The organism is Limnovirga soli, from assembly GCF_013106755.1.
Lineage (GTDB): Bacteria > Bacteroidota > Bacteroidia > Chitinophagales > Chitinophagaceae > Limnovirga > Limnovirga soli.
In genome coordinates, this window is record NZ_WHPF01000003.1 from 1 (window position 1) to 57,671 (window position 57,671).

At 39.0% G+C, this 57,671-nt stretch carries 46 protein-coding genes (1 of these 46 running past the window's edge); 38 read left to right on the forward strand and 8 right to left on the reverse strand.

Features of this window, described 5'->3' with window-relative positions; translation table 11 throughout:
* Positions 1 to 613: 613 nt before the first annotated feature.
* The 7 genes from GD597_RS03935 (at position 614) to GD597_RS03965 (ending at position 11,951) form a co-directional block, all read left to right on the forward strand.
* The gene (locus GD597_RS03935; RefSeq protein WP_171606521.1) at positions 614 to 2,059 is read left to right on the forward strand and encodes an alpha/beta hydrolase; all 1,446 of its coding nucleotides are present in this window, start codon (positions 614 to 616) and stop codon (positions 2,057 to 2,059) included.
* Between the two features lie 9 nt (positions 2,060 to 2,068).
* Positions 2,069 to 3,847, forward strand: coding sequence for a T9SS type A sorting domain-containing protein (locus GD597_RS03940; protein ID WP_171606522.1), 1,779 nt, complete (start codon positions 2,069 to 2,071; stop codon positions 3,845 to 3,847).
* Between the two features lie 310 nt (positions 3,848 to 4,157).
* Positions 4,158 to 5,663 carry an alpha/beta hydrolase gene (locus tag GD597_RS03945; RefSeq protein WP_171606523.1) on the forward strand — a complete coding sequence of 502 codons (1,506 nt, stop codon included), beginning with the start codon at positions 4,158 to 4,160 and terminating at the stop codon, positions 5,661 to 5,663.
* A 15-nt stretch (positions 5,664 to 5,678) separates the two neighbouring features.
* Complete coding sequence (locus GD597_RS03950) at positions 5,679 to 7,487, forward strand: T9SS type A sorting domain-containing protein (RefSeq protein ID WP_171606524.1); 1,809 nt, start codon at positions 5,679 to 5,681, stop codon at positions 7,485 to 7,487.
* A gap of 516 nt (positions 7,488 to 8,003) precedes the next feature.
* Positions 8,004 to 9,509 carry an alpha/beta hydrolase gene (locus GD597_RS03955; RefSeq protein ID WP_171606525.1) on the forward strand — a complete coding sequence of 502 codons (1,506 nt, stop codon included), beginning with the start codon at positions 8,004 to 8,006 and terminating at the stop codon, positions 9,507 to 9,509.
* Between the two features lie 39 nt (positions 9,510 to 9,548).
* Positions 9,549 to 11,339, forward strand: a complete 1,791-nt coding sequence (locus GD597_RS03960) for a T9SS type A sorting domain-containing protein (protein WP_171606526.1) — start codon at positions 9,549 to 9,551, stop codon at positions 11,337 to 11,339.
* Between the two features lie 165 nt (positions 11,340 to 11,504).
* Positions 11,505 to 11,951 (forward strand): DUF4258 domain-containing protein, encoded by a 447-nt coding sequence (locus tag GD597_RS03965; RefSeq protein ID WP_171606527.1) that lies wholly within the window; start codon positions 11,505 to 11,507, stop codon positions 11,949 to 11,951.
* A gap of 5 nt (positions 11,952 to 11,956) precedes the next feature.
* Here the strand turns inward: GD597_RS03965 and GD597_RS03970 are convergent, their stop codons facing one another.
* From GD597_RS03970 to GD597_RS03985, 4 genes are all read right to left on the reverse strand, one after another.
* Positions 11,957 to 13,555: an ATP-dependent DNA ligase gene (locus GD597_RS03970; RefSeq protein WP_171606528.1), complete on the reverse strand. Its 1,599-nt coding sequence runs from the start codon at positions 13,553 to 13,555 to the stop codon at positions 11,957 to 11,959.
* A gap of 5 nt (positions 13,556 to 13,560) precedes the next feature.
* Complete coding sequence (locus GD597_RS03975) at positions 13,561 to 14,625, reverse strand: ligase-associated DNA damage response exonuclease (protein ID WP_171606529.1); 1,065 nt, start codon at positions 14,623 to 14,625, stop codon at positions 13,561 to 13,563.
* A gap of 220 nt (positions 14,626 to 14,845) precedes the next feature.
* Positions 14,846 to 15,004 carry a hypothetical protein gene (locus GD597_RS03980; RefSeq protein ID WP_171606530.1) on the reverse strand — a complete coding sequence of 53 codons (159 nt, stop codon included), beginning with the start codon at positions 15,002 to 15,004 and terminating at the stop codon, positions 14,846 to 14,848.
* Positions 15,005 to 15,216: 212 nt separating this feature from the next.
* Entirely contained in the window at positions 15,217 to 16,113 is an 897-nt protein-coding gene (locus GD597_RS03985) for a serine hydrolase (RefSeq protein WP_171606531.1), read from the reverse strand.
* Between the two features lie 162 nt (positions 16,114 to 16,275).
* Here GD597_RS03985 and GD597_RS03990 point away from each other — a divergent pair, with 162 nt between their 5' ends.
* The 5 genes from GD597_RS03990 (at position 16,276) to GD597_RS04010 (ending at position 24,670) form a co-directional block, all read left to right on the forward strand.
* Entirely contained in the window at positions 16,276 to 18,693 is a 2,418-nt protein-coding gene (locus GD597_RS03990) for a hypothetical protein (RefSeq protein ID WP_171606532.1), read from the forward strand.
* A 228-nt stretch (positions 18,694 to 18,921) separates the two neighbouring features.
* Positions 18,922 to 20,379 (forward strand): CoA-acylating methylmalonate-semialdehyde dehydrogenase, encoded by a 1,458-nt coding sequence (locus tag GD597_RS03995; protein WP_171606533.1) that lies wholly within the window; start codon positions 18,922 to 18,924, stop codon positions 20,377 to 20,379.
* Positions 20,380 to 20,547: 168 nt separating this feature from the next.
* The gene (locus tag GD597_RS04000; protein ID WP_216368506.1) at positions 20,548 to 21,906 is read left to right on the forward strand and encodes an aminotransferase class III-fold pyridoxal phosphate-dependent enzyme; all 1,359 of its coding nucleotides are present in this window, start codon (positions 20,548 to 20,550) and stop codon (positions 21,904 to 21,906) included.
* Positions 21,907 to 22,030: 124 nt separating this feature from the next.
* Positions 22,031 to 23,080: a nucleoside hydrolase gene (locus GD597_RS04005; RefSeq protein ID WP_171606534.1), complete on the forward strand. Its 1,050-nt coding sequence runs from the start codon at positions 22,031 to 22,033 to the stop codon at positions 23,078 to 23,080.
* Positions 23,081 to 23,245: 165 nt separating this feature from the next.
* Positions 23,246 to 24,670 carry a DUF1593 domain-containing protein gene (locus GD597_RS04010; protein ID WP_171606535.1) on the forward strand — a complete coding sequence of 475 codons (1,425 nt, stop codon included), beginning with the start codon at positions 23,246 to 23,248 and terminating at the stop codon, positions 24,668 to 24,670.
* Positions 24,671 to 24,834: 164 nt separating this feature from the next.
* Here the strand turns inward: GD597_RS04010 and pbfA are convergent, their stop codons facing one another.
* Together pbfA and GD597_RS04020 are read right to left on the reverse strand one after the other, a co-directional pair.
* Positions 24,835 to 26,193, reverse strand: a complete 1,359-nt coding sequence (pbfA, locus tag GD597_RS04015) for a (R)-1-hydroxy-2-aminoethylphosphonate ammonia-lyase (protein WP_216368507.1) — start codon at positions 26,191 to 26,193, stop codon at positions 24,835 to 24,837.
* A 100-nt stretch (positions 26,194 to 26,293) separates the two neighbouring features.
* Positions 26,294 to 27,316 (reverse strand): zinc-binding alcohol dehydrogenase family protein, encoded by a 1,023-nt coding sequence (locus tag GD597_RS04020; protein ID WP_171606536.1) that lies wholly within the window; start codon positions 27,314 to 27,316, stop codon positions 26,294 to 26,296.
* Positions 27,317 to 27,647: 331 nt separating this feature from the next.
* On the opposite strand from GD597_RS04020, the gene GD597_RS04025 reads away from it, so the two are divergent.
* The 24 genes from GD597_RS04025 (at position 27,648) to rnhA (ending at position 54,387) form a co-directional block, all read left to right on the forward strand.
* A complete protein-coding gene (locus GD597_RS04025; RefSeq protein ID WP_171606537.1) occupies positions 27,648 to 31,481 on the forward strand; it encodes a PAS domain-containing sensor histidine kinase in 3,834 nt (1,277 codons plus the stop codon).
* 255 nt (positions 31,482 to 31,736) lie between these two features.
* The gene (locus GD597_RS04030) at positions 31,737 to 32,354 is read left to right on the forward strand and encodes a hypothetical protein (RefSeq protein WP_171606538.1); all 618 of its coding nucleotides are present in this window, start codon (positions 31,737 to 31,739) and stop codon (positions 32,352 to 32,354) included.
* A gap of 43 nt (positions 32,355 to 32,397) precedes the next feature.
* Entirely contained in the window at positions 32,398 to 32,856 is a 459-nt protein-coding gene (locus GD597_RS04035; RefSeq protein ID WP_171606539.1) for a hypothetical protein, read from the forward strand.
* 3 nt (positions 32,857 to 32,859) lie between these two features.
* Positions 32,860 to 33,525: a hypothetical protein gene (locus GD597_RS04040; protein ID WP_171606540.1), complete on the forward strand. Its 666-nt coding sequence runs from the start codon at positions 32,860 to 32,862 to the stop codon at positions 33,523 to 33,525.
* A 44-nt stretch (positions 33,526 to 33,569) separates the two neighbouring features.
* Positions 33,570 to 34,310 carry a sensor histidine kinase gene (locus GD597_RS04045; RefSeq protein WP_171606541.1) on the forward strand — a complete coding sequence of 247 codons (741 nt, stop codon included), beginning with the start codon at positions 33,570 to 33,572 and terminating at the stop codon, positions 34,308 to 34,310.
* Positions 34,311 to 34,597: 287 nt separating this feature from the next.
* On the forward strand, positions 34,598 to 36,922 hold the full coding sequence (locus tag GD597_RS04050) for a PSD1 and planctomycete cytochrome C domain-containing protein (protein WP_171606542.1): 2,325 nt from the start codon (positions 34,598 to 34,600) through the stop codon (positions 36,920 to 36,922).
* 168 nt (positions 36,923 to 37,090) lie between these two features.
* Entirely contained in the window at positions 37,091 to 38,536 is a 1,446-nt protein-coding gene (locus tag GD597_RS04055) for a DUF1501 domain-containing protein (protein ID WP_171606543.1), read from the forward strand.
* 473 nt (positions 38,537 to 39,009) lie between these two features.
* Positions 39,010 to 39,819 carry an MlaE family ABC transporter permease gene (locus tag GD597_RS04060; protein WP_171606544.1) on the forward strand — a complete coding sequence of 270 codons (810 nt, stop codon included), beginning with the start codon at positions 39,010 to 39,012 and terminating at the stop codon, positions 39,817 to 39,819.
* A 154-nt stretch (positions 39,820 to 39,973) separates the two neighbouring features.
* Positions 39,974 to 40,762: an ABC transporter ATP-binding protein gene (locus GD597_RS04065; RefSeq protein ID WP_171606545.1), complete on the forward strand. Its 789-nt coding sequence runs from the start codon at positions 39,974 to 39,976 to the stop codon at positions 40,760 to 40,762.
* Entirely contained in the window at positions 40,746 to 41,732 is a 987-nt protein-coding gene (locus tag GD597_RS04070; RefSeq protein WP_171606546.1) for an MlaD family protein, read from the forward strand. Before GD597_RS04065 ends, GD597_RS04070 begins: the two co-directional genes overlap by 17 nt.
* Positions 41,733 to 41,840: 108 nt before the next feature.
* Entirely contained in the window at positions 41,841 to 42,215 is a 375-nt protein-coding gene (locus GD597_RS04075) for a YccF domain-containing protein (RefSeq protein WP_171606547.1), read from the forward strand.
* A 131-nt stretch (positions 42,216 to 42,346) separates the two neighbouring features.
* The gene (gene rpsO / locus GD597_RS04080) at positions 42,347 to 42,619 is read left to right on the forward strand and encodes a 30S ribosomal protein S15 (protein ID WP_171606548.1); all 273 of its coding nucleotides are present in this window, start codon (positions 42,347 to 42,349) and stop codon (positions 42,617 to 42,619) included.
* Positions 42,620 to 42,774: 155 nt separating this feature from the next.
* Positions 42,775 to 44,931, forward strand: coding sequence for a polyribonucleotide nucleotidyltransferase (pnp, locus tag GD597_RS04085; protein WP_171606549.1), 2,157 nt, complete (start codon positions 42,775 to 42,777; stop codon positions 44,929 to 44,931).
* A gap of 308 nt (positions 44,932 to 45,239) precedes the next feature.
* Positions 45,240 to 46,067 (forward strand): 50S ribosomal protein L11 methyltransferase, encoded by an 828-nt coding sequence (gene prmA, locus GD597_RS04090; protein ID WP_171606550.1) that lies wholly within the window; start codon positions 45,240 to 45,242, stop codon positions 46,065 to 46,067.
* Between the two features lie 66 nt (positions 46,068 to 46,133).
* A complete protein-coding gene (gene plsY, locus GD597_RS04095) occupies positions 46,134 to 46,796 on the forward strand; it encodes a glycerol-3-phosphate 1-O-acyltransferase PlsY (protein ID WP_171606551.1) in 663 nt (220 codons plus the stop codon).
* A 102-nt stretch (positions 46,797 to 46,898) separates the two neighbouring features.
* A complete protein-coding gene (locus tag GD597_RS04100) occupies positions 46,899 to 47,711 on the forward strand; it encodes a M48 family metallopeptidase (protein ID WP_171606552.1) in 813 nt (270 codons plus the stop codon).
* Between the two features lie 126 nt (positions 47,712 to 47,837).
* A complete protein-coding gene (locus GD597_RS04105) occupies positions 47,838 to 48,290 on the forward strand; it encodes a hypothetical protein (protein ID WP_171606553.1) in 453 nt (150 codons plus the stop codon).
* Positions 48,291 to 48,311: 21 nt separating this feature from the next.
* The gene (gene cyaB, locus GD597_RS04110) at positions 48,312 to 48,827 is read left to right on the forward strand and encodes a class IV adenylate cyclase (RefSeq protein ID WP_171606554.1); all 516 of its coding nucleotides are present in this window, start codon (positions 48,312 to 48,314) and stop codon (positions 48,825 to 48,827) included.
* 441 nt (positions 48,828 to 49,268) lie between these two features.
* Positions 49,269 to 50,276 (forward strand): hypothetical protein, encoded by a 1,008-nt coding sequence (locus GD597_RS04115; RefSeq protein ID WP_171606555.1) that lies wholly within the window; start codon positions 49,269 to 49,271, stop codon positions 50,274 to 50,276.
* A gap of 24 nt (positions 50,277 to 50,300) precedes the next feature.
* Positions 50,301 to 51,146, forward strand: coding sequence for a polysaccharide deacetylase family protein (locus tag GD597_RS04120; protein WP_171606556.1), 846 nt, complete (start codon positions 50,301 to 50,303; stop codon positions 51,144 to 51,146).
* A gap of 12 nt (positions 51,147 to 51,158) precedes the next feature.
* Entirely contained in the window at positions 51,159 to 51,677 is a 519-nt protein-coding gene (locus GD597_RS04125) for a DinB family protein (RefSeq protein ID WP_171606557.1), read from the forward strand.
* Positions 51,678 to 51,770: 93 nt separating this feature from the next.
* The gene (locus GD597_RS04130) at positions 51,771 to 52,763 is read left to right on the forward strand and encodes a sterol desaturase family protein (RefSeq protein WP_171606558.1); all 993 of its coding nucleotides are present in this window, start codon (positions 51,771 to 51,773) and stop codon (positions 52,761 to 52,763) included.
* Between the two features lie 177 nt (positions 52,764 to 52,940).
* Positions 52,941 to 53,738 carry a PhzF family phenazine biosynthesis protein gene (locus tag GD597_RS04135; protein ID WP_171606559.1) on the forward strand — a complete coding sequence of 266 codons (798 nt, stop codon included), beginning with the start codon at positions 52,941 to 52,943 and terminating at the stop codon, positions 53,736 to 53,738.
* Between the two features lie 169 nt (positions 53,739 to 53,907).
* Complete coding sequence (gene rnhA / locus GD597_RS04140; protein WP_171606560.1) at positions 53,908 to 54,387, forward strand: ribonuclease HI; 480 nt, start codon at positions 53,908 to 53,910, stop codon at positions 54,385 to 54,387.
* Between the two features lie 48 nt (positions 54,388 to 54,435).
* Here the strand turns inward: rnhA and GD597_RS04145 are convergent, their stop codons facing one another.
* On the reverse strand, positions 54,436 to 55,005 hold the full coding sequence (locus GD597_RS04145; RefSeq protein WP_171606561.1) for a DUF6580 family putative transport protein: 570 nt from the start codon (positions 55,003 to 55,005) through the stop codon (positions 54,436 to 54,438).
* A 36-nt stretch (positions 55,006 to 55,041) separates the two neighbouring features.
* Positions 55,042 to 56,247 carry a mannose-6-phosphate isomerase, class I gene (gene manA / locus GD597_RS04150; protein WP_171606562.1) on the reverse strand — a complete coding sequence of 402 codons (1,206 nt, stop codon included), beginning with the start codon at positions 56,245 to 56,247 and terminating at the stop codon, positions 55,042 to 55,044.
* A 77-nt stretch (positions 56,248 to 56,324) separates the two neighbouring features.
* Between manA and GD597_RS04155 the strand changes: the two genes are divergently transcribed.
* Both GD597_RS04155 and GD597_RS04160 read left to right on the forward strand, forming a co-directional pair.
* Positions 56,325 to 56,681 carry a YraN family protein gene (locus GD597_RS04155; protein ID WP_216368508.1) on the forward strand — a complete coding sequence of 119 codons (357 nt, stop codon included), beginning with the start codon at positions 56,325 to 56,327 and terminating at the stop codon, positions 56,679 to 56,681.
* Positions 56,682 to 56,740: 59 nt separating this feature from the next.
* A protein-coding gene (locus GD597_RS04160) for an aminotransferase class I/II-fold pyridoxal phosphate-dependent enzyme (RefSeq protein WP_171606563.1) crosses the window boundary here: on the forward strand, positions 56,741 to 57,671 show its 5' portion. The gene runs 179 nt beyond the window's last position; only the first 931 of its 1,110 coding nucleotides appear in the window; it begins with the start codon at positions 56,741 to 56,743; its stop codon lies off the right edge, out of view.

Genomic DNA, 57,671 nt, shown 5'->3' on the forward strand with positions numbered 1-57,671 from the left:
CGGGTTGTAGGCTGCACCGAAGGTGCCACAAGCATCGATTAACACTTTGAAATTGGCGAGGTTTACGGCATGGCCGGTTTCTGATTTACTTGCCATTGTATTATTATTTAAAGGTGAATCCCCGAAGGGGAAAAAGGTTTACGAAATAAAACTAAAAAGATTTTTTTGAAAAAAATAGCGTGATTTATCACGATTTTTTGGCGTGATAAATCACGGAGTGCGTGAAAAATCACGGGGAATATATTGAGGTGTTTTGGGAAATGGGGTGCTTGATTACAGGAATAAGAGATTGGAATGTAAGGACACGAACCTTGGGAAGGGATTATGCATATTTTTTATAGTAGCTTTTAATTATTGTTGGGCAGGCGAACAACAATGGCAAGAAAAGCCATATAGCAAGGATGTGTTTATTCCTGCTACTAAAACTCTAGCACTATCATTTATAAATGATATTCATGAAAATTTAATCTGCATCAATATTAATTTGTAAATTTTATTCCTACTTTACAACATCATTTGTTTACCCAAACCAAGTTTGATAAGAATGAAAGAAGAGTAATACCCCTCATATTCATTTAATAGTATCTTTTTTTCACAGTAACTCTTTAACCTTATGATTAAATTATTTCTTCTCCTTATAACGTTGCCTTTTAGTTTGGCTTCCATTTACTGTCAAGGTTTTTGGGACTGTAGTAGAACTTTTGAATTACCAAATGCGAATACTACAATAGGGCATAGCTATAATAAATATTATGGCAAAGGAAATATAGGGGATCCTATTACGAACTTTACTGATGTCACTTACCAAATGGATGACGTAGTATTTGAAGATGATGGTACTACTATAAAATGCGAGGCTGGACCTGATGCTTGCTACAATAATGATTTAAACCCTTATGAGCCTTATTTTAATGGTTATGGGTCATTACGCTATGACGTTTATTACCCTTTGGTAAATGGAAGCCCTGTATTATACAATTTACCTGCAGTAATTCTTTTTCATGCAGGAGGCTATGCAGAGTGTTCGAATAAAAATTTACCAGGAATTTCTAAAATGTGTGAGGAATTCGCTTTACGTGGCTTTATTGCTTTTAATGTTGAATACCGAAGAGGAAGAATGTTAGATCTCGATGACCCTACATACACTTCTGTTCAACAAGAATTAGCAATATACCGTGCTTGTCAAGATGTAAGAGGTGCAATTCGGACAATTTTAAAAAGACAGGATGAACATTTTGAAAATTCTCTTTATAGGGTTAATAAAAATCAAATTTTTATTGGGGGAATGAGCGCTGGTGGATTGGCAGCAATGAACGCTGCCTATTATACAACTGATGCAATGATTGCAGAAACTTTCCCTACTATAGGAATTTATTCAGCTCAACAAATAATGGGTTCTATAAATGCAGATTACTATTATGGAGAACCAAGTATAGAATTCCAACCTAACATAAAAGGGGTTTTAAGCATGTGGGGTGCTATTTCTTTACCCAAAAGATTTAATTTAGTTAACAATCAATCTTCTTTTTTTGCTGGAAATACTTACAACCCACCTATGATAGCATTTGCTGGAGCGAAAGATCAAGTCTTTCCTTTAAAGCCAAGTACACTCAAACAACAAGTATTTTTTTCTTCCAGTTTGACAACAAGCCCAATTTACAATAGTGAAAGTAGGTGTTTGCCTTTCAATCCACCTTTTAGCCCTTATTCACTGGAGAATAATGCTGCTAGTGTCGATTTAGTTACAGGTAGTACCGCTAATATGTACAAGATTCTTAAAACATTAGGCGTAAGAACTGAATTGAATGTTGATTGCGAAATGAAGCATGGTCTTGATAACTTTAGCGACTTCGGAACAGGTAATGCAGACCCTGATTTTATAGAGACATACATGGTTAAAAGGTCTTGTATTTTTTTTCAGGACATAATAAATAATGTTATCAATTCACCTTCTAAGACAACTTTATTTATTGAATGCGAAAATACACGTGGGCCCTGCGATCCAAATTATACAGGTTGTGGATCAAATTCATGTCCTTCAAATTTTACAATTGATTAAATTTTTTTTATGAGAACTTTTTTATTAATCGCTTTTGCTAATCTTACTTTTTTTATTTGCTATTCACAAGCTGGCACACTTAATGAAAATTTTGGAAACAAAGGCACAATGGTGGATAATCTATATATTGGCGGTTGTAAGTCAGTAATATCATTAAAAGATGGAAGATTTATTGGTGCAGGAAACGGTTTTCTCAATAATGTGGGAGGTTTTTTAATAGCACGTTATTTCGAAAATGGTGTAGTAGATTCATCCTTTGGATTAAAGGGTAAGACACTAGTAGATTTTCGTTTAGGTACTGAGAGCCTTGTATCTGCTGAATTGCAGTCAAATGGAAAAATAGTTGCAGCAGGCAGTTATAGTCCAACTTCAATTACCCAAATAGGATTAGCTCGGTTACAAGTTGATGGCACTATTGATAGCTCTTTCGGAATAAATGGCATGGTTACTTTTCATTTTGGCTTAGCCTCAAACAAAATATTTATTAGAGACGTAGCTATACAGGCCGATGATAAAATTCTACTAACCGGAATGAGCAGAAAAAACGATAACGACATCTCAACCTCATTTATCACCCGCTTTTTAAAAGACGGTGCAGTAGACGAAAGCTTTGGTGACAAAGGAACAATTCAAACAATCTTTGATGATGAGATTGAAATTAAAGCAATTGCTATTCAGGATGATGAAAAAATATTATTAGGAGGAAATTCTGGCTATTTAAGTGGGCTCAGTCAATTTCTTATGATTCGCTATTTGCAAAATGGAGAAATTGATAAAAGCTTTGGGATTGAAGGCATTACAAAAAAAGGATTTGATAAAATGGATAGCCGTATGAACGATTTAATAATAGATAAAACTGGAAAAATTTTAACAGGCGGGTTTACTTTAAACAATGAAGCAAAAGAAAATATAACAATTGTAAGGTTCACTAATAATGGATTTATTGATAACACTTTCGGTGAGAATGGCATAGTTGTTACTAATCTTGAAAACCAATCAGCTATTTCATCATTTTTAATACAAAATGATGGAAAAATAATAGGAGCTGGTAATTATGATCTCACATCAGATTCATCTAAATTTCTTATTGTTCGTTATAATGACAGCGGCATAATAGATTCCGCGTTTGGAGAAAATGGGTTTACTTATACTGCAATTGAAAAAAGTGCGTCTTGTTTTGATGCAACATTGCAAGCAAATGGAAAAATCATTTTAGGCGGGGGAATTCTAACAATTTTAAACGAAACATACTTTGCATTTGCTAATTACAATGGCGATGACCCCGAAAAAAACAAATACGTCCGCATAAAACACTGGCTGCACCACCACGGCATTACATGGGAGGATAAACCCAATAACTTAATTAATTATTACAGCATACAAAGCAGCACCAATGGCAAGGCTTTTACAGAGGTGGCACGTATATATAGTAACCACAATGGTGGCATACAAACCTATAGTGCGGCCAACAATGCTACTGCCAATTACCGGGTAGCAGCCGTAAGCAATACAGGTAATATTACTTACAGCAATACACTTAGTTTAGTAAACACTACACCCACCATACAACTCTACCCCAACCCCGCCAAAAACAACCTGCAAATACAGGGCTTACCCGCAGGCACAACAAAACTTAGGGTAACAGATATAACCGGCAATACCAGAATAATAGCCAGCGCTAACAGCACGGTATACAGTATAAATATAGCGCAGCTAACAAGCGGCAACTACCTGCTAAATATTAAAACCGCAAATGAGGTAATTACTAAGCAGTTTATAAAGGAATAAAAGTAATCAAAGGGTAAGCGTTAATAAGGCTTTTACAACCTGCTTCATATTGATATAACCGCACAAGTGTGCGACGCAGAATGAGAAATTGGAAGGTTAGGACACGAAACTTGGGAAGAGATTATACATATTTTAAAATTGCGTTTAATTATTGTTGGGCAGGCGAACAACAATGGCAAGAGATTTTTTCCAAAAGGCATATGTAGCGGGCTATTAATAGTAGAAATAATATAAAATTTTAATCTAGTATTAGTAACATATTTATCAATTCTATGCCTAATTTTATAAAACACCAACTTTAACTACCTATATGAAAAAGATGCCCTTAATCTTCATTCTTTCAATAAGCATTTGTTATAATCTTAAAGCGCAGGATAGTTCAATTGTCGCAAATATTTGCAGCAATTTTGGGTCTGCTTTCTGTTCACTTGATTTACGAAGCAGTCAATTTACAATTGATTCTATGGTAGGCGTAGATACAGTAGTTTATGGTCTTGCTACAATGCCTGCTGATTATAAGGATGTACGATATAGCGCAAATAGTTGTGGAGTGGGTGGTTCAACCATTTGCCAAACAGATCCTAAAATATCACTTTACTATCAGGTTTATTATCCAAAGAAAAAGGGAAATGTCACCATTAATTACAATAATTGTAAGTTTCCCGCACTCATTCTTTTTCATGGTGGCAGTTATGATGAATGCGGCAGCTTATATAACCCTGGAATAGTTTTTCTTGCAAATGAATATGCAAAGAGGGGCTTTGTAGTTTTTAATGTTGAATATCGAAGGGGTGTTTTAATAGATACTCGTTCTGATCCCACAACAGGTATCGGATATACCACTGCACAACAAATGTTAGCTATATACAGAGCAAGTCAAGATGCCCGTGGTGCAATTCGAAGTATTATAAAGCGACAACGATTTCATGTGGAGTCTTTTCCTACCGATCCTTATCAAATAGATACTACCAAACTATTTGTTGGCGGAGTAAGTGCAGGTAGTGTAATTGCCATGAATGCTGTCTATTATCAAAAACAAATTATGATTGACGCAGCTTTTCCCGGTATTAATGCAGCTTTAGGTTCTATTAACCAAAATTTTTATTATGGGGACACAACAATAAATTTCGCACCGATTGTAAAGGGTGTCTTTAATATGTGGGGTGCTATGTTGATACCCAAAGGCCTGCAAAATAATCCAAAACTTTTCTTTGCAAATAATGATTACATGCCGCCAATAATATCTTTTTGCGGTAAAGACGACCAAATTTTTCAATTTGATGGGGAGCTTGTATATTTTTCTCCCAGTGCTCCAAATGCGTTGGGTTATCTTAACACTGAAACGAATTGTTTATTAACGAGTAGTTATACGGTGCCGGGGACTGATGCGAATTCGGATTTATTTCAACTTGGTTCATCAAACATTTATGATATGTTCAGAGAAATGACCATTTCCACTGAGTTTTATTTAGACTGTACTATGATGCATGGTCTTGATGATGATTGTATTTTATGTGGGGGATCGACAAAGAATAAGATTAGAGATGCTGATCACACTTGTGTGGCTTGTGTTTTTGATAGTGATTTTGGTACAGGACTTTTAAACTCTGACGATGTAAATGTATACATAGTTGGAAGAGGTGCTACTTTCTTTCAAGGTGCTATGGGTACTGATGTTCTAAATAATTTACTTATAACCAAATTTGTTGAATGTAAAAATAATCGATACGGTTGTGATACAACAAATGCAAATGCCTGCCCTTATACAACTGTTGAAGGACAAGATCAGTTCGACTGTATTGATTGGGAACAATAACAAAAAAATATTAATATGATAACAAGTTACTTTTACTGTAAAAAACTAGTTGTAACACTTTTTACATCTACGTTACTATTTATAAGCTTTTATCCTTTTGCACAAACCGGCAGCCTAGATACTCGATTTGGGCAACAAGGCAAAGTGATTACTTATTTTAATGGTGTTTTTGTTGATATGCGTGCATCAACCCTTCAGCCCGATGGAAAAATATTATGTGTTGGTGGGTATACCACAACAGAGCCAAGTGGCGGGTTTATTATAGTTCGTTATTTGCAAGATGGAGAAATAGACTCTTCATTCGGGGATAACGGTAAAGTATTTACAGATTTCGGGTATGATTATGAACTAGCTACTGGCATTGCTTTATCAAGTGATAACAAAATTATTGTTGGCGGGTATGGGTCAATAGGGTTTCTAAATATTAAATATGATGTATTGGTCTCAAAGTATAAAATGAATGGTAGCCTGGATTCAACTTTTGGTAACAATGGAAAAACAATTAAAAGCTTTGGCTACGATGAAAATATTTACTCGACAATTATTCAAGACGATGATAAGATTGTGTTAAGTGGTAATACAACAAGCGATTTATTAGTATCAAGATTTAATAGTAATGGCGAAGCTGACCTATCATTTGGTGTAAATGGGGCAGTAACTACTGATTTTTTTGACCGGGAATTTGGACGTTCCTCAGCAATTCAAAAAGATGGTAAAATTTTACTTGCCGGATTTAAAAATTTATCACATCCTCAATTTATTATGGATAGATATTTATCTAATGGCCAACTTGATTTATCATTTGGTAATCAAGGTAAAGTTGTAAGAGATATTCCAGGAGGCGATGAGCGGATATATAGCATCGGATTACAAAGAGATGGTAAAATAATAGTAGGTGGTGTTTCAGGGGTTACTCTTTCCGCATCCAATGAAAATATTACACTTTTGAGATATAATATTGATGGAACCTTAGATGCAAGTTTCGGGGAAAGCGGAATGATTATTACTTCTTTTGAAGGCGTAAATACCAGGGTTCAATCAATATTGATAAGTCCTGATAATAAAATTACAATAGTTGGAACTAGTTATGAAAAAGATAGCTATGGTGCCTTGGATTTTGTTCTTGCTAGATATAGTGAAAATGGAAATATTGATTCTAGTTTTGGAATTGATGGTAAAGTAATTTCAGATTTTGGTGGTTTTGAAACAAATGCAACTGGTCTATTGCAGCCTGATGGGAAAACAGTTGTAACTGGCATGACAACAAACCTTATAGAAACAGAATACAAATTAGCATTAGCCCGTTACAATGGCGATGACCCCGACAGAAATAAATATGTCCGCATAAAACACTGGCTGCACCACCACGGCATTACTTGGGAGGATAAACCCAATAACCTAATTAATTATTACAGCATACAAAGCAGCACCAATGGCAATGCCTTTACAGAAGTAGCACGTATATTTAGTAACCACTATGGGGGCATACAAACCTATACAGCAGCCAACAATGCTACCGCCAATTACCGGGTAGCAGCAGTAAGCAATACGGGCAATATTACCTATAGCAATACACTTACTTTAACCGCTACACCCACCATAATACTCTACCCCAACCCCGCCAAAAACAACCTGCAAATACAGGGTTTACCCGCAGGCATCACCAAACTTACGGTAACAGATTTAAGCGGCAACACCAGCATAATAGCCACCACCAACAGCACGGTATACAGTATAAATATAGCGCAGCTAACCAGCGGCAACTACCTGTTAAATATTAAAACCGCCAATGAGGTAATTACTAAGCAGTTTATAAAAGAATAAAAGTAAGGCCAGGGACACATACTATTTCACTATTTATTCAATGTCAGCCCCAAAGAATTATTTGTATGGCAGCATGATAATAAGGCAAAAGGTACGCCGCAAGATCCCTGCAGGTAATACACATACAACCCATGACCGATACCATACAGGCATTACAACATGTATCGGAAGCCTAAATAAAAAAGTTAATGGAACACTTGCGGCAGCAAAAGTAAATATAGCCAAACGGCCTGTAGCCGGTTCACAAACCAACATGTTACAATAAAACAATTTTGGACCCGGTTATAGTCTTACTATGCAGCATCATTGCATCGCACTCTTGTACAGTTAGATACCGTATGTTGAATGACAAAAAATAGCAAACATCGTTAAATGAAGTATAATGCAAATAGTTGTAAGATATTATTTTTCCAACTTTTTGGGTAATTATATATTGGAAATTTAATATACATATTCAAATTTGTTATCTTATTTTTATTTTATTAATAATACTACCTATTCTAACCCACACTTATTATGAAAAAACATTCTTCCAGTTTTTGTAAATATGTTTTTACAAGTTTATTTTATTTACTAATATCAAATACTTTAATAGCGCAGTGGGATGAAATTGGTAGTTGCAATATTGCAAATCAGCTTTGTGGATTTGATTTAACCAACCCTATTCCTGGTTTAACAATTGGTGTCAAAAATGGCAGTAATGCAGTTGTGTATGGAGTTAATCCCAATGGATTTAAAGATGTTCAATATGGACTTGAAATGCAAAAGAGTTGTAAAGTATCTGGGGCTAATGATGCTTGTTTTACAGATCCTTCTGTTTTGAAGTATTATGTATATTATCCCACAAATTATCCAAATTATCAAACATGCCCATTGTTACCGGTTATTATGGTACATGGTGGTTCTTACTCGGATTGTGGCGATATTGATAATCCTGGTATTGTTTACATGTGCAATGAAATAGCAAAACGTGGATTTGTAGTATTTAATGTTGAATACAGAAGAGGAGTCTTGCCAGACAGAAATGTTGTTCCAGGATTCCCAGATTTGGAGTATATCAGTGCTCAACAAGAATTAGCAGTTTATAGAGGAATTCAAGATATAAGAGGTGCAATACGTAGCATTGTAATGAGAGAAAGACTCCTTGCAACTGCAAGTGATTACAGAATTGATACAAATAATATATTTATTGGTGGCGTAAGCGCAGGTAGTATAATAGCATTGCAAACAGCCTATCAGCAAAGCCAAACTTCACAGTTAGATGTTGTATTTCCAGGTATATCCACTGTTTTAGGATCAATTGATCAGAATTATTATATAGGCAACACAACTGTTGATATTTTCCCAAAAATACGAGGTGTTTTGAATATGTGGGGGGCTCTAACTATTCCTTTGAATAAAGTCAATAACCCTGCAAACTTCTTCTTGTCTAATATTTCACGGCCTCCTGTAATTTCTTTTCACGGTGACCAAGATCATGTTGTTTGGCCAGATACTGAACCCCTTTATTTTTCAAGAGATATAGTTGATCCCTCTCAATTTAATGTAAATTTTGGACGCGAAAGTAGATGTTTGACAAATGGAGGAACTTACGTTTTACCCGGAGATTACACTACCCCAGATTTAGCTACGATTGGTTCAAAAAGCATTTACACAATGTTAAAAGGGGCTTCAATTCCTACAGAACTTTATACAGATTGCCAAATGGAACATGGACTTGATTGTCAACCAGGCACGCAAGGCTGCGCAGCTGTTACATTTGATAGTGAGTTTGGAACACATTATACTAATGAAAACGATGTTAATAGTTATATAGCTGGACGTGCAGCAACCTTCTTTGTAACAGTTGCTAAATATTTAAATAATAATAAATTTCAAATGAGCAAATTTGTTGAATGTAGAAATGATAGGCATGGTTGTACTCTTAATGCTAACAATAAATTAGATGATTTGAATTCTTGCACAGCCTATACCCCCGCAACTCAGGATGATTACTCATGCTCCGACATTTTAAATCCATAAATTATAAACTACATGAAAACTCTTAATAAATTTAAAAATATGAGTAACAGTTTTTTTTATACGATAGTATTTTTATTTATCAGTCTAAGCAGTTTGTCACAAGAGTCTGGCACTATAGATTACTCCTTTGGTAAAAATGGTAAAGTAATTACTATGCAAAAAGATGCGGGTCTATTTATTTATACATCGACTACACAATCAGATGGAAAAATTTTAATAGGCGGATATCGGGGCATTTTAGAGGTTTCAGATTCTTTAAATGAGGGTTTTCTTATAATGCGCTATCAGGAAAATGGAATATTGGATTCTTCATTTGGAATAGATGGTATGGCCATTGTAAAATTTCCAGGTTATTCATCTGCTACGGTTAAATCTCTTGCTATACAATCAGACGGAAAGATATTAGCTACAGGTAATGGAATTATTGGCTTCCCAATTGGTAATACAAATGCATTGATTGTACGATTAAAACCAAATGGGACTATTGATTCAACTTTTCGTGATGCGGGAAAGTATATTTATGATTCAAAACAAGGGAATGATTATTTTGATAAAATACTTATAAAAACTTCTGGTGAAATTTTATTTTGCGGGCAAATAGCTTTTAAGGCTGTACTTTTTTATCAATTATTACCTACGGGAGATATAGATACTAAATTTGGAAATGATGGAGTTGTTTTAGATCAAGATAAAAATTTCAATGTTCGTGATGCAGCATTTCAGCATGATGGAAAAATTATAGTAGGTGGCAACTATGGATTTGGGGGGAATTATAAAATGTATTTGGGGCGATATTTGCCAGATGGAGATATTGATGAAAGTTTTGGCTCTACGGGTAAAACTATTACAAATCTTGATGGAAGTTCGGAAGAAATATGGGGTGTTGGAATTCTGGAAGATGATAAGATTATAGCATCGGGTAATAGCGGTGGGCTTTTCGACCAAATTGCGACAGTTGTTAGATTTTCTAAAGATGGCGTTCTCGATCAAAGTTTTGCAAATCTGGGAGTCGTAAATACTAAATATAGCGATGGTCAATCTTCTGCAAAAGATGTTGTTATACAAAATGATGGAAAAATTTTAACAGCAGTTTTTTATCATAATGATATTTCAGGCTTTGGATACTTTGCCACTAATCGTTACAATGCTTCAGGAACTCTTGATTCTTTGTATGGAAACGGTGGAACAACAATAACGGAAGTCAGCACTCATGACTTTCCAACAACTATTAATATATTGAAGAATGGGAAAATATTAATATCTGGTAACACTAATTTTTCCTCCTTAACAAGTGCTGCTCTTGTAAGATATAATGGAGATAAAGAGGAAAAGATATGGTATGTAAAAATAAAACACTGGCTGCACCACCACGGTATTACCTGGGAGGATAAACCCAATAACCTGATTAATTATTACAGCATACAAAGCAGCACCAATGGCAATGCATTTACTGAGGTAGCACGTATATTTAGCAACCACAATGGTGGCATACAAGCTTATAGTGCGGCCAACAATGCTACTGCCAATTACCGGGTAGCAGCCGTAAGCAATACAGGTAATATTACTTACAGTAATACACTTAGTTTAGTAAACACTACACCCACCATACAACTCTACCCCAACCCCGCCAAAAACAACCTGCAAATACAGGGCTTACCCGCAGGCACAACCAAACTTACGGTAACAGATATAAGCGGCAACACCAGAATAATAGCCACCGCTAACAGCACGGTATACAGTATAAATATAACGCAGCTAACAAGCGGCAACTACCTGCTAAATATTAAAACCGCAAATGAGGTAATTACTAAGCAGTTTATAAAAGAATAAAAGTAATCAAAGGGTAAGCGTTAATAAGGCTTTTACAACCTGCTTCATATTGATATAACCGTACAAGAGTGCGACGCAAGTAAAGCCAAATAACTGTTCAATTGCCCGGTACAAAATGGCTCTAGCTTTTTTTGCGGTGTTTGGCCAACCCATTATCTTTATTGCATGATGAAAAAAGCAGTTCCTTTTATACTATTGGTGGTACTGGCCGTGGCGGCTTTGTTAATTAAACAATGTAATACACCTACGGTTAGCCCAACGGTAAAACCGGTAGTAAGTAATAAAAAGAAAACAACTTCTAATAATAACAATACCGCAGTAGTACGTGGTTTAAACCGTAACCCGGCGCATATTAATTATAGTAAACATGCCCGTTGCCGTATGGCCTGCCGACATATTGATGAAAGCGAAGTGGAGCAAATTTTACAGGAGGGCAAAATTAATTATACCAAAAGTGAGCTGGACGGCGCCGATTGTAAAAAGAAATATGCCGTAGAAGGCCTTACCCGCGATAAGCAAAAAGTGCGTATTATTTTTGCCCCCTGCAGCGATGAGGTTACCGTGGTTACGGTAATTGATATTGGCAAAGAGTGGCCCTGCGATTGTGAATAGATGGCTTATTTGCCGTAGGTAAGCAATAGATTTTTTAAATCCTGCAGGGTATTTATTTCATCGGCTTTTTTGTCCTTACGCCACCGGTGCATGCGGGGAAACCTAAGCGCCACACCGCTTTTATGGCGGTTGCTGGCTGCTATACCCTCGAAGGCAATTTCAAATACCAGCTCGGGTTTTACGGTTCTTACCGGTCCAAATTTTTCTATGGCATTGCGTTTAACAAAAGCATCTACCTCGTTAAATTCTTTATCGGTAAGGCCTGAGTAGGCTTTGGTAAAACTTACCAGCTTGTCGCCATCTTTTACGGCAAAAGTATAATCAGTATACAGGTTGCTGCGGCGGCCATGCCCTTTTTGGGCGTAGATTAATACCGCATCAATAGTAAGTGCATCTATTTTCCATTTCCACCAGTCGCCCACTTTTCTACCCACCTGGTAGGGGGCCGATTTTCTTTTTAACATCAAGCCCTCGGCCAGCATGGCACGGGATTGTGTGCGGGTTTGCACCAGGCTTTGCCAATTGGTAAATGGGATTACCGGAGATATTTGCAGGGTAGGGTGTTGTGCATTTGCAATAATGTTTTCCATCAGCAGCCGGCGTTGAGCCAGTGGCAAATGCCTAATATCCTGTGCTTCATGTTCCAGCAGATCGTAGGCAAAAAATGCAATGGGTGCATCCTGCAATTGTTTTTTGCTAATGTTTTTGCGGCCTATACGTGTTTGTAAAATGGCAAAAGGCAAGGGTTTGCCGTTTATAGCGGGAATTATTTCGCCGTCCAGTACTATGCCATTAGGTAGTTTATCCAGCAGTGCCTGGTATTCGGGAAATTTGTCCGTCATTAGTTCTTCGCCCCGGCTCCATACAAATAATTCGTTATTGCGTTTAATCAATTGTCCGCGAATACCATCCCATTTCCATTCGGCCTGCCATTCTTCGGGGCTGCCCAGGGTTTCGGGGGTTTGTTCCAGGGCATATGCCAGGTAAAAAGGGTAGGGTTTGGAAAAATCGGTGGTAACAGATTCGGCACTTAATAAATTCTCGTAGGTAGTGGTGGCAGGGTTCCAGTTGCCGCTAATGCGATGCGCAATGGCGCTGGCCGGTATTTGCATGGTTTTAGCCAATGCATTTACCATCATTTTTTGCGAAACGCCAATTCTAAAGCCACCAGTAAGCAGTTTGTTAAAAACAAAGCGTTCATCGGTATTCATTTGCAGCCAGCATTGGGTTACAAAAGCCTGTTTGGCGGCTTCATCAGCTTTTTGTAAATCAATAATCTGTTCCAGGTATTCGTGCAGGTGTTTGTGGGTATGGGTGGTATTGGTGGGCGGCGGCAACAAAAGGGCAATGGTTTCGGCCAAATCGCCGGCGGTATGGTAACATTCCAGAAACAACCAATCGGGTATACTGGCCAACGCACAACACCATTGTTGCAATACACCGCTACTGGCCATTCTTTTGGGGCGGCGGCCACTAAATAAGGCAATTACCCATACCTTATCTTTAGTCGGTGCCGTAGTAAAATAGGTGGCCAATGCCTCCAGCTTTTCATTGGTTTTTGTAGCCGTGCCCAGTGTATGTACCAGTAAAGAAAATTGTTGCATGCTGCTTATTGCTGTGTGGTAATAGTGGTGTTAATGGCATCTGTTGCAGAGTTAGCATTTTCGTTTTCCTCTTCGCCATTGCCATAGGCGGTTTTTACTTCTGCGCTCCAAATGCCCTGCTCATTCAGGTAACGGCTAAGTGCCGACTGAAAGCCATGGGTAACAAAAACTTTTTCTGCACCGGTGGAAGTAATGGCTGCTAATAAACCTTTCCAGTCGGCATGGTCGCTAAGTGCAAATCCCATATCGGTATTACGGCGGCGGGCATTGCCCCTCACCTGCATCCATCCGCTGCAAACGGCGGTGGAGTAGGGTTCCATCTTTTTCATCCAGCTGGTGCCTTCGGCTCCGGGCGGGGCAATTACAATAGCGCCTTTTAATTTTTCGCGGAGTGTTTCTGGTGTGATTCTCTCCACCTGCGGAAAAGCGATACCTGTTGCTGCCAATGCCATTTGCATATTCCAAATGGCGCCATGCAGGTAAATGGGTTCGTTAAACATAGCCAATGCCTGCAATAACCTTTGTGCTTTGCCCAGGCTATAGGCAAATAAAATACTGGTGGTTTTTTTGGCTTTATTGTTTTGTACCCATTGTTGTATTTGAGTATACATGTCGTGTTGTGGCAGCCAGTTATAAATGGGCAGGCCAAAAGTAGATTCAGTAATAAATGTATTGCACCGTATGGGTTCAAAAGCGCCGCTAATACCATCGTTTTCTGTTTTATAATCACCGCTAACTACCCATACTTCATCCTGGTGGGAAACCCTTATTTGCGATGACCCAATCATATGCCCTGCCGGATGCAGGGAAATGCTTACGCCATTAATACGTACCACTTCATTCCAGCCAATGCTTTGATAATGGTTATTGCCCAAACGGGCTTCTAATAAGGGTTTGGTAAAATGATGACATAAATATTGTTTGTTCCCGTTTTTTGCATGATCGCTGTGGGCATGGGTAATCACCGCTTTATCTACAGGCCGCCAGGGGTCAATATAAAAATCGCCGGCGCTGCAGTACAGTCCACGATTGGTAAAAGAAATTAATGGCGTGGTGTTGGCTTTTGGCATGTATAAAAATTAGCTGTGGTAAGTTAATTGTTTTATATAACCCAGAAGAGGGTAAATAGTTAAAACATAAAAATGTTAATGGGCCCGGCTGTAGATTATTACTGAGGCTTTACTTGCGTCGCACTCTTGTAAGGTTGGATACAATGGCGGCAGAAAATGGGAAATTAAAATAGAAGTTTGTAAGCAATGTTATTGGCAGTTGTTTTAAGTACTTGTATTGTTAGGCAACACTAAGCCATAAAAATATAATGCCAAGCACTACAACGGTAACAGCTGCCATTATAGCTGCCAATACAAATGGGTGTACGGCAATATTAGACTTTACCGATTTGCTTTTTTTATGTTTGGCAGCTGTATCGTGTTTTATTGGCTTTAGCATAGTATAACCATTGTTAAACTAAGATGGCTAAATAACAGGTTTCCATAGTTTGCCATTAAAAAGTATTGTTTGACTGTGTTTTACTTTTACACATCGCAATTCTATATATCGGCTGTTTACAGTTGCATAGCATTCTTTAGTACAAGTGTGCGACGCAAGTAAAGCCCCATTGCTATTGAATCGCCTGGCTCAAAACATGTTTAGCCCCAATTTTATTGTGAAACGGCTGGCCCTTGCCAGGTGCTTTTGGGGTTAAAATGTTTCCATAATAAAGCCGATAATTTACGGGTAATCACCCAGGCTTCGTTATTGTATTCCCAGCTTTTATCGGTATTGTTTTTTGTGAAAATGCTAAAAATGTATGGATTAGCCGCATTGTTTACATACAAAACCTCGGTGCGGCTGGCATCTACTGCACCACTTTTTGCAGCAGTGAATATGCCCGGTGGCACCTGGGATAAAGCTTCTTCATCCCAATACTGCCGGCTAAGAATGCGCAACATTTTTTCGCCAGAGGCCTGACTAAGTATGTTGCCCTGCACTATGCGCTGCATAAAACTGGCCATTTCGCGTGGGGTGGATTGTCCCCAGCCATATTGGCTGCGGTTGGCTTCTCTACCGGGGGTGCGGCTGTTAACGCGGGTATCTTTAAACCCAAGGCTATCGAGTATTTGGTTTATTCTGAAACCACCACCTGCCAGGCCCTGTAACCAAAGACTGGCGCAATTATCGCTAATGGTTATCATCAGCATCATTACCTTGCTAAGTTCAATGGTGGAGCCAGGTTTAAAATTAGACAGTATATCGTCGCCTTCGTTATAAAATAAAGAATCTGTATAGGTAATACGTTGATGATAGTCCAACTGCCCGCTTTCAATTTTTTGCATAATGCCGGTTAGAATAGGAATTTTTACAATACTGGCTGTAGGAAAAATGCTATCTGCATTAATACTGGCTATGCGATTATGCTTTAAATCCTGCACATAAATGCCGATGGTGCCATGATAGTCTTTGGTAAGCTGGTAAAGTTCGTCCTGCAGTGCTTTGTCAGTTTTTTGTGCCAACACACTGGTAGTGCAAAAAAGGGCAATGCATAATAGTTTGTACATAAAATAGTATTGAATGTTTGAAGATAGCTAATTTTGAAAACCACCTGCTTATATTTACAGGGATCAAAATATTCTGTTGCAAAATTGTTAAGGTGTTTATTGTAAAACGCAGATGTACTTAATTTGAATAAAATAACTATACAATTAGTTAAATACCAGGCTATGCAAAAATTCTTATTTGTTCTTATTGCTTTATTGCCATTTCTAGCGCAGGCGCAGGTATTAGACCAGCAAAAAGTAAAAACCAATATTGACCAAAACGGCAATTATTTTCCTCAGGAGCGGGTTTATATGCAATTTGATAAACCTGCTTATGCACCCGGTGAAACCATTTGGTATAAAGCCTACCTGATGATGGGTACCGAACCTTCTTTTATAAGTACCAATTACTATGTAGATATTACCGACCCCAATGGAAATGTGCTAAAGCATTATATAATGCCTATTGTTGAAGCATCTGCCAAAGGTAGTTTTGATATACCCACTACTTATACAGGTAAAACAGTGCATGTGCATGGCTATACCCGCTGGATGATGAATTTTGATACTGCTTTTTTATATGAAAGGGATATAAGAGTAGTACAATTAAAACCAGCTGCTAACAATATTACCCCTGCAACCTATAAACCTGTTATACAGTTCTTCCCCGAGGGTGGCGACGCTGTTATGGGTATTAATAATAAAGTGGCTTTTAAAGCCATTTACCCTACCGGCAAGCCTTGCGCCGTTAAAGGCAATATTATAAACAACAAAGGCAAAGTTGTAGCCGATTTAATTACACAGCACGATGGTATGGGTGCATTTATGCTGGAGCCGGTTGCCGGCGAAACCTATACTGCCAAATGGAAAGATGAAAGCGGTGCTGCTTTTGAAACAGCTTTGCCGGCCGCCAAAACCCAGGGCGTAACCCTGGAAATAAAAGTAGTAAAGGATAAGGTTGGTTTTTTAATAAAGCGTAATGAAACGGCCCCGGATAAATTTAAGAAGCTTAATGTAGTAGCTACCATGCAACAACACCTGGTTTATATGGCGGGTGTAAAATTGGATGTGGCACCTATTATTGGCGGCTCAATACCCACCGCAGATCTGGCATCAGGCATTTTGCAGGTTACCTTATTCGATTCTAACTGGGTAGCGGTTGCAGAGCGAATTGTATTTGTAAATAACAACGATTACCTGCTGGAGCCGGAAGTTGGTTTTGCCGCCATTAACCTAAATAAACGTGGCAAGAATACACTGGTTATCAGCATGCCCGATTTACAGCAGGCAAATCTTTCTGTTTCAATAACTGATGCGGGTTTGGGTATTGACAGTAGCGATGATATTATTTCACATTTATTGTTAACCGGCGATTTGAAGGGTAGGGTTTATAAACCTTCCTATTATTTTTCTGATACCACCGATACCATTCAGCAGCATTTAGACCTGGTAATGCTTACCAATGGCTGGCGCAGAATTAAATGGGATGAGGTAATTGCTGGCAAAATGCCGGTGATTAAATACCCCAACGATACTGCCTATCTTTCTTTGTCAGGCAAGGTGTTTGGCGCCACTTCTTCCGATTTATCTACCGGCGGTTTATTACTCATGATTTTGGATAAAGGCAAAGACAGTGCCCGCAAAACCATTCAATCCTTTCTTAAAAAGGATGGTACTTTTTCCGAGCCCAATCTTATTATGTTCGATACCACAAAAGTGTATTACCGTATAGCAGGCAGCCAAAACCTGGCCGATAAAACAGAAGTGGCATTTAATGTGGGTATGCCGCCATCAACCCGGCCTATATTCTTTGATAAAAACGGGGCTTTGTATTTTATGGATTCTGCTACCGAATACCGCCTCCGTTATTTTGCGCTGGAACAAGCCCGACTTGCCAAGCTGGCCGAAGGTGCTACACTTGCAGCCGTTACCGTAAAAGCCAAAACAAAAAGCAAGCTCGAAATATTAGACGATACTTATACATCCGGCCTCTTTAGCGGCGGCAATGCCACGCAGTTTGATATTGCCAACGATCCCAGCAGCCGTGCCGCTCAAAATATTTTAACCTATTTACAGGGCAGGGTAGCAGGTTTGCAAATCAATGCCTCTAGTACGGTTGGCGGCACCAATGGCGTAACCTGGCGGGGTGGTACACCTTCTTTTTTCCTTGACGAAATGCCGGTTGATATTAGCCAGTTAACCAGTATGAATATGAGCACCGTTGCGTATATAAAAGTATTTCAGCCGCCTTTCTTTGGCAGTTTTGGTGGTGGTGCCAATGGCGCCATTGCCGTATATACACAAAGAGGTTCCAGCCAGCAAAACAATGGCCCCAGCCGTTCATTGCCTTACAAACAAATCATCGGTTATACCGGTCAAAAAGAATTCTATTCACCCAATTATGGCAGCTTCGATCAGCGTAACGACGAGGAAGATCTGCGTTCTACACTATACTGGAACCCCATGATTCTTACTACACGTGAAAATCATATTATCAAAATCCCTTTTTATAATAACGATATTACGCAAGGCTTTCGGGTAATTGTTGAAGGCGTAAGCAAACAGGGACAGTTAACCAGGGTGGTTAAATTAATTGAGTAGTTTATTGTAGCCGGTCAATAAAGCGCTTATTGGGCTTTACTTGCGTCGCACACTGCAGCTGAAGTAATACTACTCAGCTGCAGTTTTTGTTTCATGGTGGTTCATATCAGCTAAGGCGCTAAATATCAGTTTATAAAATATCTGTAATGCCCGCTTTTCTTTTTTTGCAAGCCTCGTAAATTTATTCGTACTTTAAAAATTATTCATTCAAATTTTAGATGCACCATAATGAAATATAGCCCGGTTAATAATTATATAAACGGTCAGTTTGTACATAGCCAATCCACAGCTTCCCTAGAAGTTACTTCTCCGCTTAATGGCGAGTTGTTATCCACCGTGCCTTTATCTGTTGCCGCAGATATGGATGCCGCTGTAAAAGCTGCCAATGCTGCATTTGCCGGGTGGAGCAAAACGCCCATTAAAGAAAGGGTGCAGGTGTTTTTCAGGTATAAAAACTTATTACACCAGCATATGGATGAGTTGTCTCAACTCATTTGTGAAGAGAACGGCAAAACCATGGATGAAGCCATTGCTGAAGTAGAAAAAAGTATTGAACTAACAGAATTTGCCTGCTCACTGCCACAATTGGTTACAGGTGAAATTCTGGAAGTAAGCCGGGGCATAGAATGCAGAACTACCTATGCCGCTGTTGGTGTAGTGGCTTCTATTGTGCCATTTAATTTCCCTGCAATGGTACCCAACTGGACCATTCCCAATGCTTTGGCACTGGGCAATTGCATGATCATCAAACCATCAGAAAAAGTGCCATTAACAGTTGGCCGCCTGGCAATGCTATTAAAAGAAGCCGGCTTGCCTGATGGTGTTTTTAATATTGTACATGGCGATAGTGCCATGGTAGAAGCCATCTGCGATCATCCGGGTATAGAAGCCGTTTCTTTTGTTGGTTCTACCAAAGTGGCTAAAATTGTATACCAGCGTGCTACAGCAAATTTTAAACGTTGCCTGGCATTGGGCGGAGCCAAAAACCACCTGCTGGTATTACCCGATGCAATACCTGGTATGACAGCATTAAATGTGGTAGCATCTATGAGTGGCTGCGCAGGCCAAAGATGTATGGCAGCATCGGCTATGGTGGCCGTTGGTAATAGCGATCATATTATTGAAAAAATTTGCGAAGAAGCCCGTAAAATTATTCCAGGCAAAAACCTGGGTGCCGTTATTAATAAAGCATCCAAAGACCGCATTGAACAATTTATTACCGAAGCCGAAGCACAGGGTGCTAAAATACTGGTAGATGGCCGTGGCGCTGTAGTAGAAGGCAAGGAGGAGGGAACCTATGTTGGCCCAACCGTAATAGATTATGTGCGCCCCGATATGGCCGTAGCCACAGAAGAAATCTTTGGCCCGGTTATCAGCATTATGCGCACCAATACTGTAGATGAAGCACTTGTTATAGAGAATGCTAACACTTATGGTAATGCGGCATCTGTATTTACGCAAAACGGCGGTATGGCCAGGTATATTATTGAAAATGCAAGTGCTGGTATGATTGGAGTAAATGTGGGTGTGCCTGTACCACGTGAACCATTTTCATTTGGTGGCTGGAACGAAAGTAAGTTTGGTGTAGGGGATATTACCGGTAAAAGCTCCATTGCTTTTTGGACAAAACTAAAAAAAGCAACCGTAAAATGGAACCCCGAGGCGGGTGTAAACTGGATGAGTTAGTGCAGGTGCTATCATATGAATTTGGTTGATTTGTGCCACCATCAAAAATAATATCAACAGCCGGGCCATAGACAGGCGTACAAGAGTGCGACGCAAGTAAAGTTTGATAGCAAGGTAAGTGCCGGGCTCAAAAAATAATAATAACAATACCATTTTAAATGCAATACTATGATGCAGGATGCACCAAAAACGCAGGAAGAAATTGATGCCATTTTACAGGATAACCTGGATTACACCCTTTTTAGCTGGAGCAAACAAAAGGGGCTGAATCCCATAAATGTATCTCATGCTGAGGGTGTTTATCTGTACGATTATAGCGGCAAAAGGTATATAGATTTTTCTTCTGGATTAATGAACGCAAACATAGGCCATGCCGATAATAGGGTAACCGATGCCGTAGTGGCGCAAATGCAGCAAGTGAGTTATGTTACACCTTCATGTATTACCAAAGTGCGGGGCGATTTGGGTAAAAAACTGGCGGAGATTACACCCGGCAATCTTACCAAAACCTTGTTTACGGTTTGTGGCGCCACCTCTATAGATAATGCCATTAAACTGGCAAGGGATTATACTGGTCGGCACAAAATTATTGCACGTTACAGGGCTTTTCATGGCGCATCAATTGGTGCAATGACGGCGGGTGGTGACCCCCGTAAAATTAAACACGATGCACAACAAATGCCCAATGTGGTGCATATTGAAGATGCGTATTGTTATCGTTGTCCATGGGGCCAGCAATACGGCAGCTGCCATATGGAATGTGTATCGCATATAGATCGTTTGCTGGAGTTTGAAGGCCCTGAAACCGTGGCTGCTATTATCATGGAAGGGGAAAGCGGTTCGTCGGGTTGTATCAAATATCCGCCGGGATATTTAAAACAGGTAAAAGCCTTATGCGAAAAACATGGCATTCTTTTTATAGCCGATGAAGTAATGAGTGGTTTTGGCCGTACAGGTAAATGGTTTGGTGTAAACCATCATGATGTGGTACCGGATATGATTGCTACAGCCAAGGGTATTACCAGTGGTTATATTCCATTGGGCGCATTAATTGTATCGGATACTATTGCCAAACATTACGATGATAATGTGCTCATGTTAGGACTTACCTACTCGGCACATGCCACTGCACTGGCTGCCGGGTATGCTGTGGTAAATATTTATGAAGCGGATAACCTGATAGAAAATGCCGCTGCCATGGGTGCTTACCTGGATGAGCAGGTAGCATTGTTAAAAGAAAAACATCCATCCATAGGCGATTGGCGCAATACGGGTTTACTGGGTTGTATAGAGTTGGTAAAAAACCGGGACACCAAAGAACCTATGGCCCCGTTTAATGCAAAGCCAAACGATATGGCGATCATGAATAAAGTAGCTGCCCGTATAAAGGAATTGGGCATGTATACTTTTGTACGGTGGAATTATATTTTTATTGCTCCGCCACTCATTATTACCAAAGCACAAATTGATGAAGGTTTGGCCATCATCAGCGATGCAATAGCTATTGCAGATGAATATGTAGTGTAACCGCTAGTAGAATTAAATTCCCCTGATTTTAAGATGATGATAGCATTGCCAAATTACAAAAGCCGCGATAAAATAACGGCTTTGTGCATGACAATACTTAAACATCTTCCAAATAATTTGCCTTATGAGAAAAAGTAGTAGCATCCTCGTCATCCTGTTTTGTTGTTTGATTGTGTGGCCTTCAAAATCAACGCATGCGCAGAAAAAAGCTGCTCAAATTTTTGCAGATAGTCTTGTTAAACCAAGAATGCGCATCATCATTGATAATGATTTTGGTGGCGACCCCGATGGCTTATTCGAATTGGTACAACACCTGCTGTCTCCCTCCGTTGAAATCCGCGCCATTATTGGATCTCATTTAAAAGTAGGCGATGGTTTCGATCCTTCCAAAGAAACCGCCACCAACGCCAAAAAGAAAGCAGAAGAAGTTTTGAACATCATGCAACTGGGTAAACAAATTCCTGTTTATCAGGGTGCTAATATGGCATTAGCTAATGATAGTACCGCACAGCCATCCGATGCCGCAAATGCCATTATTAAAGAAGCCATGCGTGATGATACCAAACAGCCGTTGTATGTGGTTTGTGGTGCAGGTTTAACCGATTTGGCAAGCGCTTTTTTGCTGGAGCCAAAAATTGCCGGCCGCTTAACTTTAATCTGGATTGGCGGTCCCGAATACGCCGCATTGGCCACCCCACCACCCGGATATACCAGCCTGGAATATAATTTGGGTATCGATCTCAACGCCGGCCAGGTGATCTTTAATACATCCACCATTCCAATTTGGCAAATTCCCCGCAATGCCTACCGACAGGTAATGATGCCTTATTCATCCCTGCTGTTGAAAGTTAAAACCCAGGGCAAAATTGGTGAATACCTTGCCAGCAATATAGAGCGGGTAATGAAGATGGGCCTCAAATACAATTTCAATGTTGGCGAAACCTATATTTTGGGCGATAGTCCGCTGGTGTTGTTAACCGCCTTGCAATCATCTTTCGAAGCTGATCCTTCATCAAGCAATTATGTGTTGCGACCATCGCCAGTGATCAATAACCAGGGTTTGTACGAAGTAAACCATAAAGGAAGAAATATACGGGTATATACCCAGCTGGATACCCATTTATTGTTAGATGATTTGTATGCAAAGCTGGCTTTGTTTAATCAGGCCAGGTAGTTTTTGTGCCGGTATTATTAGCCCGGCGATAGCAAAAAAATCAACATCCTTGCGTCGCACACTTGTACGTTTGGCTCATGGCTCAGCAAAGAACAAAGCCCCGAAGTGTGCGACGCAAGTAAAGCATCATTTCTATTCAAAAGCCGGGTACATAAACCAAACAACATGAAAAAAGTTAAGTTTACGCTAGTGGTAGTAGGGTTGGTGTTATCCATTTTTAACTCAACCGTATTTGCGCAATTGGGTAAAAAGCCACGTGTGCTGGTGTTAACAGATATTGAGGCCGACCCCGATGATACACAATCCCTGATTCGTTTTTTATTATATGCCAATCAGTGGGATGTTGAAGGTTTAATTGCAACCACTTCAATTCATCAGCAATCAAGGGTGGCACCCGAAAGTATTTTAACAGTGCTGGAAGCCTATAAAAAAGTGCAACCCAATTTATTAAAACACGAAAAGGGATATCCCACATTCGATGAACTAAAACTCAAGGTGAAAAAGGGTTTGCCAATATATGGTATGCAGGCAGTGGGTGAAGGAAAAGAGTCTGAAGGTGCTAACTGGATTATAAAAACTTTGGAGAAAAATGATGATCGGCCCTTATGGGTTTCGGTATGGGGTGGCCCTAATACTTTGGCACAGGCACTATGGAAAATTGAGCATACCAAAACCGCCACCGAAGCAGAAAAACTATACAAAAAATTAAGGGTATATACCATCAGCGATCAGGATGATAGCGGCCCCTGGATAAGACAGCATTTCCCATCAGTGTTTTATGTAGTTACGCCAGGGTATAATTACGCTTTTGCCACCTGGCTGGGTATGGCTTTTCCAATGTCGGGCTCCAATACAGAAGTTACTTCCGCAGATTGGCTGGCAAAAAATATTCAGCAGGGGCATGGTCCGCTGGGTGCTGCCTACCCTGATGTGGCATATGGTATGGAAGGTGATACGCCCTCTTTTTTAAATCTGATCAATAATGGACTTAATGATCCGGAACATCCCAATTATGGCGGCTGGGGTGGCCGGTATGAATATTATTTACCCGAATTTCAAGACTCAAACACTGGCAGGTTTAAACGGGATGTGTGGCCAAAGGATGAGCCTGAAACCAGACCCATCTGGACAAATGCCAGCGATTCTGTAGTATCGCCATTAGATAAAAATACATATTCAGGTAACCGGGAAACCATCTGGCGCTGGCGCACCGAATTTCAAAATGATTTTGCTGCGCGCATTTTATGGACAACAAAGAATTTTAATGAGTGTAACCATCCGCCAGTGCCTAAGTTGGCTACCAGTGATAAGTTTACAGTAAAGTCTGGCGAACAATTTCATTTAAATGCAGCTGGTACCACAGATCCCGATGGCGACTCTATGAGTTATTTATGGTTTCAATACCGCGAAGCAGGTACCTTTAATGGTACGGTAAGTTTAAAACCATATTCGCCCAACTTATACGATATACCTGTAACAGCACCTGTAGTAAACAGTGTGCAAACCATCCATTTTGTTTTAAAAGTAACAGATAAGGGAAGTCCTGCATTAACAAGGTATAAAAGGGTAATTGTAACTGTAGAGCCTTAATGCATTTTATGTACCCGTCCTGGGTTCTTTGGGCAACTTAGGTTGCGTCGCACACTTGTACGTTCGGCTCATAGCTCGGCTAAGAGAAAAGCCCCGAAGAGTGCGACGCAAGTAAAGTCCCATTATTAATCAACTGCAGGGCTAATAATTTTATACGAAGGCGGCTAGGATAATTTTACTTTTTCAAATGCATTTCGCAATGCATCAATAATCATATTGCAGTGATCTTTGGTAATGGTTAGTGCGGGGCGCATAGTAATGATATTACCTTCAATAATTTTAAAAGCTACCCCTTGCTGCATACAATGATACATGATGGCTTCTGCTTGCTGTACCGCCCTTTCTTTGGTGGTTTTGTTTTTTACAAGGTCAATACCAATATGAAAGCCCTTGCCGGCAATATTGCCAATGATGGGATAAGTATCCTGTAAGGCTTTTAATTCATCCATCAGGTATTGGCCAAGTGTTTCAGCATTTTGTACCAGTTGGTGTTCCTGTATATAATCGATGGTGGCCAGTCCGGCAGTGCAGCATAGGGGATTTTTTTCGTGGGTAAAATGGCCAATGGAGCGGTGTTGTAAAATATTGTATTGCTCTTTGGTTACAATGCCTGCAAAAGGCATTATGCCGCCGCCAAGCGTTTTGCCCAATACCAGCACATCTGGTGTTACAAAATGTTCGCAGGCAAACATTTTACCGGTGCGGCCAAAGCCTTCAATAATTTCATCAAAAATCAGCAGCATATTGTATTGGTGGCAAAGGGACTGAACTTCTTTCCAGTAATTGGCCGAAGGCACCACTGGTGTGGCCGAAATGGGTTCGCCAATAACTGCCGCCATATCGGGGTTGCGTTGCAGAATAATTTTTATTTGCCGCAGGTAGGCCTCATCAATATCGTCAATATGGGTAAGTTGCCAGGGGTTGCGGTAATAATTGGGAAACTCTACATGAAAAGCACCAGGTACCATGGGGCCCTGACCAGTGGTAAAATGTTCTTCTCCACCCAATGCCGCCGATTGAAATCCGGTGCCATGGTACGAATCCCAAAACGATAAGGTTTTCCATTTGCCTGTTACCTGTTTAGCCAGCATTACCGCCATTTCTATGGCTTCTGAGCCACCCGGGCAAAACAAAACCCTGTTTAATCCTTTCGGTGTTACCGCCACTAATTTTTTTGCCAGTTCTATGGCGGGCACATTGGTATAACGCCTGGGTGTAAAGGCCAATGATTGTTTTAACTGCTCAATTATTTTTTGGATAACATAGGGGTTACTAAAACCTGCATTGTGTACACCATTGCCATGCAAATCCAGATAGGCTTTGCCTTCCATATCGTAAATAAAAGGACCTTCGGTTTTAGACAGGGCGTTCATTACCGGTGTAGATAATGCCTGGTGTAAAAAGTATTTGGCATCTTCTTCAATTAATGCTTTGGTAGCATCAGTTAATTGATGGTGATAGGCGGCTCGTAAAGGAGATTGATTGATATCTCCCTGCTCCATTGATATTAGTTTACTACTCATTGCAATAATTGAAAAACGGTTATTTATTGGCCAGGCAAAACGCTTTGTGCCACTTTACTTGCGTCGCACACGTGTACGGCATAACTATATGGGGCAAAAATTAAAGGTTGTCCATTGTAATCATGGCTTTTATTACGCCATTTGCCGGGTTTAACCAATTGGCAAACTCATTTTTTACATTATCAAAATGGGTGGTATGGGTAATATAATTAGCCGGGTTTACCTGTTTGTTTTTTATACAGGCAATAACATGGTTAAAGTTGTCGCGGGTAGCATTTCTGCTGCTCATTAAAGTAGTCTCTCTTTTATGAAATTCAGGATGACTAAAACTGATCATTTCTTTTTGCAGGCCAATTAACACATAGCGGCCGCCATGAGCCAGGTATTGTAGCGCATTGTTTATGGCTTGCTGGTTTCCGGTGCAGTCAATTACTACCGTGGGCATTTGTCCGCTGGTAATGGTGGCCAATGCTTCCATTATATTGGTTTCTTTGGCGTTAATGGTATGGTGTATAGCCAGCTTTTCTTTGCAAAATGCCAGCCGGCTTTCATTTATATCCAGTGCAATTACCTGTGCGCCAGCTATGCGGGCAAATTCCATAGTGCCCAGTCCAATGGGGCCTGCGCCAACCACCAACACAAATTCGCCGGGTTGTACTTTGGCCCTGTCAATACCATGAGCGCCAATGGCAAGTGGTTCAATTAGGGCAAGTTCTTCATAGCTAAGATCATCTCCGTGTACCAGCGAGTAAGAGGGTACACTGAAATAGTCGGCCATGCCGCCATCAATATGCACACCGCACACTTTTATTTGTGTACAGCAGTTGGGTTTATTATTTATACAGGCAATACAGGTGCCACAGTTAAAGTAGGGTATGATGGTAACTTTTTCTCCAATTGAAAAACCGGGTGCATCGCTGGCGGCTACAATATTGCCTGATAATTCGTGGCCCAGTATTCTGGGGTATGAAAAATAGGGTTGTGTGCCTTCGAATGCATGTAAATCTGTACCACAAATGCCTATACGTTTAATGGCAATTATAGTATGGCCGGGTTGTAGAATAGGGGTTTCCTGTGTTTGGTATTCAAAATTGCCTGGTGAGGTGCAGCTTAAAATTTTCATGTATCAATTAGGATGTGATGATGTGGATTAAATAATTTTTGAGGCATAAAGTTACAAATAGGTGTTGAGTAAATTACAAACGAAAAGCTTTTGATTAAAGTGGTTGATTTTTATAAACTAATAATTGGCTAATTGAAAGATTAAGTAAGGTTTTAGAAATCCAACACCAATTGTTGAGATATGTTTGGAACGTACAAGTGAGTGACACAAGCGGCGATGCCAGCAGTACCTAAGCCTGCGCATAAATCATTGTAATTTTGCTAATTCAATTGTTAATGAAAGCATGGTTTTAGATTTATATTCAGTAATTTTATAAAGGCTAAACCTGGATATGAAAATTAATGCAATAAATAATCTTCTTACCGTTTTTAATAATTTGCCAGGTTTATTTATTATTCTTGAGCCAAACAGTCCATTATTTACTGTAACAGCCATTAGCAATGCTTATTTAAAGGCCACGCATACCAAAAGGGAAGATCTGATAAATAAAGGTTTTTTTGAAGTGTTCAGGAGTAATCCAAAAGACCCAAAGGAAACTTCAGTAGCATTGTTTAAGCATTCTTTTGCGTATGTGTTGGAACATAAGTTACCGCACGAGATGCAGGTACAGCGCTTTGAAATTCCCGAAGGCCATTCGCACCATTTAATTGAACGATTTTGGAAGCCCATTAATACCCCCGTACTTGATGAAGAAGGTAATTTGATAGCCATTATTCATAGTATTGAAGATGTTACTGAAAGCCTGGAAGCGCAGAAAATGGGATTGTTTTTTATGGATAAATTTTTATCTGTTGCCGACAATGCTATTACCGGATTTGTATTAACGAGTGAAGACCATCGGATACTGGAAGTAAATACTTATTTCTGCCAATTATTGGGATATAGTGAAGCAGAATTACTGGCCATGCAATGGAATGAAATTATTGATTACAATGCTATTGAATTGGAGCTGTTGCCTGAAGGGGAAAATGCTACTACTGCAAAACGTGGCGAAGCCATGGCTAAAAAGAAAAATGGTACATGGATTTATATCGAGTACTCTTCCTCCCACTTTAGAGACGAATACCGAAATGCAAAGCGAACCAGCTGGATGATAACCGATATTAGTGAGCGTAAGGAAAAAGAAACTGCCTTACACCAATTATTACTGGAATCTCATTTCAACAGCGAACTTTTACAACATGTGATAGGCAGTATTAAAGACGGGTTTATAGCGCTGGATAAAAATTGGGTATGTATTTATGCTAATGAAAACGTAGCTGCTTATTTTGGCAATAAGCCAGCCATAGAGCTTTTACAAAAAGTGATATGGTTTAATCAAGACCCACTGGCTATGCCGGGATTGAAAACCAGTTGTGAGCTGGTAATGCATAGCAGGCAGGCATTAATTAAAACTGAGTTGTATCCCTTATTAGGGAAATACATTGAATACAGAATATATCCCAGTGCAGATGAAGGTGTGGCGATATTTTTTGCAGACAGAACAGAACAGATTGAAGCTGCCAATAAAATACAGGAAAATGAGTATTTGCTAAGTACCATGATTCAGTCCATGGATGAAGGTGTGGCATTAGTTAATTTGAATGGAGAAGTATTGTTGTATAACCCCGCATTGGAAAAGATGCTGGGTTTGCCACCCCAGGATTCTGCTACAAAAGATTGGTCTAATATTTACCATATATGTAACCCCATTACCCGGGATGTTATACCCCCCAATGAATTGCCTATTGTAAAAGCAATGGCTGGTGAATTTACTATCAATGAAGAGTTTTTAATTTTAAATCCTATACAGGGTGATGTTTTTATAAAATGTTCGGCTTTTCCTTTAAAGGATAGTAAAGGCAATGTTATTGGAGGAATGTCTGTTCAAAAAGATATTACAGAAAGCAAAATAACTGCGCTGGCATTAAAGAAATCTGCTGAACAATATGGCAGTCTTTTTTTGGATAGTCCACAGCCGATGTGGATTGTAAATTATGACACCAAACAATTTGTAGAGGTAAATAATGCCGCCATTCGGCATTATGGATATAGTAAGGAAGAGTTTTTATCAATGACCATAAAGGATATAAGGCCTCCGGAGGATGTTGAAAAAATATATAATTTAGAAAGAATTAAGGAAGGTGGCATCTCTGTTTACCATGGCATATGGAAACATTATAAAAAAGATGGCACACTTATTACCGTGGAAATTACTTCTCATTTAATTGAGTATAATGACCAAACCTGTACACTTGTGCTGGTAAATGATATTAGCAATAAGCTAATGGCAGAATGGGAGAAAGAAAGAGAGCGAATTAATAAAGAAGCACTTATAAATAATACCAAAGATACCATCTGGAGTGTTGCTGCTGATTTTACCTTAATTGCCGCCAATAAGGTTTTTATTGATAAATACCATTCTTATAGCGGTGTATATTTAAAGGAGGGAGATTCTTTATTAGGCAGCAAATGGTTTAATCATTCACTTGTTGATTTTTGGAGAAGCAATTACCAGCGGGCCTTTAAGGGAGAGAGTTTTACCGTAGAAAATCCCTCACCAAAAATAGAAGGTAAGGCAGAAAGCTGGAGCCTGGTAAATTTTACACCCATAGTTGATGAGGATAAAATAATAGGTGTGGCTTGCCATGCTACCGATATTACTGAACGTATTAATACCGAAAAAATAATCCGGTACGAAAAGGAATTGTCGGATAATATTATCAATAGCTTACCAGGTGTTTTTTATTTATACGATAGTGAAGGTCACTTTATTCGCTGGAATAAAAATTTCGAAAATGTTACCGGTTATTCAGCTGCTGAAATAAGTACCATGCAGCCTTACGATTTTTATGATGCAGAAGAAAGAGAAAGGATAAAACACCGGATAAAAAAAGTATTTGAAAACAAAGAGCCGGGCATTGAAGTGGAATTGCTCACCAAACATAATACAAAGATTCCTTATTTTATCAATTCACATACCATTGAATACAATGGTAATAAATGCCTGATGGGCATTGGAATAGATATTACTGAAAGTAAAAAAGCTGCATACGAAATACACCTTAGTAACGAACGGTACGATTTATTAACAAAAGCCACCAATGATTGTATTTGGGATTGGGATTTAATAACCGGGAAAGTATTCAGGCCCGGCCGTAAGCTGGAAGTGCTATTGGGATGGGCTACCCAAAGTGAAGAGGAAGTAGATGCATTCTGGAATGCACATGCACATGCAGACGATTGGGCCGATGTTAACAGAAACCGCAATGCAATACTGGCCAATAAAGAAAAAAACTACTGGGAAAATGAATATCGGTTTTTAAAGCCTGATGCCTCCTATGCCTTTGTTTACGATCGGGGGTATATCATCCGTAATCAGGAAGGTAAAGCCATCAGAATAATCGGTGCATCACAGGATATTTCTGCACGCAAAGCATCAGAAAATCTATTGTTGGAATTAAATAAAACACTCGAAAAACGGGCGCAGGAACTTGCCGAGTCAAATGTAGAATTGCAGCGCTTTGGATATATTGTTTCACACGATTTACAGGAGCCCCTGCGAATGGTTTATAGTTTTATGGAATTGCTAAAACAACAGTATGCCGATAAGCTGGACGAAAAAGCCAAACAGTATATCTATTATGCAACCGATGGTGCCATTCGCATGAAAAAGTTAATTATGGATTTGCTGGAATATTCCCGCATAGGCACCAATAAAGAGCAGCTGGCAATGGTAGATCTAAATGAGGTGGTAGAAAGCATACGGCAGGTTTTTGAGCCATCCATTCAAAGCCAAAACATCACCTTGCTGGTACACCCACTACCAAAAGTTACAGGTATTCAATCTCAATTAGAACAACTAATGCAAAACCTGATGGGCAATGCTATTAAATACAAAAGCAAAAAACCATTGGTAATAGAAATTGGCAGTACCGAGAAACCTGATGCATGGGAAATCTATGTGCAAGACAATGGTATCGGCATCCCGTCAAAGTTCTTCGAAAAAATCTTTGTGGTTTTCCAGCGCCTGCATACCGAAGCTACTTATCCCGGCACCGGCATTGGGCTGGCTATTTGTAAAAAAATTGTACAACGCCATTATGGTCAAATATGGGTAAGCTCGCAAATTGGGCAGGGCAGCACTTTCTATTTTACCCTGCCAAAAAAAATTCCTGCACAATAAATAAATTCCCCCAAGGCCCGGAGAAAAACAGCCATTATTAGCCCGGCAAAAAATCATTAAACAGGCATTACTTGCGTCGCACACTTGTGCGGTTGTGTCATTGGGCGGCAGTGAAGTAAACATATAAAAGCAATACCGTTAAAACACGGTACAAAATCCGTGAAAATACGGGAACATATATTAAATTTTTCTAAGAAGTTTGTTGGGGAATTTTTGATTCAGTAAATTCATTTTATTCTTACCCAAAATTTTATTATGAAAACGAAAAACTGTCTTTTTGTTTTATTGGTTTGTTTAATAACAACTTCAATGTTTTTTTTTGGTTGTAAAACAGATCCAGTTCAAACCAATAATTGTGAAATAGATTCATTAAGTGTTTTTAATGCATATAAGGCTACTCACGGTTATATTGAAGATTCTTCTAACTTAAAAATCCTTGAACTCTTTACCACTAAAGATTCTTTATTCTCGCATGATACTGGAGAGGAAGTAGATACTGCTCTTTCAAATCGATGTTTGGAAAAATATGTTGATTTGATGGACAGATTTGGTATTAAAGATGATACCAGCCCAGCTCAAAGGGATGGAAAAGGTCGATTAACAAAGGGTGTTCGTTTTCAGAGTAAGGATTTAGAGAATTGGTTAAAAAAAGTTCAATCATCAGGAGCCACTGAGATAAGAATATGTCTGGGTCGTTATAATCAGGATTTTCTAGAAGCTTATTTCCCTCCTGATAGTGACGATTATAATAATAGGAAGAATAGGTTGACTGTTTTTCTATATCCTTACCAGTATGTAACCTCTCCATCTAGAGTAATAGTAGAAAAAATCGTAGGTAGTAAAGCGTACGACCTTGGTGGGTTAAAACCCTAAATCAAAATATTTTTATCGGAGAAGAACCTCAAAAATTAATATTATGAATGAAAAAATTAAACAAATTTTAGATGCCCCAACTGCAATTTCTGGCGAAGACGAAGGGCGGTCTGTCGATTTTACATATATTGACGAATGTATAGCTGAATATAAAAAAGTATTAGGGGAATATGGATTTGCAGAAAGAGAAAATTCTACTCCATCTTCTAGAACAAAACCGCAAAGGAAAATTACGTGGCAGGTGAGATTTAAAGGGTTGGACCTTTTTAAATGGATAGACGACATTAAACCTCCGGAAGGTGGAGATAATTCTCAAATTGAGTTAAGAGTGATTAATGCTATATACACAAAAAAATTTCTAAAAAACCAAGGCATAGCAGAAGGTACTGCTGAATATAAGAAAAGAATAAATAGGCATACTGTTTTCCTCGCTCCATATAGGATTGATTCAGAAGACCGATTGGGTTCTACGGCATATGATCTTGGTGGATTAAAACCTTAAAAAATGTTTCCCGAATATTATCAATATTTTCAGTATTTAAGTCTATTGATGGCAATTATATTTGCTAAAGAATTACGGCAAAATAAGCTTGAACTTTTTGTGCCTTTATTAGTAGTTGTGTGTATAACTGAAACAACAGCCAACTACTTGTCAAATATTTTAAATAGGGAGGATAATTATAAAGTATATAATTTGTATTTGATAATTTCTACTCCCCTAAGTCTTTGCCTTTTTTTTAAAATGTTGGATATGGGCAAAACACTCGCAACCAGAGTTTTTTTGTTTGGTGCTATTTTTTTCGAAATCTTTCTTATCATCAACTATGTCTTATTGCAGGGATTAGATACATTCAATTCATACTCTTTAATATTGATAATGTCACTGAATATCTTCTTTAGTTGCATGGTGCTACTTAATCTTGCACGAAATGAGGAAAGAGATATGGCCTTATTAAAAGAACCATATTTTTGGATAAATTCGGCTAACCTACTATTTTCACTTAGTACTTTGGTAATACTTGGCTTATATCAATATATTCATAAGCATAATATTGAACTTGGTAATAAATCACTTTATAGATACATAGTACCTGCAAGTAATGCTATTTTATATTCAGCTTATACGTATTCATTTTATTTATGCCGTACACAAGCGAAAACTACGAAGTGATACTATTGATAATAGCTGTTATTGTCGTATTGTTATTTCTTGGTATGACTTTCCTTGTAATGATTTCATATTATAATGCCAGAAAAAGGAAAATGCTTCAGGAGAAAAAAGATATGCAATCCTCCTTTCAAAACACCCTACTCCAAACTCGCCTGGAAATTCAGGAAGAAACTTTTAAAACCCTGAGCCAGGAAATCCACGATAATATTGGGCAGGCATTGAGTTTTATTAAACTCAGCATTAATACCATTGATGTGGCCGAACAGGAAACGGCGAAGGAGAAACTGGTAGAATCTAAACAACTCCTAACTAAAGTAATCCAGGATTTACGTGATTTGTCGCGAACCCTTAACCCTGATTTTATTAATGAAATTGGATTGGTGCAGGCTATTGACCAGCAAGTAGTGTTTTTAAATAAATCGGGTATATACAAAGCTGCTTTGCTGGTGAATGGTAGTGCAGAAAAATATCCGCTGCAAAATGAATTGGTGGTTTTTAGAATTGTGCAGGAGCTGCTGAACAATATTGTGAAACATGCCGATGCACATGCCATTACTATTGTGATGGATTACCAATTAGAGCAACTCGCTATTACCGTTACAGATGATGGAAAAGGTTTTGACACCCTTGCACTTCAAGCGGAAACCAATACTGGATTGGGATTGCGTAATATGGTGAATCGGATGCAATTGATTAAAGGCGCTATTGACATTAGCAGCAGCCCAGGTAAAGGTACCCAGGCGTTTATAAGCGTGCCAAAAACCATTGAACCAAGGGCTGATTGATGATTTGCTTTGGTATAAATACTTATCTGGTGTTGCCCGAATTTGCTGCCCATGGCGGTGCAGTATAAGAGTGCGACGCAAGTAAAGCATACTATTGTTATGTAGTCTGGCTCATCATAAATAAACTGCTTTTATAAGTTCTAGTTCATTTTTAAAAACAGTTGTAGCCAATTCCACGGCTGTTTTTCACTTCTATTTTAATAAAAACCCTTACTCAGTTACCCTAATCAAACGTTTGCAATGGCGGTTATGCAATTTTTGCCTTATTTTTAGTAATTGCCATTTGTATGAAGAATAAAATTATCCTAGCTATTTTTGGTGTTGTTATCGTTATTGCGGCTTTGGATAGCTGCAGCGATTCAGAAGCTATTGCAGAAGGCACCGTGCTTCCTGATTCTGTGAGTTATAATTTCAATATCAGACCCATATTTTCTGATAAATGTTTTAAATGTCATGGTCCGGATGCGGCAAAGCGAGAAGCCCATCTACGACTGGATATTGCTGATAGTGCCTATGCCGCATTAAAAGAAACCAAAGGCGCTTATGCCATTGTGCCCGGTAATGTAGATGCATCGGAATTGTTTAAAAGAGTATCGTCTACCGATACCAGTTACATGATGCCGCCGCCCAATGCGCACTTAGGCACTTTAACCCCATTTGAAGTTCAACTTATTAAAAAATGGATTGCACAAGGTGCCAAATACCAGAAACATTGGGCCTTTACCAGTCCGGTAAAAGCGCCTTTACCCAAAATAAGTGATGATAAATGGCCGGTAAATGCCATTGATTATTTTGTAATGCAAAAGCTGGATCAGCTAAACACTGCGCCTAATGAGGCAGAAGATAAAGAAAGACTGCTCAAAAGGGTAAGTTTTGATATTACCGGGTTGCCACCATCAATTGCTATGATGGATAAGTTTTTGGCTGATAATTCTGATAAAGCCTATGAAAAAGTAGTAGATCAATTATTGCAAACGCCACAGTATGGCGAAAAAATGGCTTTGCATTGGCTGGATATTGCACGCTATGCCGATAGTTATGGTTACCAGGATGATAATATTCGCAGCCAATGGCCATGGCGTGATTGGGTAATTCATGCATTTAATAAAAACCTGCCTTTCGACCAATTTCTTACCTGGCAAATTGCCGGAGATATGCTGCCCAATGCTACCCAGGAAGAAATGCTGGCAACCGGCTTTTTTCGTAATCATAAATATACCGAGGAGGGTGGTGTAATTCCGGAAGAATACAGGGTTGAGTACCTGGTAGATAAAACCAAAACCTTTACCAAGGGTATTTTGGGTGTAACCATGGAATGTGCCCAATGCCACGATCATAAATATGATCCATTCTCCCAAAAGGATTATTATCAGATGCTCGCCTTTTTTAATAATACCAAAGAAGCGGGTTATGAGGGAGATGTAAGTACTTCTAAACCGGCCAAAACACCTTTTCTGGTATTGGGCGATACTGATATACAGAAAACCCTGAGTTTTATTCATAAAAAAGATACGGGGATGTTAACCATTTCGGTTATGGGCGAATTAGATACCCTGCGCAAAACATATATTTTAAACCGTGGCAGGTATGATGCACCCACTGTTGAGGTAAACGCTGCCGCACCTGAGTCTATAATGCCCTTTGATACTACCAAATTTCCCCGCAACCGGCTTGGTTTGGCCAGGTGGACGGTAGATAAATCAAACCCGCTTACCGCCCGGGTATTTGTAAACCAGATCTGGCAAGATATTTTTGGCCGGGGTATAGTAAAAACTACCGGCGATTATGGTATGCAGGGCGAACTGCCCACCCATCCTGAATTACTGGATTGGCTGGCAGTTGATTTTATGGAGCACAACTGGGATGTAAAATACCTGCTAAAAGAAATACTGCTTTCTGCTACTTACCGCCAAAGCACCATTGCCACCAAAGAAAAGCTGGAGAAAGATCCTGAAAACAAATTCTATACACGTGGGCCTCGAACCCGTTTAACTGCCGAGTTTATTCGGGATATGGTATTGGCCAGTAGTGGTTTATTGGTGCCTGTTATAGGTGGCCCTAGTGTAAAACCTTACCAGCCAGCCGGTTTGTGGGAGTCTGCTACTTCGGGCCGTGGCGTTTTGGCTACTTATAAACAAGACCATGGAGAGGATTTATACCGCCGCGGTATGTACACCTTTATAAAACTTACGGTACCACCGCCATCTATGGTAATGTTCGATGCCAGTAACCGCGATCAATGCGAAGTAAAACGTTCCAAGACCAACACACCTTTGCAGGCCTTAATTATGATGAACGATCCATTGGTGCTGGAAGCATCCAGGGTATTGGCGCAAAAACTATTGGTTCAAAATGCCGATCAAAAATTACAAATCAGCAATGCATTCAGGCTTATTGTTTGCCGCAAACCAACTGATAAGGAGATGACCATTCTGGGCGATTATTATAACCAGCAATTGCAGCAGTTTCAGCAAAAAAATTTAGATGCCAACAAAACCATTCAAGTGGGTGAGTGGCCGGTAAATGATAAGGCCGATATTAACCATTCAGCTGCGTTAATGAAAGTAATTGTAATGATATACAATATGGAAGAGTCCATCATGAAAACATAATAAGGCAATAACTAGTAAGGGTTTTATTTTTTGGTCGCAGGCAGTAGAACTAATATTAAGCTTTACTTGCCACGCTCGGTTCGGGGTTCGGTTTTTATGGCAGCAAAAAACAGCCAGATTACATGTTAAAAGTGTAAAATAGTTTACTAAAAAGCAAATTCAGCATTCATGCAAAAGGAAATATTTGAACACGGATTAAACCACAATCGCCGTAAATTTTTATCACAGCTAAGCCTTGGTATAGGCAGTGTGGCACTGGGTTCACTGCTCATTCCCGATCTTTTCAGCAACAATAATCCCGATGCTATTATGGCGGGCTTACCACATTTTGCGCCCAAAGCCAAACGCATCATTTATTTATTCCAAAATGGGGCACCTTCCCAATTGGATTTGTTTGATTATAAACCCAAATTACAGGAAATGTTTGGGCAAGATTTGCCAGCTTCTATTCGCAATGGTCAGCGCCTAACGGGTATGACGGCCGATCAGAAAAAATTTCCTTTGGCAGGTACCGTTTTTCAGTTTAACCAATATGGCAAACACAAAGCCTGGTTAAGCGAGTTACTGCCCCACACGGCCAGTGTAGTTGATGATTTATGTATCATCAAATCCATGTATACCGAAGCTATTAACCACGATCCGGCACTTACATTTTTTCAAACCGGAGCACAGGTTGGTAACCGGCCCAGCATGGGTTCCTGGGTAAGCTACGGTTTGGGTACAGAAAATAAAAATCTGCCTGGCTTTTGTGTATTGTTATCCAAAGGAAAAGGTAACGGGCAAGGTGTGTATTCTAAATTATGGTCAAACGGATTTTTAGATTCTTTTTACCAGGGCGTACAATTCAGCAGTGGTGAAAACCCGGTATTATACCTCAATAATCCCGATGCGGTAAGTAAGGCCGACAGAAGAAATATGCTGGATAAACTGGCAGAATTAAATGACGAAAATTATAAAACCTTTGGCGATCCCGAAATAAACGCCAAAGTACAACAATACGAACTGGCCTATCGTATGCAAACTGCAGTACCCGAAGTAACGGATTTAAGCAAGGAGCCAGAATCTATTATAAAAATGTATGGTGCCGATTGTTTGGTGCCGGGCACTTTTGCCGCCAATTGTTTATTGGCCAGAAAACTAAGTGAAAATGGGGTTCGTTTTGTTCAATTGTATCACCAGGGTTGGGATGCACATGGCGATTTGCCCTCACAAATAAAAGGCCAGTGTCAGGATGTAGACCAGGCCAGCGCAGCATTAATTACCGATCTTAAACAAAGAGGTATGCTGGATGAGACATTGGTAATCTGGGGCGGCGAATTTGGCCGAACCAACTATTGCCAGGGTACATTAACCAAAGAAGATTATGGCCGCGATCATCACCCCCGCTGCTTTACTGTTTGGATGGCCGGTGGCGGTGTAAAGCCTGGTGTTTATGGCGAAACAGATGAGTTTGGTTATAATATTATTGAGAACCCTGTACACGTACATGATTTTCATGCAACCGTATTAAACCTAATGGGACTGGATCATGAAAAATTAACCTATAAACATTTGGGCCGCAGATATAGACTTACTGATGTGGCTGGCAATATTGTAAAAGGCATTATTGCATAGTGAGATTTTAAAACTAATTTATTTTTACAACACATAAATTATTTAACTGCTACTGGTTAAACATTATTACAAGCCCGGACATTTTGATCCGGGCTTGTAGTTTATTGTAGTTTCTGCAACAATAAGCATATATTTACTTATTAACTTATGACATTGACACTTTATTTCCTAAACTGTATTTTCTAAATTTTTTTCTTTAACAGTAGTTTTTTCTTTCAATATTCTATCAATCATCAGCGCATATTTGAAAGGATTGCCGCAGTAAAATCAGTTGTTGATTTTGCATTAGCTTTTTGTGTACATATTCTGCGTTTAATACTAAATTAATTATTGCCTGCAGTTTTATAATTATAGTAAACATGTTGTTTAAGTTAAATTGATAAAATGGAATTGCATTGTATTGCATTACAATTGTTTTGTAATGAGTATAAGTAAAGCCATGTAATGTTTATTTATTTTATACAAACTGGCAAATGAAACTAAATGAAGAAAAAAGCGAAAAAGTAGCGGTAAATAAATACCTGATATCAAAAGGTGTTGATGCCTTTTTTACGGATATATACAATGTGTATTTATTTATTGTCCGATTTTTTAAAGCCGTTTTTACTGCTCCTTTTGAGTTTAAGGAAATTATCAATCAGTGTTACCAGGTAGGGTATAAGTCGTTGCCATTGGTTGCCTTAACCGGGTTTATTACAGGGATTGTTTTTACAAAACAATCCAGGCCATCTTTATCTACTTTTGGCGCAAGTTCGTGGTTGCCATCCCTTATTTCAATTGCAATTATACGAGCATTGGCACCATTGGTAACTGCATTAATTGCTGCAGGTAAAGTGGGGTCTAATATGGGTGCAGAATTGGGCTCGATGAAGGTAACCGAGCAAATTGATGCGATGGAAGTATCCGCCACCAATCCATTTAAATTTCTGGTGGTTACGCGTATTTTGGCGATTACTTTTATGTTGCCTGTATTGGTATTATTTACAGGTTTTATTGGCATGATGGGTAGTTACCTGAATGTATATCATAACGAGTTGACCAGCTTTACCGCTTTTTTTAAAAGTGCATTTAACACTATTTCATTTCTGGATATTTTTTCCTCCATTTTTAAGGCTACCATGTATGGATTTACTATTGGTGTGGCTGGTTGCTATCAGGGATATAATGCGCAAAATGGAACGCAGGGAGTTGGCCGCGCAGCCAACTCAGCCGTAGTGCTTTCTATGTTTATGATTTTTGTAGAGGAGTTGGTGATTGTTCAGCTTGTAAATGCCATAAGGTAAGTAGTATGGTTTGCCTCTTGGAATTTTTGGTTCCTGCCTTTAGCTGAATATAGTTGTGAACGTACAAGTGTGCGACGCAAATGGGCTGAGGTTAGAATTTGCTGTTGGGCTAATAAAAGTGCTTTAAAGAAATATGCTGTTGGAAAATTAGAAAATGGAAACTACAAAAGAAAATACTGCATTTGAGGAGCCTGCTATTTTAATAAAGGGATTGAAGAAATCTTTTGGCAATTTGGTGGTGCTGAATGGGGTTGATTTAGAGGTTAGAAAAGGAGAAAATATTGCCGTGCTTGGCAGATCGGGTAGTGGTAAATCTGTACTTATAAAAATTATCAGTGGCTTATTACAACCTGATAGTGGCAGTGTGCAGGTTTTGGGAGAACAAGTAGACAATATTAGTGCAGCAGATTTGCAAAGATTGCGTTTGAAAATCGGATTTTCTTTTCAAAGCAGCGCGTTGTACGATAGTATGAGTGTAAGAGAAAATCTGGCTTTTCCGTTAGTAAGAAATAAGAGAGAGTTGAGTGCTGCGGCGGTGAATACAGCTATTGAAGAAGTGTTGCATGAAGTGGGTTTGTCGCAAACAATTATGCAAATGCCATCGGAGCTTTCGGGTGGGCAAAGAAAAAGAATTGGTATTGCCCGAACATTAATTCTGAAGCCGGAAATTATGCTGTATGATGAGCCAACATCGGGTCTTGACCCAATTACCTGCGGAGAAATAAATAAGCTTATAATAAAAGTACAGCAGCAGTATAAAACCAGCTCAATTATAATAACCCATGACCTTACCTGTGCAAAAGCAACTGCCAATAGAATTGCTATGTTGCTGGATGGTAAATTTCTGGCCACAGGGAATTTTGATACAGTTTTTGATACACAAAACGAAAGCGTAAGATCATTTTACGATTATAATTTTACTACACATGAAAACAATAAATAATAACCGGCCTGTTATCGTTGGCATTTTTATATTTCTTGGATTAGCCATACTGGTTATTACACTATTTACTTTAGGTGGGCAGAAAAAAACCTTTGTAAAATCTTTTGTAATAAACGCTGTTTTTGATGATGTGGGTGGTTTATTAAAAGGGGGTAATATTTGGTTTTCAGGTGTTAAAGTTGGCACGGTGAAGAATATTAGTTTTTATGGAAATGCAAGTGTGTTGGTTACCATGAGTATTGAAAACAGCGCTCAGCCGCATATTCATAATGATGCTAAGGCCAGAATTGGCTCTGATGGATTAATAGGAAATAAAATAATCATTATTTATGGAGGCGATTCTGCCTCGCCGCAAATTGCAAAAGATGATTATTTGAAAGTTGAGAAGGCGCTAACTACAGATGATATGCTGGTTACATTACAGAATAACAATAAAAATTTACTGGACATTACCAATAGCTTTAAGAGTATAAGCAAAAAGATAGATAGTGGCCAAGGGACTTTAGCCATTTTATTAAACGATCCTGCTATTGCAAATACATTAAAAAATACAGTTGAGGAGTTGCAAACAACTGCAGGTAATTTTAAAACGGTTTCTGTAAACGGGAAAAATGTATTATTTGATCTGCAAAGTTTTTCAAACAAATTGAACAAGCCAGGCAATTCCCTAAATGATATAGTGGAAGATACCCTGGTGTATAAAAATTTGCAGGTTACCATGTTACAATTGCAACAGGCTTCAAATACGGTAAAGCATTTTACCGAAAACATAAAGCAGGTAAGTGAAAAGCTACTTCAGAATAATAATACTGCCGGATTACTTTTAAATGATTCAGCATCAGCAAACTCAATAAAGGTGATATTGAGGAACCTGGAATCAGGTACACTAAAACTGGATCAGGATCTGGAAGCATTACAACATAATTTTTTGCTGAAGGGGTATTTTAAAAAAAAGAATAAAGCTGAATAAACTGGATGGTTACCAAGGAAACCAGAAGCTGGAACATATTTGCCTGGATTCATATATGTAATTTGCTTTCTTTAATAGGGCATGGCCTAAATTTATTATTTTTACCTCATGAATTTACCGGGGAATATTATTTGGCTTATATGTGGCGGCTTTATGGCGGCAATGGGTTATTTTTTTGGAGGTTTATTGCTTTGTTTTACAATTATTGGGATTCCTTTTGGGTTGCAATGCTTTAAAATAGGCGGGTTTGTGCTTTGGCCTTTTGGCAAAAAAATCGTCGGTTCAAATAGTGCAGATGGTTGTTTATCAGTGATTTGTAATATAATTTGGATTGTAACCGGCGGTTTATATACTGCTTTTATTCATGTAATTTTTGGGTTATTACTTACTATAACAGTCATAGGTATTCCATTTGCCCGTCAGCATTTTAAACTGGCCGGTTTATCACTTGCACCTTTTGGGAAAGAGGTAGTTTATGATTAAATATTGATTATTTTCCGGGGAAGCAGTAAAAAATATAGTGTGAGTAGTTGTTTTAATCTGAAATATTTTAGTAGCTTTGCCGCCACTTTAAAAAAGGATGTGAATCCTGGATGCAATTTAAAAAATCAGAGATGCCGTATTTAACAACAGAAAAAAAAGCAAACATATTTGCAACTCATGGTGGTTCAGCTACCAACACAGGTTCTATTGAAGCTCAGATCGCAATGGTTACAGAGCGTATCTCAAGCATTTCCAAGCACTTGCAACAAAATAAAAAAGATCATTCTACACAACGTGGTTTGATGCAACTGGTTGGTCAGCGTAAGCGCTTGCTGGCGTATATGCAGAAGCATAACCTGCAGGGCTATCGTGCTTTGATTGAGAAATTAGGATTAAGGAAATAACTTTACGTATATGTAATAACTATTCCCAACTGTTGTTTATACCGGTTGGGAATAGTTTTTTGTATATATATCTGTTTTTATATCTGCATAACCAGTTTTGGTTATAGTACCCAACCCACACCCCGCTATTTTAATATTTCAAACATTATTTACATATGTTATCACAACCGCTACAAGCCAGTTTTACTTTACCCAATGGGGCAGAAGTAACTATTGAAACTGGTAAACTTGCCCGTCAGGCTGATGGTGCAGTAACCGTACGTCAGGGAAATTGCATTTTATTAGCTACCGTTTGCGCAAATAAAGAACCAAAAGAAGGTCAGGATTTTTTCCCATTAAGTGTTGATTATCAGGAAAAATTTGCTTCTGCAGGCCGTATCCCCGGCTCTTTCTTTAAAAGAGAAGCCCGATTAAACGACTATGAAATTTTAACCAGCCGACTAATAGACAGGGCCTTACGTCCTTTGTTTCCCGAAGATTATTTTTGTGATGTTCAGGTATTAATTTCTCTAATATCATCAGATAATGAAGTGATGCCTGATGCATTGGCATGTTTAGCTGCCAGTGCGGCTTTAGCCGTTTCGGATGTACCTATTAAAGAAATTATTTCAGAAGCCAGAGTAGCCCGTATTGATGGTGCTTTTGTGGTTAACCCAACCCGTTCACAATTGGCAAAAGCCGATATGGATTTTATCATTGCAGCAACTGAAAAGAACCTGATGATGGTAGAAGGTGAAAGTAAGGAATGCAGCGAGGAAGATTTGCTGCAGGTTCTTCAATTGGCCCATGATGCTATTCGTATTCAAATTAAAGCACAGGAAGAATTAAGAATAAAAGTTGGTTCGCCTGCTAAACGTGATTATACCAAGCCTTTACAGAATGAAGAATTGCAGGCCTCTGTAGCTGCTTTTTGTACTGATAAAATGAATACCATTGCTAAAGGTGGTACTGCAAAAGGCGAAAGAAGTGATGCTTTTTCTGCCTTGAAAGATGAATTAATTAAAAGTTTGGGCGAAGAAGTTGACGGATCTACAAAAAAACTTGCCAAAAAATATTTTGATGATTTACAGTGGGAATTGGTAAGAAATATGATGTTGGAAGACAGGGTTAGATTGGATGGTAGAAAAATGGACGAAGTGCGGCCTTTGGCAATGGAAGTAGATCCATTACCAACACCACACGGCTCATCTTTATTTACCCGTGGGGAAACACAATCTTTAACCACCGTTACTTTGGGTACACCATTGGATGAATTATTAATTGAAAGTGCTGCTGTTAGCGATTATAGTAAATTTATTTTGCATTATAATTTCCCTCCATTCTCTACCGGTGAAGTAAAAATGATGCGTGGCGTAGGTCGTAGAGAAGTAGGTCATGGTAATCTGGCCATGCGTTCTTTAAAACAAATGATGCCGGGTAATGAATACCCTTACACAGTTCGTGTAGTAAGTGATATCCTGGAATCAAACGGTTCTTCTTCAATGGCAACTGTTTGTGCCGGTTCACTCGCTTTAATGGATGCAGGTGTACCTGTTCCTAAACACGTAAGTGGTGTTGCTATGGGTTTAATTAGCCGCGGCGATGGTAAATATGCCATTTTAACTGACATTCTGGGCGATGAAGATCACCTGGGAGATATGGATTTTAAAGTAACCGGTACCCGTGATGGAATTTGCGGTGTGCAAATGGATATTAAAGTTGATGGCCTTAGCATGGAAGTAATGCGTGAAGCTTTAATGCAGGCACGTAAAGGTCGTTTACATATTTTGGATGCTATGTATGAATGTATGCCTGCCGCAAGAGCAGAAGTTAAACCACATGCACCAAGAATGGAGAAAATCTTTATCGATAAAGAATTTATTGGCGCTGTAATTGGACCACAAGGTAAAGTAATACAGGAAATTCAAAAAGAAACCGGTACTACCATTAACCTGGAAGAAGTTGATAATGTGGGCGAAGTAAGCATTTTCTCTAAAGAAAAAGAAGGTCTTGAAAGAGCACTTGCCTGGATTAAGAGCATTGTTGCTGTACCAAATGTGGGCGATGTATACGATGCCAAAGTTAAAAGCATTCAGCCTTATGGTGCTTTTGTTGAATTCCTTCCAAAAAAAGAAGGCTTGTTACACATTAGCGAAATAAGCTGGAAGCGCCTTGAAAATATGGACGGTGTTTTAAAAGAAGGCGATATGGTTAAGGTTAAACTGGTAGGTGTAGACCAAAAAACCGGTAAATTTAAATTAAGCCGTAAAGCATTAATGCCAAAGCCCGAAGGTGCACCGGAACAAACCGATCGCAGAAACGAGCGTAATTAATTATTACATACTTTACATAGAATACCTGTAGATTCGTCTGCAGGTTTTTTTATGCGCATTGCCATGGTATACGTATTTTTTAGATACCAGCAGTTGCAATAATGGCATCTTTACTTGCGTCGCAATCCTTTTATCGTTCGTATCATTGGGCGACAAAAAGAGTAATAAAAACGGGAGTAGGTTGCTATTTTGCTGCATAGCATTACTACAGTACAAGAGTGCGACGCAACAGCAGCTAAATGCTTGTTGTATGCCGGGTAAAAAAGCACTGGACAGTTGCATCTATTCAACTATATATTTTTTTCTGTATGAGTAATTATATACAACTTTTAATTGCACCTGTAACTTCAGAGGCATCAGACATATTAGTGGCGCAATTAAGTGAACTGGGATTTGATGGATTTGAAGAAAATGAAAATGCATTAATTGCTTATTGTGCCGAAAGCATGTATAATGCAGAGGCTATAAATGAACTATTGGAAGGTAATTACAGCTATACAAAGGAGTTGATAGCCAAAATTAACTGGAACGAAGAGTGGGAGAAAAATTTCTCTCCTGTGGTTGTAGATGATTTTGTTGGTGTTAGGGCACATTTTCATGAACCAATTAGTGGCGTATTTCACGAAATTGTAATTACACCCAAAATGAGTTTTGGTACCGGCCATCATGCCACTACCCATATGATGATGCAACAGATGCAGGGCCTTGATTTTACAGGGAAAAAAGTGTTTGATTTTGGAACCGGTACAGGCATATTAGCCATTCTGGCTGAAATGCTGGGTGCCACCGAAATTTACGCCATTGATAATGATGAGTGGAGTGTAGAAAATGCAGCAGAAAATATTAGTAATAATGCTTGTACCAAAATACAGTTGGCTTTAAATGATAACCCGGTATTATTGCCTCAATATGATATTATACTGGCCAACATAAACAAAAATGTAATTCTTGCTTTTTTTGATATGTTAAAAACCGGACTTAAACCAAACGGCCAATTGTTAGTAAGTGGCTTGTTGGCCGAGGATGAAAATGATATAGTATTGGCTGCTAATGCATTAGGATTAAAATTTGTGCAAATTATTCAAAGAGACAAATGGATTTCTTTATTATTTTTTAATGAAAATTTTCAGAATTGAATGTTAACGCATCATTAATTAATTAAAATCTATGCTATATTTGTTTCTCAGCTTTAACCAAGTACAATGAACGAACTCTTACTCATCATACTTGCTTATCTCATTGGTTCTATACCTACCTCTGTTTGGGTAAGTAAAAGATTCTTCGGGATTGATATTCGCGATTACGGCAGCGGTAATGCGGGTGCCACTAATACATACAGGGTACTGGGCTCTAAATGGGGTACTTTTGTAATGATAATTGATATGCTCAAAGGTGTTATCGCCACTTCTCTGTATGTAGTACTTCCACTGCGTTTACAACACAATGATTTATATCTTACCAACCTGATGATTGGTTTAGGTCTAGGTGCTGTACTGGGACATATTTTCCCTTTATGGGCAGGTTTTAGAGGCGGTAAAGGCGTGGCTACCTTGTTTGGAATGATAGTAGCTATTCAACCTGAGGTAGCTATTTATTGTATTGGTGTTTTCCTGGTAGTGTTGTATTTAACCAGATTTGTTTCCTTAAGTTCTATGCTGGCAGGTGTTGCTTTTGCCATTTGCATACTTTTTATATTTAATGATGATGTTACCTTATACCGCATATTTTCTGTAGCGGTGGCCTTACTGGTAATTCTTACCCACCAAAAAAATATCAATCGCATATTAAATGGCACTGAGAGTAAAGTGCCCATTTTTAAATACCGCGATCGCAGAAAGCAGAAAAGAAAAGACTTAATGGATTAGCCTGTTTTCATTTTTTAATTTACAAGTTTAGATTGTTTTCCAAATCATCTTCCTATCAATTTATTTGGTACAGAAATTGCTTTTTCCCCAAAAAAAATATTTATGAAATTCACATTTGTTCTGGCCGCTTTTTTGGCTGCTACTGGTTTCTCGGCATGTACCCGAAATGCTATAACAGGGCGTAGCCAATTGGCTTTGGTATCGCAAAACGAGGTTGTGAGCATGGCCAAAACAGAATATACCAGCTTTCTTTCCTCCAATAAGGTGGTTTCTTCAACCGCAAGCAAAGATGCAGAAATGGTAAAGCGGGTAGGAACCAGGATAGCCAATGCTATTACTCAATATTATACTTCAAAGGGTATTACGGGTGTTTTGGATAATTACCAGTGGGAATTTAATTTGGTAGATAGTAAAGAGGTAAACGCCTGGTGTATGCCAGGTGGTAAAGTAGTAGTGTATACAGGAATTTTACCCGTAACACAAAACGAAGCCGCACTGGCCGTAGTTTTGGGCCACGAAATAACACATGCCGTTGCCGATCATGGCCGTGAAAGAATGAGCCAGGGTTTGGTACAACAATTTGGTGGGGTGGCTTTATCTGTTGCATTGGCCAATAAATCTGCTGAAACCCAAAACCTGTTTAATTCAGCTTATGGTATAGGCAGCAATATTGGCGTATTATTGCCATTTGGCAGAAAGCAGGAACTGGAAGCCGATCATTACGGGCTTATTTTCGCTGCCATGGCAGGCTATAATCCACAGGAAGCAATTTCATTTTGGCAGCGGATGGCCAATTTAGGCGGTCAAAAGCCTCCTGTTTTTTTAAGCAGTCACCCAGCAGATGAGGAGCGCATTAAAAAGCTACAGGAGCTTATGCCCGAAGCGCTCAACTACTATAAACCCATATCAAAATAATCATAACTCATTAAAATTCATTTAAAAAGGGCCGATATCCCAAAATTGCTTTGCTGTATCAATGGGGGGTGGTATATTTTTACTAACTTTGCCCACCCAATTATTTCACCTTAAATTTTTTTAAGGATGTCTACATTATGTTTGCTCGAAAAGTTAGAATTAAAAGATGAGAAAAACCTGTTAATTCAGGGTCTTCCATCTTCTGTTGAGAAACAGTTTGCCAAACTTTCTTATGCCAAAAATCTTACCCCCTTGCTTAAAAGCAGGAAGATAGATTTTGCGTTGATTTTTGCGGTTAACCATCAGCAACTATGTACTATTCTGCGTGATGTTTTTCCGGCTTTGCACAATGAGAGTAATCTTTGGATTGCCTATCCTAAAACTACCAGTAAAATTGCAAGCGACCTTAACAGGGCCTGCAGCTGGCAGATAGTGGGCGACAATGAGTACGAAAACATTGGCGAAATTACTTTAGATCATGTATGGAATGCTGTACACTTCAAAAAACTGGAAACAGTTATGGTTCAGGAAGTGGCTGCAACCATAACAACTAAAAAGCAAAAATTAGCAATGGCGTAAAATGGCTAAGGCAAAACGTTTATGAAATTAATTAACGTTGAAATTAAAGCAAAATGCTTCCACTTAGATAAAGTGGAAGCATTTTTGTTTGCAAACAATGCCCGCTTTATTGGGGTGGATTTTCAAAAAGATACTTATTTCCAGGTGCCTGAGGGCAGGCTAAAACTGCGGGAAGGTAATATTGAAAATAATCTCATTTTTTATAAAAGAAATAATCAAAAAGGCCCCAAACAATCAGATTTTCATTTGGTACCTGCACATGCACCGGCCGCCCTAAAAGCCTTATTAACAGAGGCACTAGGCATAAAAATAATCGTTGAAAAAAAGCGCCGTATTTATTACCTGGAAAATATAAAAATTCATATTGATGAAGTGCCCGGTTTAGGCAACTTTATGGAAATTGAGGCGGGCAACCAGTTTAACCCTGTCTTAACTACAGAAGATCTGCACCGCCAATGCCAGGAACTGATGACTAAACTTGAAATTGATTCCGATTCCCTTATTGAAAATAGTTATAGCGATATGTTATTGCAATAACACCACCACCAATACAAGCTTGTTTTCTATTTTTTATGAGCCCGGCATGTTAGCAATATGTTGCTTTACTTGCGTCGCACACTTGTGCTGTGGTAAATTTTATCAGCAAACATTTTTTTATATATGATAGCAACCGCTTTAATGCCGTGATTTTATAAGTTTTGCTGCCATTTTGCAGAACGTACAAGAGTGCGACGCAAGTAAAGTTGAAGATTAATCTGCCGCCAGGCTAAAAATAAAAAAGCCATTTTTATTTCCTGGATACCTGCAAGAAAATGTATGATTCAGCATTCACAAAATATTATGAATTGGTAGATTTATTTTTACAATAATTCTATTGTACATATTGTTTTTATGCTATGTTTTACCCGAACCAATTAACTTATTTATTTCTCCTTATTACCATTTTATCACTGGTATTTTAGAATACATTTGCACGTTATGAAATATATATGCACCCGCCTTTCAATTGTACTTTTTGTAGTTGTTTTATTTAGTTGTAATAACACCAATTCAGCAGCTACAACAGCTAAAAACGAAACTATTAGCGATACAGTTATTAAAGCCACAGTACTCGATTCTGCGGATTATGATAAGCGTTTGTTAGCTATGAGTAACGGTGATACTACCGGCCGCTGGCCGGTGAAAGGTATTTATCCATTACCTGGTGCATTATTACCTTATAATAGAATTGTAGCTTTTTATGGTAATCTCTACTCAAAAAAAATGGGCATTTTGGGCGAGTTACCAAAAGACTCCATGCTGGCTAAATTAAAATTCGAGTTAGCTAAATGGCAGGCCGCAGATACAAGTTTACCTGTTATACCTGCATTGCATTATGTGGCTGTAACTGCGCAGGGGGCACCTGGTAAAGATGGCATGTATAGGCTAAGAATGCCTTTTCATCAAATTGATACTATTATTAACTGGGCCAAAGAAATAAATGGGTTAGTGTTTGTGGATATACAGGTATCTCACAGTAATGTAAATGCCGAAGTGCCCTTGCTGGAAACTTATTTAAAAATGCCCAATGTGCATTTGGGTATAGACCCCGAATTTTCGATGAAAAACGGTGAAGTGCCAGGAACTAAAATAGGTACTTTTAATGCAGCTGATATTAATGCTGCCGTGGATTATCTGGCTAAACTGGTAAAGCAAAATAACTTGTCGCCCAAAATATTGGTAGTGCACCGTTTTACACAAGGCATGATTACCGGCTATGATCAAATTAAAAAAGTGCCCGAAGTACAGGTAGTAATAGATATGGATGGTTGGGGTAGCAGAATATTAAAGCGTTCTACCTATTTAAGGTATGTATATAAAGAGCCTGTAGCATTTACCGGTTTTAAATTGTTTTATAAAAATGATACCAAAGCAGGTGATAGTTTATTTACTCCTTCTGAATTACTCAGGTTTACACCCAAGCCCGTTTATATACAATATCAATAGTAGTATCCCGCACATATTTTTATAATGAAAAAGCAAATAGCATTTTTGACTGCCATAGTATTTACTGCTTTGGTAGCCTGTAATAACCATCCTGAAATTGTAGATCAAACACAGGCGAAGAACAACGGTGTAGAAAAGGATAGCATTGCAACCGTAACAAAAGCAGATCTGGCAACTATGCTTGCCAAAAAAGAAGTGCCTGTATTATGTTATCATCATATTCGTGATTTCAGGCCCGGTGAAAGTGAGCGCATGAAAGGCTATGAAGTAACCCCGGCTGCATTTGCCGAACAAATGAAAGCACTGGCAGATAGCGGTTATCACTCCATTTTACCCGATCAATTATACAACTACCTGGTATATGGTGCAGATTTACCAAGCAAGCCAGTGATGATTACCTTTGATGATACCGATTTGGAACAATTTACCATTGGCGCCACAGAAATGAATAAATACGGTTTTAAAGGCGTTTATTTTATTATGACGATTTCTTTAAACCGGCCAAGGTATATGAGCAAGGACCAGTTGAAACAACTAAGTGATGAAGGGCATTTGATTGCCGGTCATACCTGGGATCATCATATGGTAACAAAATACAAAGGAGCAGATTGGGATACCCAATTGATTAAACCCAAAATACAATTAGAAGCCATAACGGGTAAAAAGGTAGATTATTTCGCCTATCCCTTTGGTCTATGGAACAAAGAAGCGATACCTGAAATTGAAAGCCGTGGTTATAAAATGGCATTTATTTTGTCCACAAAACGTGACTCTACGCAACCCTTATATACTATTCGCCGCATGATTGTGCCTGGCACTTGGTCTACACCCGGCATGATGAAAGCTATGAAATCAACTTTTCATTTGTAATAATACCTGATCATGACAACTGAAAAATTACCGGAATATTGGCAGCGTGGCCCTATTGACGGAATACCAGGTTTATTGCAACCTGTAGCACATACATTATTACAAGCCAGGCAGGAAGTGGAAGAAGTGCTTACTAATTTTCCGGCTGAGTTATTGTGGCAAAAACCCAATGGCTTAGCATCTGTTGCATTTCATATACAACACATTACTGGAGTAATTAACAGGCTGTTTACCTATGCCAGTGGCGCTATGCTTAATGCCCAACAATTAGATTATTTACAACAGGAGGGTATAGCATCACCCGACGTTACTAAACAAATACTTCTTCAAAACCTGCACCATCAAATTCAACAGGCAATTACCGTGTTAAGCCTTACCCACGAAAATATATTAACCGAAAAAAGATTGGTTGGCCGCAAGCAAATTCCTTCTACTGTAATTGGTTTATTTTTTCATGCAGCAGAACATACCATGCGGCATACAGGCCAGGTATTGGTTACTGCTGAATTTGTAAAAGCTATTGCTGTATAGTATATATCATTGGTAAAATAAAAGTAGTATCCGCCATAAAAGGCTTAGTAGCTCTAACAGAAATCCAGTATTTTCATGGTATATAATTGCTGTATGGAAATTCTGCAAACAATTTATAACGAGCTGGTTGCCTTCTTTAGCATTGGTCAGGTAATAACCATGTTTAAAACAGGCGATTATTCTGTTTTAAACACATTGGATGGCGTATTAGGTGTTATATCACCCTTAATTCCATTACTGCTCGTAATTGAATTAACCAGGGCGCTTCTCTTTAAAAAATTTAAACGCTCCCATTATCGTATCCAGTTTTTTATTTATGTATTTAATAATGTGGTAGGTCGTTTTATTTCCATTGGGGTGGTAGGGTTTATTGTTGGTGTATTGCAGCCTTATGCGCTATTTAATAGCAGCTTTACCTGGTACTGGCTTATATACGGTTATATAGTGTGGGAGCTGGCACATTTTGTGTATCATTTCCTTGGGCATAAAGTGCGTTTGTTTTGGTGCCTGCATTCAACACATCATGCGCCGGAAGCCATGAACCTGTCTGTAACCTACGCCCATTTTTTTCTGGAGGGTCCTTATGCCGATTTGATTCGTACTTCTATCTGTATTCTGCTGGGTGTAAACCCGCCACTATTGTTTTTTATCATGTTTATCGATGGATTTTGGGGCGCATTTATACATGCCGGCGAAAATCTAATAAAAGATGGTCGTCTCGGCTTTCTGCAAAAGCTGGTGCTAACGCCATCGCATCATCGGGTGCACCATGCACGTAACCCTTTGTATATGGATACCAATTTTTGTAACCTGTTAAATATTTGGGATAAGGTTTTTAAAACTTTTCAGCCCGAGCATCATGCTATACCACCCGAGTATGGTATTACACGTACCATGAATGCCCAAAATTTTTGGGATGTATATTTTGGCGAATTTGCAGCATTGGCAAAAGATATGTACAAGGCACCCGGTATTACAAACAAACTATTGTATTTGGTTATGCCACCAGGCTGGAGCCACACCGGTAATCATAAAACAGCCAGCGTGGTAAGGGCCGAATATTTACAGCAACAGCCTTTGCAGTAGCCCGGCATTTGTTACTATATATAGCTTTACTTGCGTCGCACTCTTGTACTACAGTAATACTAAGCAGCAAAAAACAACTACACACATAAGAACAAACATACCCGTGGTTTATTATTAACTGCGGGTATTGTTATTTAATGCAGTTATTTAATTTTCTTTGCAGCAAATAGCAATATAATGCAACAATTACCGGTATATAAAGTAGATGCATTTACCTCAGAATTATTTGGTGGTAACCCTGCTGCTGTTTGTCCATTAGAACAATGGCTGCCCGATGCACTAATGCAACAACTGGCCAGCGAAAACAATTTATCAGAAACCGTATTTTTTGTACAGGAAAACGGTCATTATCATATCCGTTGGTTTACACCGGCAACCGAGGTAAAACTATGCGGTCATGCAACGCTGGCAACAGCCCATATTTTATATACCGAACTGGGGTATACAAAGGATGAAATTTTATTCAACTCCTTAAGCGGCATATTAAAAGTTACATCGCCGGAACCAGGTACTTACACCCTGGATTTTCCAGCCATGCCACCTGATGCAATAACGTATATCCCCACGGCCATGTTAGAGGCACTGGGTGTTGCGCCCTGCCCGGTATATAAAACCAATATGGATTTTATGGTAGTGCTACCTTCTCAAGAGGCAGTTGAGAGTTTAGCTCCCGATTTTAAACTATTGGCTACTGTTGGTGGCCGCGGAGTTATTGTAACCGCCAAAGGCAATGAGGCAGACTTTGTGTCGAGGTGTTTTTATCCGCAAAGTGGTATTGATGAGGATCCGGTTACAGGCTCTGCGCATACCATTATGGTGCCTTATTGGGCAGCATTTTTAAACAAAACAAAAATGAAAGCCATACAGGTTTCTAAAAGGCGCGGCTACCTTGATGTGGAATTATCTGGCAACAGGGTATTAATGAGTGGCAGCGGTGTTACCTATTTAAAAGGAACATATATTGTAGCACTATAACCTTCTGCAATAACTAAGCGTAGCAGGTGTTTAATTGCTTTTGCCCAATAGCATTGTTGCAGTACAAGTGAGTGACACAACAATAGCTGACGCTTGGGTATAAGTTGGTATCATACTATAAAAATGTCTTTTAAAACCGTTTGGCATAACGGAACTTATTATATTATTTATGCAGCAGGGGCATCAATTAATTATTTATACAGATGGCGCTAGCAGGGGTAATCCTGGTCCGGGTGGGTACGGCGCTATTTTAATGTGGGGCGAAAAAAGAAAAGAGTTGGCGGCAGGCTACCGGCTTACCACCAATAACAGAATGGAACTGATGGGTGTAATTGCGGCATTGGAGTCTTTAACCAAAACCAATATTGCCCTAACTGTTTATACAGATAGTAAATATATTGTTGACAGTGTAGAAAAACGTTGGCTGGATAACTGGATAAAAACGGGTTTTAAGGGTGGTAAAAAAAACAGCGATTTATGGACAAAGTATTATAAGCTATCCCGCCAGTTTTCAATAAAATTTAAATGGGTTAAAGGCCATGCAGATAACCCATTTAATAACCGTTGCGACGAATTGGCTACTACCGCCGCCGATGGAAAACAATTATTAATTGATGAGGGCTACGAAGCTGAAAACAAACTGATATAAAACAAAAAAGGGGCAAAGCCCCTTTTTTGTTTTAACGGTATAAATACTTTATGCGTGTTCTTTTACGGTTTTAAGCGTCATTTTCTGCGCCATATAATATCCTCCGAATAGCACAGCTGAGAATACCAGGGTGGCATAAACACTATTTGGGTAAAAAGGCAAAGCATCTGTATAACACATAACCAAACCAGGCCATGTTAATGGGCGTTGTAAACCGCCTCCGCCTGCCCAAACTATAAAATTGCTAACCAAAAAATAAGCTGTAGGAGAGGCAATAGATGCCAATACAACACTCGAAAATTTTACATTTTTTATTAGAAAACCAATAAAAGTAAGTGCGCCTATTAGCAGGTAATTCTGCCATTGTCCTTCATAAAAACCAGGCGTTGCAGATAAACCTTTTGCATACAATAACTGGTAAACTGCATCTGAAATAAACAGTGATAAAATGGGTAAGGTAAAAGCCCATTTTTTGTTATTGATAAAAATGGCGCCACCAAAAATGGCCATGGCATATTGTGGGGCAAAACCTAAAGGACGGTTTGGCATAACCCTGTATAAGGCAGCAACCACAATTAATAATACCAGTGAAACGATAACAGATTTTGACAATTTCATATTTCAGAGTTATGCGGCAAAAGTAAGCGTTAATAGTTAAGGTACAAATGCTTTGTAGGCCAATACATTTTCGGTTGTGGAAATTTTATAGTTTTCACCCTGTAGAATGGCCACTACCTGCCCCTTGGATACAGTAAGTTGATTAGTGCCCGAAACCTGCATACTGCCTTGCATTACAGCGATAATTTCGAGCGAAGTAGATTGGGCCGAGTAGCTTTGATTACCGGAAATTTCAATTTTACTAATGCCAAAATCTGGTACAGGACATGGGTATAACTTTTCTCCGGGGGCGGCTTCCTCGCCTTTCATAATATTGGGTATAATGCCTTCGAAGGTGGTATGTTTTAATAATTCTGGAATATCAACATGTTTTGGTGTTAAACCACCACGTAATACGTTATCGCTATTGGCCATTAATTCCATGTTTTGTCCTTCCATATACGCATGCGGTATACCTGCTCCCTGAAAAACGGCTTCTCCTGGTTGTACCTGTACAATATTGAAAAAATAGATAGAAAATATTCCCCGGTCCATATCTCCGGTTACTGTATTATCCCCGTATAATTTTGCCACCCACCAGCCGGGCTCGCTTTTTTCTAACTGGTTTAATCTCTTTCTTTCCAGCTCTCTCGCCACCAAGGGCGATAAAAGCACATTTACATGCTCTTGTGGTAATTCCATCACATATTGATATAGGCCTTTATACCCTTTTTCAGCAAAAACATCTACAAGACCAACAAATTCAGGGGTGGTTGCCAATATATTTTGCAATAATGTTTTTTCTAAAAAGCCATGTAATAACCAAAACTCGCTAAGCGCCACCATTACTTCAGGTTTATGGTTTTTGTCTTTATAGTTGCGGGTAGGTGCATTAATGGGAACACCGGCTGCTTCTTCGGCCGCAAAACCCTTTTCCGCTTCAGGTTTAGAGGGATGCACCTGGATAGAGAGCATGTCTTTTACATCAAGAATTTTAAACAGGTAGGGTAATTCGCCAAACCTGTTAAATACCTGGCTGTTAATAGTTTGTTCAGGGTGGGCTTTAATAAAAGCCTGTAGGCTGATATCGCCTTCACTGGTTGCCAAAACTGATGAGGCCGAGGGGTGTGCCCCCATCCAATACTCGGCACAGGGTGTATGATCGGCATTGCCGGTTTGCAACCAGTTGGGAATAAATGAAAAACCGCCCCAGGCATAATGCTGTACTTTGCCTGTAAGCATAAAAATTTTATCTTGTATCATAGAATATCAGGGTATTGTTTACTACAATATTACGTTGTATTTTAACTACTCAATTGTAAACCCCTATCTAAATTTCTATGCAACATAATCAGGAAACCGGGAATAAGGGAGAGGAACTGGCAGCAAACTTTCTACAGCAATCTGGTTATACCGTTTTGGAACGAAACTGGCGTTATAAACACTGGGAGGTTGATATTATTTGCAGCAAAGCCAATCGCCTGCATTTTATTGAGGTAAAAACCCGAACCAGCAACCGCTTTGGTAACCCTGAAGAAAGTATTGGCCGGGAAAAAATGAATAACCTTAAAAATGCAGCAGAAGAATACCAATATCTACATCCAACATGGAAGTATGTGCAATTTGATATTGTTTCGGTGCTGTTGATGTACCGCCAACCACCTACATTTTATTTAATTGAAGATGTTTACTTTTAGAATTGCCGTACTTTAACTGGCTAAAAACATTACACAGTACCCTTATAAAGTAGCTACAAATGAAGTATACAAGAATGCCAATAGAAAAAGAATCCCCGGAAGAAATTGGCTATGAAAATATTCTCTATAATCTTTCCGAAAGCTCAGTTACAGATATTAAGCTGGGTCAATTACATCTCAATCTAAATGGGCTGGCATTAGAATATATTGGCCATCGTGGTAATACTGCTTTGCGTAAATTAATTGTAAAGGAATTTACCAACTTAAACGAACAGCATGTACTGCTAACCAATGGTGCTGCAGGTGCCTTGTTTATTGTTAATACTGCACTATTGGGTGCAAATGATCATTTAATTGTTGTAAGACCCAACTATGCTACCAATATCGAGGTGCCCAGAGCCATTGGTTGCGAGATAAGTTATATTAATCTGGACTTTTCTACCCAATGGCGGTTAGATCCGGCAAAAATAGCTGCCGCTATTCAGCCCAATACAAAGCTTATTAGCATTACTACTCCACATAATCCAACAGGTATGTTGATGACGGCTGAAGAAATTAATGAAATAATTGCCATTGCCGAAAAAAAGAATGTTTATGTGCTTATGGATGAAACCTACCGCAATACCTGTTTTACAACACCTTACCCTATTGGCGCCGCCGGCAGTAGCCAGGTTATTACAGTGGCATCCCTTTCCAAAGCTTATGGTTTGCCGGGTTTGAGAATGGGTTGGATTATTACCCAAAATGCCCAATTAATGGAACAGTTTCTTGCAGCCAAGGAAATGATCTATATCAGCAACTCAGCTTTAGATGAAGAAGTTGCTTATCAGTTTTACCTGCAAAAAGAAAACTTTGTTGGCAGTATTCAACAGCAGGCGATGACTAATTTTGGAATACTGCAAAATTGGTTGCAAACAGAGCAAAGGGTAGAAGCAGTTTTACCACAGGGCGGTGTGGTTTGTTTTGTTCGCTTTAAAGAAAATGTGAGGA

Bases quoted from the DNA above. Each gene is read 5' to 3' on its own strand.
- GD597_RS03935 (WP_171606521.1), top strand. From the start codon at position 614: ATGATTAAATTATTTCTTCTCCTTATAACGTTGCCTTTTAGTTTGGCT.
- GD597_RS03940 (WP_171606522.1), top strand. From the start codon at position 2,069: ATGAGAACTTTTTTATTAATCGCTTTTGCTAATCTTACTTTTTTTATT.
- GD597_RS03945 (WP_171606523.1), top strand. From the start codon at position 4,158: ATGAAAAAGATGCCCTTAATCTTCATTCTTTCAATAAGCATTTGTTAT.
- GD597_RS03950 (WP_171606524.1), top strand. From the start codon at position 5,679: ATGATAACAAGTTACTTTTACTGTAAAAAACTAGTTGTAACACTTTTT.
- GD597_RS03955 (WP_171606525.1), top strand. From the start codon at position 8,004: ATGAAAAAACATTCTTCCAGTTTTTGTAAATATGTTTTTACAAGTTTA.
- GD597_RS03960 (WP_171606526.1), top strand. From the start codon at position 9,549: ATGAGTAACAGTTTTTTTTATACGATAGTATTTTTATTTATCAGTCTA.
- GD597_RS03965 (WP_171606527.1), top strand. From the start codon at position 11,505: ATGATGAAAAAAGCAGTTCCTTTTATACTATTGGTGGTACTGGCCGTG.
- GD597_RS03970 (WP_171606528.1), bottom strand. From the start codon at position 13,555: ATGCAACAATTTTCTTTACTGGTACATACACTGGGCACGGCTACAAAA.
- GD597_RS03975 (WP_171606529.1), bottom strand. From the start codon at position 14,625: ATGCCAAAAGCCAACACCACGCCATTAATTTCTTTTACCAATCGTGGA.
- GD597_RS03980 (WP_171606530.1), bottom strand. From the start codon at position 15,004: ATGCTAAAGCCAATAAAACACGATACAGCTGCCAAACATAAAAAAAGC.
- GD597_RS03985 (WP_171606531.1), bottom strand. From the start codon at position 16,113: ATGTACAAACTATTATGCATTGCCCTTTTTTGCACTACCAGTGTGTTG.
- GD597_RS03990 (WP_171606532.1), top strand. From the start codon at position 16,276: ATGCAAAAATTCTTATTTGTTCTTATTGCTTTATTGCCATTTCTAGCG.
- GD597_RS03995 (WP_171606533.1), top strand. From the start codon at position 18,922: ATGAAATATAGCCCGGTTAATAATTATATAAACGGTCAGTTTGTACAT.
- GD597_RS04000 (WP_216368506.1), top strand. From the start codon at position 20,548: ATGATGCAGGATGCACCAAAAACGCAGGAAGAAATTGATGCCATTTTA.
- GD597_RS04005 (WP_171606534.1), top strand. From the start codon at position 22,031: ATGAGAAAAAGTAGTAGCATCCTCGTCATCCTGTTTTGTTGTTTGATT.
- GD597_RS04010 (WP_171606535.1), top strand. From the start codon at position 23,246: ATGAAAAAAGTTAAGTTTACGCTAGTGGTAGTAGGGTTGGTGTTATCC.
- pbfA (WP_216368507.1), bottom strand. From the start codon at position 26,193: ATGAGTAGTAAACTAATATCAATGGAGCAGGGAGATATCAATCAATCT.
- GD597_RS04020 (WP_171606536.1), bottom strand. From the start codon at position 27,316: ATGAAAATTTTAAGCTGCACCTCACCAGGCAATTTTGAATACCAAACA.
- GD597_RS04025 (WP_171606537.1), top strand. From the start codon at position 27,648: ATGAAAATTAATGCAATAAATAATCTTCTTACCGTTTTTAATAATTTG.
- GD597_RS04030 (WP_171606538.1), top strand. From the start codon at position 31,737: ATGAAAACGAAAAACTGTCTTTTTGTTTTATTGGTTTGTTTAATAACA.
- GD597_RS04035 (WP_171606539.1), top strand. From the start codon at position 32,398: ATGAATGAAAAAATTAAACAAATTTTAGATGCCCCAACTGCAATTTCT.
- GD597_RS04040 (WP_171606540.1), top strand. From the start codon at position 32,860: ATGTTTCCCGAATATTATCAATATTTTCAGTATTTAAGTCTATTGATG.
- GD597_RS04045 (WP_171606541.1), top strand. From the start codon at position 33,570: ATGACTTTCCTTGTAATGATTTCATATTATAATGCCAGAAAAAGGAAA.
- GD597_RS04050 (WP_171606542.1), top strand. From the start codon at position 34,598: ATGAAGAATAAAATTATCCTAGCTATTTTTGGTGTTGTTATCGTTATT.
- GD597_RS04055 (WP_171606543.1), top strand. From the start codon at position 37,091: ATGCAAAAGGAAATATTTGAACACGGATTAAACCACAATCGCCGTAAA.
- GD597_RS04060 (WP_171606544.1), top strand. From the start codon at position 39,010: ATGAAACTAAATGAAGAAAAAAGCGAAAAAGTAGCGGTAAATAAATAC.
- GD597_RS04065 (WP_171606545.1), top strand. From the start codon at position 39,974: ATGGAAACTACAAAAGAAAATACTGCATTTGAGGAGCCTGCTATTTTA.
- GD597_RS04070 (WP_171606546.1), top strand. From the start codon at position 40,746: ATGAAAACAATAAATAATAACCGGCCTGTTATCGTTGGCATTTTTATA.
- GD597_RS04075 (WP_171606547.1), top strand. From the start codon at position 41,841: ATGAATTTACCGGGGAATATTATTTGGCTTATATGTGGCGGCTTTATG.
- rpsO (WP_171606548.1), top strand. From the start codon at position 42,347: ATGCCGTATTTAACAACAGAAAAAAAAGCAAACATATTTGCAACTCAT.
- pnp (WP_171606549.1), top strand. From the start codon at position 42,775: ATGTTATCACAACCGCTACAAGCCAGTTTTACTTTACCCAATGGGGCA.
- prmA (WP_171606550.1), top strand. From the start codon at position 45,240: ATGAGTAATTATATACAACTTTTAATTGCACCTGTAACTTCAGAGGCA.
- plsY (WP_171606551.1), top strand. From the start codon at position 46,134: ATGAACGAACTCTTACTCATCATACTTGCTTATCTCATTGGTTCTATA.
- GD597_RS04100 (WP_171606552.1), top strand. From the start codon at position 46,899: ATGAAATTCACATTTGTTCTGGCCGCTTTTTTGGCTGCTACTGGTTTC.
- GD597_RS04105 (WP_171606553.1), top strand. From the start codon at position 47,838: ATGTCTACATTATGTTTGCTCGAAAAGTTAGAATTAAAAGATGAGAAA.
- cyaB (WP_171606554.1), top strand. From the start codon at position 48,312: ATGAAATTAATTAACGTTGAAATTAAAGCAAAATGCTTCCACTTAGAT.
- GD597_RS04115 (WP_171606555.1), top strand. From the start codon at position 49,269: ATGAAATATATATGCACCCGCCTTTCAATTGTACTTTTTGTAGTTGTT.
- GD597_RS04120 (WP_171606556.1), top strand. From the start codon at position 50,301: ATGAAAAAGCAAATAGCATTTTTGACTGCCATAGTATTTACTGCTTTG.
- GD597_RS04125 (WP_171606557.1), top strand. From the start codon at position 51,159: ATGACAACTGAAAAATTACCGGAATATTGGCAGCGTGGCCCTATTGAC.
- GD597_RS04130 (WP_171606558.1), top strand. From the start codon at position 51,771: ATGGAAATTCTGCAAACAATTTATAACGAGCTGGTTGCCTTCTTTAGC.
- GD597_RS04135 (WP_171606559.1), top strand. From the start codon at position 52,941: ATGCAACAATTACCGGTATATAAAGTAGATGCATTTACCTCAGAATTA.
- rnhA (WP_171606560.1), top strand. From the start codon at position 53,908: ATGCAGCAGGGGCATCAATTAATTATTTATACAGATGGCGCTAGCAGG.
- GD597_RS04145 (WP_171606561.1), bottom strand. From the start codon at position 55,005: ATGAAATTGTCAAAATCTGTTATCGTTTCACTGGTATTATTAATTGTG.
- manA (WP_171606562.1), bottom strand. From the start codon at position 56,247: ATGATACAAGATAAAATTTTTATGCTTACAGGCAAAGTACAGCATTAT.
- GD597_RS04155 (WP_216368508.1), top strand. From the start codon at position 56,325: ATGCAACATAATCAGGAAACCGGGAATAAGGGAGAGGAACTGGCAGCA.